Below are 56,620 nucleotides of genomic sequence, written 5' to 3'. Positions count from 1 at the left end.
TCGAGGACTCGCCCGAGATCACCGATCCCGAGGTGGAGATCCTCATCGCGAGCGTGCAGAGGCTGAGCCCGAAGGACCGGCGGCACGTGGCGGTCCTGGTGGAGTCGCTGCTCGAGGCGGGCGGACACGAGGCCGACCCGGGCTGACCCTCTCCCGGGAGGAGGTCCTTCCCGGGCCGGCCGCGCGGCGGCCGTCGTCCCGCGGGGCGCACGGCCGGTTCGTCACCGGACGAATCCGGGGGTCTCCGCCGTGGCGATCCAGGTGATGACGGCCTGGACGGTGCCGTAGTCCAGCTCGGCCACCGCGAACACGGCCTCGACGTCGCCGACCTCCAGCGGAACGCCCGCCGCTTCGAGGGCGTAGTACAGCAGCATGCGGTGTGCCTGTGGGGCGGTCAGGCCCCGGGGCGCGCACGACCGGGTGCCACCGGATCGGGGCAGGGGTGGTGTGAGGTCCATGTGTCCGCCTTCTGGAGAGGGAGGTTCGGTCCACGCACCGCGATACCCTGCTGGGCCAGGCGGTTCAGGACCCTCGACAGTTCCGGGCGCAGCGGGGGGAGGCCGGCGGAGGCCCACAGCGCCGCGAGTGCGCGGTGCACGTGCTCCCAGAAGGTCTCGACCACCGCGTGGTCGTACCAGTCGCCCGTGGCCGCGTCGGGCGGCGCGCAGCCGGACCCCAGCGCCCGCTCGGTGAACACACAGCTGAAGCCCGGGGTCGCCGGGGCGGGCGCGCCCCCGTGCCGGGCCAAGGCCGCCTGAAGGGTCCGCGCGAGGAGGCCGGGGTCCGGGGCGGCGGCGCTGCTCCAGCTCAGCAGGCGCCGTCCGACGCTGTCCAGGACGACCGCCAGGCAGAGGTCGCCCTCCCGCGTACGGCAGACGAACGTGTCCAGGATCCACCGGGTGCCGGGCGCGACGCACTGCTCGGGGCCGAAGGCCGCCGGGAGACGTCCCGGCATCCCGCGGAGCCCCGCTCGCCGCATGAGCCGCTCGACCGTCCCGTGGCTGACCCTGATCCCGAAACGGCGGTCGAGTTCCTGGCGGATGCGCCGGTAGCCCCAGGTGGAGCCCGACTGCCGGTGGAGGTCGGTGATCAGCCGGGTCAGCCACGCGTGCCGTATGTCCCTGTCCGACGCGGGGCGCTCACGCCACGCGTAGTAGCCGGACTCGGAGACGTTCAGAAGGGCAGCGACCCTGCGCGCGGGGAATCCCTGCTCCACCACGCGCGTGATCACTTCGTAGCGCCTTTTGGGGGCATCACGTCGTTCAGTGCGTCGATCGTCCGGCGGCACAGGAGGAGTTCGGCCTCGAGTTCCTGGATGCGGCTCCGGGCCGGGGACGGGACGGCCGGGGCGCCGAGGGAGCGCCGCCAGCGGTAGACGGTGCTGGGCGGGATTCCCAGCTTGCGTGCGACTTCTCCCGCCGAGTGCCCTTCGGCGAGGAGTTGAAGAACACGGGTGCGGGATGTTGCGGGGTGCGGGCTGGTCACGCTCTCGGACCTTCCGGGTCGGGCGATGTCGTAGGGCTCCGGGGCCGGCGGCGGTGCGGCAGGCGCACCGCGGGGGAAGTCGGCGGTTCCGGACGCCCCCGGTCGGCCGGGGGCATCCGGACGGGGAGTGACCGCCATGGCCGAACGCGGCCTGTCGGTGCCGGATCGGAGAGCCGGACCCCGGCCCGGCACCGGACTTCACCTGCTCCGGCCCCTAGACGACATGACGGCGCATCGTGACGAAGGGATCGAAGTCGGCCCCGGGGTCGCTTCCGTCGGCCCGGGGAGCCCGCGCGGCCTCCCGGTCGAGAACGGTCTTGACCTCACGGGAGATCGCGTCGGCACGCTCTCGGATCCGGTAGACCGGCAGCGTCGAGGAGCGCAGCTCCGCCGCACGGCGGGCCAGCCCCGCGAGCTCGCTCCGGGCGCTCGCGCTGAGGGTGAAGGCCCGCGGTGTGGACACGACGAACTGGTAGGCGCCGGCGAAGGTCTGGCAGGAGGGGCAGTGCTCGTTCGCCGCGCGGCCGAGGTTGGTGGCGTGGATCAGCCGTGCGTTGCGGCCGGAGGTGGTGACGATCTGGAACGAGAGGGCGACGGACCGGCACGGCGACGACATGGAGCATCCGACCGACTCGGCCATGGCCCGGTTGTTCGCCGTCACGGCGACGGACGGGCCGTACTCGTGGACCCTGAACGTTTCGTCGAAGTCGTTCACGTGGGCCCGGTTGGCGCGACTGTGCGCCATGTCGACGGCGATGGCGGCACCGCCGCCGGGGATGCCGGGGCCGGTGGCGGCCGAGGCCATGCTGGTGGTCATGGCCAGGCCGGCGCCGGCGGCCACGCCGATGCTCACGGCGGCCCGGGCCACGGTGCTCGTACTGGGCTTGCGGTGCTTCATACGGGTCTCCTGAAGTGGTGAGGGGAGGTCAGGTCGTGCTGGGGCTCGGCGACGAGGTCGCCGAGGCGGAGGGGGACACGGTCGCCGGGTCCGTCGCCGAGGGGGACGGCGTAACCGAGGGCGTTCCCCCGGGCCGCGTACTGGGCGGGGGCGTGGTGGCCGTCGCCGACTGCCTGACGGTGGGCGACGTGGTGGGCGTGGTGCCCGTACGGGGGGAGGCCGACGCCCGTGTGGGCGTGGGCCGCCCGGTGGGGGCGGGTGACGGGGAGGCGGCCACCGTGGGTCCGGTTCCTCCCGTGCCGGGCCTTGTGGCGCGGCCGGTGGGATACGGACCACGGGACGGCCGTGTCACCGGCTGGATCCGGGACCGGTCGGCCGGCGGGCTCTCCGCGACCCGGACGCGGGGAACGCCGGGCTGCAGGAGAGGGGTCACGGGTGCCGCGGGCGGAAGCGGCGCGGGTGTCATGCCCTGCCACCAGGCGGCGCCCAGGACGCAGGCGGAGGCGCAGACCGCGGCGGCCGCGGCCAGACGCAGGGCCGGTCTGCCCCGTGTGGCCCGTGCGGCGGCACGGAACAGCCGCGCGAGCACCCGTCCCGCGAGGTAGGCCCCGCCGGCCATCGGGCACGCGAGCATGAGGGCGCCGATGACGCCGACGCCGCCCGCCGCCAGGTGGCCCGCTCCGAAGGCCTCGACGGTTCCGGTCACTTGTTCGGCGAGGCTCCGGAAAGCGGTCGTGGCCAGCCGGGGGAGGTTCCACAGGGCGTAGCACAGTTCCGCGAGGAGCAGGGGGATCATCGTCAGGACCCAGGTGGCGACGATGACGCGCGCGGAGCGCTTCAGGTCGGCCGCTCCGGCGGGGCTGCGCCCGGGCAGCAGGCTCAACAGGATCGGCTTCACCTTGCCGAACAGGTCGGGCACGCCGGCCAGGTCGCCGAGGATGTAGTAGCCGTCGAGCCGCAGTGCGGGCATCAGCTGTTCCAGGACCTCGAAGTGCGCGAGGTAGACGGCGGCCAGGAAGAACGGCTGCCCGGTCAGCAGGTAGCCGAGGGTGAGCGCCAGGATGAAGACGGCGTTGAAGTAGACCCCGCCGAAACCGGTGCGCAGCCGGCCGCGCCTGCCGATCCGGTACACGTCCGTGACGTCGGTGTAGAGCGCGGGCCAGATCAGGTAGATGCCGCACCCGATCTTCCCCGGGACCGCACCGCTGTACCTGCACGCCGAGGCGTGGCCGAACTCGTGGAAGAGGAGGGAGAGGACGGTGAGCACGAACACCGCGAGCATCCAGATCGGCTGTTCCAGCACGCGCAGCAGCGGCGTCATGGCGCCGTGGACCGCGAACAGCCAGACGTCCACGGCCGCGGTCGCGGCCAGCACCAGCGCCACCATCGGCGGGCGGTGCAGCCAGCTCAGGGCGGCGGCGACGCGGGCCACCCGTGCCTCGTTCAGGATCACCCGGTGGCCGCGCAGGGCCAGCAGGAGGTCGGAGGTCGGGGCCTTGTCACACGGTCGCGGGAGTTCTCCCAGCGGGACCGTGACCCCGAGCGGGGTGAGCCGGTTGTCGATGAGGTGAACGACGTTGTCCTCGGTGACCTCCTGCCCGTACCGGCCGCTGACGCGGTGGGAGATGGTCTCGGTGTCACGCACGCCGTCGATCGAGCTGACGACGAGGTAGAGCAGACGGGAGAGCATCAGGACCTGACCGTCGCCGCGTCGGACCACGTACCTGCGGTCGGTGAAACCTGAGCCCTGGTACTGGCCGAGGGTGCGCAGGCCGTCGGTGAGATGAGGTACGGGCCCGGCGTCCGGCGCGCATCCGGGCTCTATGAGCCGTGTCTTCGCGGTGGACGGCTCCCGCGGCTTCACGGGACGTTCGTCGTCGGGCGGAGAGCCGGCCGTGGGGACAGTGGGTTCGTTCCGGGCGTGGGACGTGCTGTGTTCTGCGGGCAGCGTCATAGTCTTCTCCACGGCGCGGGTTTCGCTCGGACTCCTTGCGGCGCCTGCGAAGGACCGCCGAAGGGAGCCGGGAGCACCGTCCCACCCGGGTCGACCCGGGTGGGACGGTGCCCGGCGGACGCCGCGGGGCAGATTCCGCCTACCCCGCGGCGTCAGCGTGCTACTGGTGGACGCTGATGGCCTGCGACGCCGCGGACTGCGCGACGGCCAGCGGCGAGAACTGGTTCACGGCCGCCGACTCGTTGTGAGCGTCGAGGTTCAGGTACTTCTTCGAGATAGAAGTCGTCTTCGTGAGGTTGAAGGAGAACCGGCCCAGCGCCTCACGGCCCGGCAGCAGTTCCGCGGTCTCGGCCTCAAGCTGCTTGATGTCCATAAGAGTTTCCTTTCACTCGGGTAAGGACGTGCGACATGGAGAGGTCGCACGACGATCGGGAGACACTCGCCGCGGCCGGCCGGCGGCTCGCGCGGAAATCGCGACGAGCGACGGAGCCGGTCCGGCGAGTCCTCCGTCCCGTTGCGGCCGGGCGTGGGGCGCCCGGCCGCAACGGTCTGAACAGCGGCACTACGAGAAGGAATACGTAGCCATGCGTCAACCCCGCTGTCCAGAATCTCCGGACGTTTCGTTCGGAGATCCCGGACGGTAGTGGAAAGCGGAGCTCTGATGCAAACCCGCCATGTCCGACATGTGTTCAAAATCGCTCGCTCGTTCAATAGTTGAGCCGTACAGCACTGCAAAGCCCCAGGTGGAGACGCCGACTGGAGCAGCTCGCACCCGCTCCCCCGTGCCGAAGACAGCACTCGGTCTGGTCCTGACGGGCCCAACCAGGCAAAAGCGGAGGCACGCCTGAGGGGAATTCAGGGCCGGGACCCTGGGCGCACCCCTTCAGGCGAGGAGGCGGATCCGGAGGGTCATCGGATCCGGCCGGCCCCGACGCGCCGACGCCTGGGCCCGACCCGCCGAGCGATGCACCCTCTGGAGGACACCCCTCGCACCTCTCCCTGGCCGGCGCCCTCGACGGAACAGGGGGCGGTCACTTGCGGGCATTGCCAGGGCCCGGGCCACCCGATCCCGGCTTTTACCATTTCGCACTCCGTGCAATGAGGGTCGCCAAGAGGGCGCAATTCAAATCTGCCCGACTTGTTTATCAATACCGGAGCGGCGGATGGATTCACCTGTTGGAGTTGCTCGGGGAATTGAAAGCCGAGAGCGCCGGAAGATCCCCAAAACAGGGCCATGACCTGCACTTTCCCACGACTGCGCGCCGTACCGTCCGCGCGATGCGCGAATTCGGCATCCCGTGACGGCAGTGAAATCTGAGGTAGCGTCAGCCCGGCCGGTGGAGCAGAAAGGCCGCTCCATCCCGGCCCGAAAGGAGAAGCAGTGAAGAATATTGCCAAGGGCGTGGCAGGCGCACTCCTGGCCGTGGGTGCCGTGGTGGCACCGATGGCCGCGCAGGCCTCCGCCGCCCCGCTGAACGGTGCCGTCACCGCGACGCCGGCGGCTTCGCACCGCGACCCGTACCCCGATCGGGACCACGACGGCGACCAGCGCTTCGACCGCGGCCTCGGGGGGCTGCGTCACACGGACCGTGACGACGACCGGCGGTACGACAACGACTGGCGGTACGACAACGACTGGCGCTACGGCCACGACCGGCGGTACGACAACGACTGGCGCTACAACAACGACTGGCGGTACTACCACGACCGGCGCGACCACCGGGGCTGGTCCTGCTGGCGCTACGACCGCCACCACATGACCTACCGCTACTGGGACCGCTTCCACCACAGGTGGGTGTGCTCCCCCTACTGGCGCCGCTAGCCGGCCCAGCCCTCCTCGCCGCCCGTGGTCAGTTCCCGACCACGGGCGGCGGTGCTTTGGGCCGGCCCGGGGGGAGCCGCTCGGAAGCACGGCGGGGTACCGGCCCGGAAATCAGGCCGAGGGCACCTTGTAAAGGGCGAGCACATTCTCGTCGGCCGCGACATAGGAATCCGGCGTCCGCATGCTCAACGTGCACATCGCGGCCCACAGACATTGCAGCTCGGTTGCATCCAGCACGACGGCTGCCGCCCTGACCACGTCAATCCAACGCGTATCCAGCATTCCTGGACAAGATTCACCGGCGAGCAAGATCACCGGTTCTCCGAGACTGCCGCGCACGACTGCGGTCACCGACGCTCCCTGCACGAAGAGCACGTGCAACTCCTCTCGCCAGGGCGCAATTCACGACCCGCTCTGGAATCGCACGATGATATCGGGAAGCATCGCTCTTTTTCGGCCCATTCCGCAGAACAGCCCGAAGCGAACACATGGCCGAGCCGTGCGCGGACATCCTCGGCGGCATCGCTCACCCCGAGCGCCCCCTCGGACCGAGGGACACCGCCTCGCCGTGCCGCCGCACCGCCGGCCCCTCCGCGATGGCCGGATACGGACGCCTCCCGGCCTCGCGAGAGCACGGACATACGGAAGGAATACGACATCCTGCGCGTGTCGCCGTGACCGCCGGGCTACGGAGCGAGGTCCACCCTTCCACCGCACTCCCGGCCGTGTGAGACTGGCGTTCCGTCCGCGGTGCGGGCTCCCTCCGCACCGTCCGTCCCCCACGAGAAGTGCGCCGTGCGAGATTTTCCCCTGCCGCTCGCGCTCACCGCGCGGCTGAGCCCGATCGTCGTGCTCGCCTGCGCGGGCTGGGCGCTCACGTCCGGTCCGCTCGCCGCGGCACCGGCCGCCGACCACGAGGCGGCCCCGCGGCAGCAGTCCGCGAGCAACAGCACCTCGCCCTCGGCGCCCTCGTCGACGGCGGTGTCCAAGACGTACGCCTCCGCCCCGGCGCCGTGCGCGAGCATCGCCGTGAAGACAGTCAAGTCCCTTGTGCCGGGCGCCAAGACGGCCGGCAAGGAGATCCCCTCCACCAACACGAAGGCGCGCCGCACCTGCTCCTGGAACGCGCTGGAGGGATACAACTACCGCTGGCTCGACGTGTCCTTCGAGATCATGCGGTCGGACGAGGCGGCGCAGAAGACCTACCAGGAGCGGACCTCGGAGAAGAGCGGCGGAGGCCCGGTCCCCGGACTCGGCGACACGGGCTACTCGGTGGTGAACCTCACCACCGAGGACAAGCAGCAGACCCGCGAGGGCACGGTGCTGGCCCGCGTCTCCAACGCCCTCGTGGTGGTCACCTACAACGGCAGCGACTTCGAGACGAAGAAGGCACCCGCCACGGACGAGATCAACACCGGGGCGATCAAGGCAGCCAAGGAGGCGGTGGCCGCGCTGCAGAGGGGTCAGCAGGGCTGACCCGCCCGCGGCGCGGCCCGCGCAAGACGGTCAGGCGGTGGCCCGCTCCCGGCTCCTCGTCAGCATCAGCAGCAGGTACAGCACCATGGCGGTGCCCAGGCCCACCGCCCAGCCGTAGTCCGCGAGCGGTTTCAGCGCCGGGATCGGACGGCCGTCGACCAGCGGGTGGAAGTCCGCGCCGCCGACGGCGAGGACGCCGCCCGCCACGAAGGCCACCACGGCCCGCCAGTTCCAGCCGCCCGCGTACCAGTAGCGCCCGCCCGCGCGGTACAGGTCGGCCAGGTCGAGTCTGGAGCGGCGCAGGATCCAGTAGTCGGCGATGAGAATGCCGGCGACCGTGCCGAGCAGGCCGCCGACCAGGCCGAGCCAGGTGAAGATGTAGCCCTGCGGATCGGCGTAGAGCTTCCACGGGAAGATCAGCACACCCAGGACGCAGGTGGCGAGGGCGCCGGCCCGGAAACCGACGTGCCGGGGCGCGACGTTGGAGAAGTCGAAGGCCGGGGAGACCAGGTTGGCCGCGATGTTCACCGACAGCGTCGCCACCAGCACCGTGACCAGCGCGTAGAGGAGACCGGCCACGTTGTCCGTCTTCGCCGCCAGCTGTACCGGGTCCCAGACCGGCTTGCCGTAGACCGCCTGCGAGCCGGAGGTGACCAGCACGGACAGGAACGCGAACAGCGTCATGGTGGTCGGCAGGCCGAGCGCCTGGCCCCAGGTCTGGGCCCTCTGGCTCTTCCCGTACCGGGTGAAGTCCGGGATGTTCAGCGAGAGCGTGGACCAGAAGCCGATCATGCCCATCAGGGAGGGCGCGAACAGCGTCCAGAAGTCCGGTCCCCAGCCCAGCCGGGACGGCTGGCCGAACAGCGGGCCGAAGCCGCCGGCCTTGCTGCTCATCCAGCCGAGCATCACGAACGCGCCGACGAGGACGAAGGGCGCCGCCCAGTTCTCGAACCGGCGGATGGTCTCCATGCCCCGGTAGATGACGGCCACCTGGATCGCCCAGAAGAGCGCGAACGACAGCCACATCGTCCAGGCGTGACCGCCGACCCGGGCGGCGTCGGACCAGCTGTCCCCGATGAGCTTCCCGGCGAGGAAGAAGATCGCCTCACCGCCGATCCAGGTCTGGATGCCGAACCAGCCGCAGGCCACCAACGCCCGTACGACGGCCGGTAGGTTGGCGCCGCGCACCCCGAAGGAGGCGCGGGCGAAGACCGGGAAGGGGATGCCGTACTTGGGTCCGGCGTGGCCGGTGAGCAGCATCGGGACCAGCACGATCACATTGGCCAGGGCGATGGTGAACACCGCCTGCTTCCAGTCCATGCCGACGGCGATCAGCCCGGAGGCGAGGGTCCAGGAGGCCGTGTTGTGGGCCATGCCGACCCACAGCGCGGAGAAGTTGTACGTGGTCCAGGTGCGCCGGGCGACCGGGACGGGCAGCAGGTCCGCGTTGGCGTAGGGACCGCTGGGCGGCGGAGTGCCGGGGGCGATCTCCACCCGTCCGTCGGAGAGGGTTTGCTGGGTGGACGACGGTATGGCCGTGGGAGCGGTGTCGGTCATGGGCAGCCCAATCAAGGGGGTCCGGAGGATCAGGAGTTGACGGCGGGGATGACCTTCTCGCCGTACGCGTCGATGACGGCCTCCTGCGCGTCGTGCATGTCGTACACGGCGAACTGGTCGACGCCGAGGGCGCGCAGGGCGTTCAGTTTCTCGATGTGCGCCTCGGCCGGGCCGATGACGCAGAACCGGTCGACGATCTCGTCGGGCACGAACTCGGTGTCCGGGTTTCCGCTGCGCCCGTGGTGGGCGTAGTCGTAGCCCTGCCGGGCCTTGATGTAGGCGGTGAGTTCGTCGGGGACGGCGGCGGAGTGCTCGCCGTACTTGGCGACCAGGTCGGCGACGTGGTTGCCGACCATGCCGCCGAACCAGCGGCACTGCTCGCGCGCGTGGGCGAGCGCCCCGGGCGAGTCGTCGGCGGTGACATAGGCGGGCGCCGCGACGCAGATCCTCACCTCGGACGGGTCGCGTCCGGCCGCGGCCGCCGCGTCCTTCACCGCCTTCACCATGTACTCGGTCAGGTACAGGTCGGCGAGCTGGAGGATGAACCCGTCGGCCTCCTCGCCGGTCATCTTCAGCGCCTTGGGGCCGTAGGCGGCCATCCAGACGGGGAGCCGGGCGTCCGGCTTGATCCACGGGAACCTGACGACCGCGCCGCCGCCGAGGTCGGCCTCCTGGCCGCTGCCGAGGGCGCGGATGACCTTCATGGCCTCGCTGATCCGGGCGAGGGTGTTGGGCTTGCGTCCCGCCACGCGCATCGCGGAGTCGCCGCGGCCGATGCCGCACACCGTGCGGTTGCCGAACATGTCGTTGAGGGTGGCGAAGGTGGAGGCGGTGACCTCCCAGGTCCGGGTGCCCGGGTTGGTCACCATCGGACCCACCGTCAGTTCGCTCGTGTTGGCGAGGATCTGGCTGTAGATGACGAACGGCTCCTGCCACAGCACGGCCGAGTCGAAGGTCCAGCCGTGGGTGAAGCCGTTGCGCTCGGCCCGCTTCATGAGGCTGACGACGCGGGAGGCCGGCGGGTCGGTCTGCAGGACGAGTCCGAAGTCCATGTGCGCCACTCCTAGTTGAGGTACTGACAGGTCGAACGCGGGGTGTAGACGCCGTGTCCGGCGTGTCCGGTGTACTCGCGGTCGGTGACGACGGGCTCGCCGCGCGAGAGCACGGTCTCGACCCGGCCGGTGACCCGCCGGCCCTCGTAGGCCGAGTAGTCGACGTTCATGTGGTGGGTCTCGGCGGACAGCACCTGCTCGGCGTGCGGGTCGTAGACGACGACGTCGGCGTCGGCGCCCGGGGCGATGGTGCCCTTCTTCGGATAGAGGCCGAACATGCGCGCCGGGGTGGCGCAGGCGATCTCGATCCAGCGGCGGCGCGAGATGTGCCCGTCGACGACGGCCTGGTGGAGCAGGTCCATGCGGTTCTCGACGCCCGGCAGACCGTTGGGGATCTTGGAGAAGTCGCCGCGCCCGAGCTCCTTCTGGCCCGTGAAGCAGAACGGGCAGTGGTCGGTGGAGACCACCTGGAGGTCGTTGGTGCGCAGGCCCTGCCACAGCTTGGCCTGGTGTTCGCGCGGCCGCAGCGGGGTGCTGCAGACGTACTTGGCGCCCTCGAAGTCCGGCTCGGCGAGGTTGTCGGTGGACAGGAACAGGTACTGCGGGCAGGTCTCGCCGAAGACGTTCAGCCCCTCGTCGCGCGCCCGGGCCAGCTCGGCCACCGCCTCCGCCGCCGAGACGTGGACGACGTACAACGGGGCGCCGGCGACCTGGGCGAGCCTGATGGCGCGATGGGTGGCCTCGGCCTCCAGGAGCGCCTTGCGCACCTCCCCGTGGAAGCGGGGGTCGGTCTCGCCGCGGGCCAGGGCCTGTTCGACGAGGACGTCGATGGCGATGCCGTTCTCCGCGTGCATCATGATCAGGCCGCCGTTGTCGGCGGAGCGCTGCATGGCGCGCAGGATCTGACCGTCGTCGCTGTAGAAGACACCCGGGTAGGCCATGAACTGCTTGAAGGAGGTGACGCCCTCCTCGACGAGGAGGTCCATCTCCTTCAGCGTCTCCTGGTTCACATCGGAGACGATCATGTGGAAGCCGTAGTCGATCGCGCAGTTGCCCTCGGCCTTGGCGTGCCAGGCGTCCAGGCCCTCGCGCAGGGAGTGGCCGACGCTCTGCACCGCGAAGTCGACGATCGTGGTGGTGCCGCCCCAGGCGGCGGCCCGGGTGCCGGTCTCGAAGGTGTCGGAGGCGAAGGTGCCGCCGAACGGCAGTTCCATGTGGGTGTGGGCGTCCACTCCGCCCGGGATCACGTACTTCCCGCTCGCGTCGATGGTCCGCTCGGCCGTGAAGGCCTCGGCGGCCGGGGTGCCGGAGGCGGCGAGGGCGGCGATGCGGCCGTCCTCGATCAGGACGTCGGCGTGGATCTCGTCGGAGGCGGTGATGACGAGGCCGCCACGGATGACGGTACGGCTGCTCATGGTGCTCCTTCTCCTGCGTGGACGCTCCGGCGTCGTGCGGACGGGACAGTGCGGTGCGTGCGTGGCCGGCCGCCCCCGTACGGCCGGTCCGGGGGACGGGTCACGGCCCCGCGCCCCTCGCGGGGCGCGGGAACCGGGCCCGTCACGGAGCGGTCAGCGGCGCGTACGCGCCCGGCGCGCGGTCCCGGTAGAACTGCCAGCGGTCGCGGACCTCGCGCAGCTTGGCCAGGTCCAGGTCGCGCACGACCAGTTCGGTCTCCTTGTCGCTCGCCACCTCGCCGACGAACTGCGCCTCCGGGTCGACGAAGTACGACGTCCCGTAGAAGTCGTTGTCGCCCAGCTCCTCGACGCCGACCCGGTTGATCGCGCCGACGAAGTACTCGTTGGCGACCGCCGCGGCCGGCTGCTCCAGCTGCCACAGGTAGCCGGACAGGCCGCGGGAGGTGGCCGACGGGTTGAAGACGATCTCGGCGCCCGCGAGCCCGAGCGCCCGCCAGCCCTCCGGGAAGTGCCGGTCGTAGCAGATGTACACGCCGATCCGGCCGACCGCGGTGTCGAAGACGGGCCAGCCGCTGTTGCCCGGCCGGAAGTAGAACTTCTCCCAGAACCCCTTGACCTGGGGGATGTGCGTCTTGCGGTACTTGCCGAGGTAGGAGCCGTCCGCGTCGATCACGGCGGCCGTGTTGTAGAGCACGCCCGGCTGCTCCTCCTCGTACATCGGCAGCACGAGGACGAGGCCCAGTTCCCGGGCCAGGGCCCGGAAGCGCCGCACGACGGGCCCCTCGGGAATCCGCTCGGCGTACGCGTAGAACTCGGGGTCCTGCACCTGGCAGAAGTACGGACCGTAGAACAGCTCCTGGAAGCACAGGACCTGGGCGCCCTGCGCGGCCGCGTCGCGGGCCGCCTGCTCATGCACCTGGATCATCGACTCCTTGTCGCCGGTCCAGGCGGTCTGGAAGAGGGCGGCTCGGATCACTCTGCTCATCGGGACCTCCACTCGTTCGGTGTGCGGCGAGCGTAGGAAGCCTGCGGGCCCGGTTCGAGGTGCACCGTGTCACGTCCGCGCGGGTGCGGCGTGCCACGGTGTCACTCTGGCCCGGTCCCATGTTTCACCGCCGTTTCCCCAGGTCGTACAGCGTTTCCCCGCGGTTGCGCGGCGCCGGGTCACTCCTGTTGCGCATCGTGCGCGAGGAGCGCTATGTGCACCGAGGCGGCCTGTTCGAAGTCGTCGAGGTCCACCCCGAGCCGCGCCTGTATGGCCTCCAGGCGGCGGTAGAGGGCGGGCCGGGAGACGTGGTGGAGCTGGGCGGTGCGGGACTTGTTGCGGCCGGTGGCGAGGTAGGTCCGCAGCACGGGCAGCAGGTCGTCGTCGGCCGCGCACAGCAGTCCGTCCAGCTCCCGCTCGGCGAAGGACTGCACGTGCGGGTCGTCCCGCAGCAGCCGGATCAGGCCGCGCAGGTGGACGTCCTTCAGCCGGACGACGGCCGGCAGGTCGAGGGCGGCGGTGGAGTGGGCCACGGCCCGGGCGACGTGCCGGGCCTCGCGCAGCCCGGCGGGCACCTCGTCCCAGGCGGTCCGGGCGTCCGCGGCGGCGACGACGGTGCGGGCCGTCTCCGGCCGGCCGCGCAGCCGGGCCGCGAACAGCGCCGTGAGGGCGTCGGCGTCCTGGTCGCGGGCCAGGCTGAGCAGGACGGCCGCGGTCCCCTCCGCCAGTTCGGCGGCGAGCCCGGACAGGCCGAGGAGTCGCAGCAGCCGGTCGAGTTCGGCCGGCTCCGCGTCCCGCACGACGAGGGGGACGAAGGTCCGGCGGTTGACCGGAAGCCCGGCGGCCCGCGCCCGCGGCAGCAGCTGCCGGGCCGGTACGACACCGCTCACCAGGTCGGTCAGCAGGCTCCGCGCCGACTGCTCCTCCCAGGAGCGGGACGCGCCGCCGCCGAGCATCCGGTGCAGCACGAGGGCCTCGGCGGCGCGGTCGGCGAGCAGCCGTCCGGTGGCGGTGTCGCCGCGGTACCCGCACAGCAGGATCCGGCCCCAGCGCTCCCCGCGGCCGCCCAGTTCGGCGCGGATCCAGCCGTCGCGCTCGCCGCCGCCCGCCTGCCGGGCGATGCGCTCCCAGTCGCGCAGCACGTCGTCCACCGCCGGCCGCTCCCCCGCCGTGGCGAGGACGCGGTGGGCGAGGTTGGTGACGACCACTGGGCACGCGCTGTGCGCGGCGACCTCGTCGAGCAGGCGCTGCAGCGGGGCGCCGGCGGTGATGAGCGCGGTGAGCGCGGTGCGTACGGCCTCCGACAGGCTGACGGCCGCGAACTTGCGGCGTACCAGCCGGGACTGCACCTCCTCGGTCAGCTCGGCGAACGGGAAGGGCCGGTGCAGCACCACCATGGGCAGCCCGCAGCGCTCGGCGGCCCGGCGCATCACGTCCGGCGGGGCGGGGAAGGCCCGGCCGAGGCCGAGCACCACGGCGGCGGCCTCCGCGCGGTGCAGGGACCGGATGTACTCGGCCTGCTTGTCCTCGTCACCGGCGAGCAGGACGCCGGTGGTGAGGACCATCTCGCCGCCGCTGAGCATCACGCCGACGTCGGGGGCCTCGGCGACGTGCACCCAGCGCACCGGCCGGTCGAGCTGACCGGCGCCGGCCACCACCTCCGGCTCCCCGGCGAGCACCCGTTCCAGGGTGAGGACCCGGCGGACCGACAGGACGGGCTCCGGGGTTTCCGGGGGCTTCGGGGCCGGCACGAAGACCGGCGGCCGCGCCGCCCCGGGACGGCCGGGCTCCGGCGGCCTCAGGGGGTCCGAGGCGGTGGTCATGGCGGTGTTCCCTTGCTCGGAGCTGTGCTCGCGGCCGGTCACCGGACCGGCCGTCCGTGCTACTGCGCGCTCCGCAGCGCGCCTTCGAGGATCGCGGCGCCCTCCTCGGCCTCCGCGACGGTCAGGGACAGCGGTGGGGCGATGCGCAGGGCGCTGGTGTTGTGGCCGCCGCCCTTGCCGATGAGCAGTCCGTCCGCGCGCGCCGACTCCAGGACGGCGGCCGCCGCCTGCGGGTCGGCCTCGTCGGTGCCCGGTCTCACCAGTTCGACGCCGATCATCAGGCCGCGCCCGCGGACCTCCCGCACGCCGGGCAGCTGCGCGGCCACGGACCGCAGCCGTTCGATGAGCAGCCCGCCGACCCGCCGGGCGTTGCCCTGGAGGTCGTGGTCGAGGAGGTACGTGAGGTTGGCCAGTCCCGCCGCCATGGTGATCTGGGTGCCGCCGAAGGTGGAGATGCTGTTGGCGTCCAGGCAGTTCATGATCTCGCCGCGGGCGACGACCCCCCCGATGGACATGCCGTTGCCGATGCCCTTGGCGAAGGTCAGCATGTCCGGCGGGCCGCTTTGCCCGTGCGCCTGCCAGCCCCAGAAGTGGTCGCCGGTGCGGCCCCAGCCGGTCTGCACCTCGTCGGCGATCCAGAGGATGCCGCGCTCGCGCAGCACGTCCCGGAAGGCCGCGTACAGGCCGTCCGGCGGGGAGGTGAAGCCACCGACGCCCTGGACGGGCTCGGCGATCAGGGCCGCGGGCGGGCGGGTGTGGCCGAGGAGGTCCTCGAGGTCGTCCACGCAGGCCGCGATGAAGGCGTCGTCGTCGAGCGCGGCGAACGGGCCGCGGGTGCGGACCCCGCCGTGCACGTACAGCGTCTGCAGCGGGGACAGGGAGGTCGGGGACCAGCCGCGGTTGCCGGTGATGCCGACGGCGCTGAAGGAACGGCCGTGGTAGCTGTTGCGCATGGCCAGGATCGTGTTGCTGCGCCGGTACGTCGTGGCGAGCAGCAGCGCGGTGTCGTTGGCCTCGGTGCCGGAGGTGGTGAAGAAGACGCGGGCGTCCGGGATGCCGCTCAACTGGGCGATGCGCTCGGCCAGTTCGACCATCGGGCGGTTGAGGTAGAGCGTGGAGGAGTGCAGGATCCGCCCGGCCTGCTCGCTCACCGCCTTGGTCACCTCGGGCAGCGCGTGCGCGGTCATCGTGGTGAGGATGCCGCCGAAGAAGTCGAGGTAGCGCCGGCCGTCCGCGTCCCAGACGTGGCGGCCCTCGCCGTGGGTGATCTCGATCGGGTCCTCGTAGTAGAGGGCGAGCCAGTCGGGCAGGACGGCCCGGTGGCGGGCGTACAGGTCGCTCACGGCCGCACCAGCCCCTCGTAGGCGTCGGGGCGGCGGTCGCGGTAGAAGGCCCACTGCTGCCGCACCTCGTCGATCAGGTCGAAGTCGAGGTCGCGGACGAGGAGTTCCTCCTTGGAGTCGCCGGCGACGTCCCCGACGAACTGGCCGCGCGGATCGACGAAGTACGACGTCCCGTAGAAGTCGTTGTCGCCGTACTCCTCCTGGCCGACGCGGTTGATCGCGGCGACGAAGTACTCGTTGGCCACGGCGGCGGCCGGCTGCTCCAGCTGCCAGAGGTGGGCGGACAGGCCGCGGTGGGTGGCGGAGGGGTTGTAGACCAGCTGGGCGCCGTTCAGGCCGAGTTGCCGCCAGCCCTCGGGGAAGTGGCGGTCGTAGCAGATGTACACGCCGATCCGGCCGACGGCGGTGTCGAAGACGGGCCAGCCGAGGTTGCCGGGTTTGAAGTAGTACTTCTCCCAGAAGCCCTTGACCTGCGGGATGTGGTGCTTGCGGTACTTGCCGAGGACGGTGCCGTCGGCGTCGATCACTGCGGCGGTGTTGTAGTAGAAGCCCGACTGCTCGACCTCGAAGACCGGGACGACGATCACCATGCCGGTCTCGCGGGCGAGGTCCTGCATACGCCGCACGGTCGGCCCGTCCGGGACGGGCTCGGCCCAGCGGTAGTGCTCCGGCTCCTGGACCTGGCAGAAGTAGGGCGAGTTGAAGACTTCCTGGAACCCGATGATCCCGGCGCCCTGACGGGCCGCCGCTCGGGCGTGCTCCTCGTGTTTCGCGACCATGGACGCGGTGTCGCCGGTCCAGGTGGCCTGGACCAGGGCCGCACGGACCACGTTGGCCATGAGCTGCTCCTTCGACGGTACGTCAGAGCCTCTACGCCCGTAGAGGAGGCCGTAGAGGGACGAACGTAAGCCCCTGGGACGGCGTTGCCAAGACCATCGTCGTCAACCCGCTGAGTCGATCACGTTTCACACTCCTGTGGGTGAGTGAGGGGTGAGTGACGGGGCTGGTGAGGCGCTCGATGCGGTACGCGGGTGCGCCCGCGGGGGCGTCGCGGCGCCCGTCACGTGGCGAAGCCCGCGACCCGCAGGGCGTGCACCAGGTCCCAGTGCCGCTCGTCGGAGACGCCCCGGGCGGCCTCCAGCAGCAGCGGGACGAGCCGCTGCGGATCGCTCTCGACGCTGCGGGCCGCCTCCTCGGGGGCGCGCACGCGCACGTAGGCGTCGAGCAGGGCGCGCGCCTCACGCCGGCGCCCCCCGCCGACCAGGCCGAGCACGGCCTCGCCGATCTCGGCGGCGGGCCGCGCGACCCCCTGCCGCACGATCTGCCGGCCGTCGTCGGCGCGCCCGGCCGCGACCAGCACGTCGGCGGCGGCGACGACCCGGTCGGCGGGGAGCGAGGCGGCCTCCCAGAGCAGGGTCGCCCAGTCGGCACCGAGCCCGGCACGCTCCAGCTCGGCGGCGAGCAGCGGGAGACGGGCGGCGGGCCAGTGGGCGGCCTCGATCAGCAGGGCGTGCGCCTCGCCGGTACGTCCCTCGCCGCGCAGCCGCGCCAGCGCCGCGACGGCCCCGGCGACGGCCTGCCCGGCCCCGGCGTCCACCGGTTCGGTCCGCGGCCGCGCGGCCTCCGCCGCCTCTGGGCCGGCGGCCCCGGCGAACCGCGCACCACGCGGGCTGCGGCGGGCCGCCGCGGGCGGGGCGGGCGCGGGCACCACCGCGGCTCCCGGCGGCACGCCCTCGGCGACGGCCTCTTCCTCGGCCATCCCGGCGAACCGCGCACTCCCCCGGCGCCGCTTCCGCCCCACGCCACCAGCCGTCTCCGCCCGGGCGGCTCCGGGGCCGGCCGAGGCGGGCGCGCCGCCACCGGCTCGCGCGACGCGGCCGGCGGGGTCCGGGGCGGGGGCACCAGGGGCACGCCTCGCGGCACCCGTGCCCGGAGCGACGGCACCAGGGACACGCCCCGAGGCGTCCGCGACGGAACCCACGGCGTCGGGGGCAGGAGCCATGGCACCGGCTGCGCGCACCGTGGCGTCCGCGCCCGAGGCCATGCCGCCGCGGACACGGCCCAAGGCGTCCGCAGCGGGGTTCGTGCCGCCCGCCACCGGGGCCGCGACACCGGGGACACCCCCAACAGCGCCCGGACCGGGAGCCGTGGCGCCGGAGGTACGGCCCGAGGCACCCGGGAGGGGGCCCACAGCCTCCACGGCGGGAGCCGAGGCGTCCGCGAGGAAGCCCGGGATGGCGGGGTGGGGAGCCCCGGCCTCGGTCGCGGGCGCCGTGTGTGGGGGCAGCCTGGTCAGCCGGGCCCGGAGTTCGGTGCAGCGGGCCGTTGCGCGGGTGTGGTCGTCGTGGGCCCAGGCGAGGTCGGTGCGCAGGGCGTCGAGTTCGTCCTGGGTGGCCGCGTCGGTGAGGCGGCGGCTCAGCAGCGCCTGGCGTTCGGCCGCGTACCGCTGCTCGCGGAGCATCACGGCGAGACGGTCGGCCAGCGCCTCCCGGCTGCCGGGCCGGGCGTCGTACGCGGCGAGCGCGGCGGCGTGCGCCACGCGGGCCCGTTCCCGCTCCGACACGGCCTCGGCCGGGCCCTGGTGCGCGGCGAGGTCCTGCAGCAGCGCCTCCAGCACGTCCCACGGCGGCACCTCACGGCCCTCGAGGCAGGCCCGCATCCCCTCCGGGTCGCGCTGCCAGAACACGCCGCACCAGCCGCCGCCCTGATCCAGACGCGCCAGCAGACCGTTCAGATGGTTCGCGAACTCCCGCACAGGGCCCGGGAGTCGGTCCACAGTCATCACTCAACTCCCGCCAGGCCGGAGCACTCCGGTTCCGTAGCGAACACCAGCCGTGTTACAGCGCGGCTACGGGGAGTTTTCCGCGCGAGTGCGCCGGGCTCTCTCCCGAGGGCGGTCCGGTGCTGAGGGCTGCCGTCCCTGGCCGCTCACCACTCCCCCCATCAGGCAGCTTGCCGCTCCTTTGATTCGCAACGGACGCCCCCTTTGACCGACCGATTACTTTCACCGTAAGCGGCCCTACTACGGCATGCGCACGGATTCATGTACGGGGGACCCAACATGTCGAACCTGAGGACCGGGGGCTGGTCGCGACGATGGTGGATCTCAACCCGCTGCACTACATCAACAAGTTCAACCACGTGTTCGGCGACTCGGTCGCCGGCGAGCGTCGCCGTCGGCGGGCGCTGAGGCCCCGGGAACCGCCGCGGCGTCCACCGCGCGGGCCCGTTCCGCTCGGTACCGGGCCCGCAACGCCGGCGGAGGGCGACGCCGGATGGGGGGCCGGCTCCGGGCTGCGGGTTTCTGCACATGCCTTCCTCAGGAACCCGTGTCATCGTGGCATGAGCGACACCCAGCCGGGTTACCCGGCCCCGGCACGTCGTCAGCGCAGGAAGGGAAACGATGACCAGCGGCTTCATCGGCCCGGAGGGCGACCCCTTCGGCGAATTCCTCGCCCGCTTCTTCGGTGGACCGCGCCCCGGTCCCCGGCAGATAGACATCGGCAGGCTGCTCAGCCAGCCCGCCCGGGAGCTGGTGCGCGGCGCGGCCCAGTACGCCGCCGAGCACGGCAGCCGGGACCTGGACACCCAGCATCTGCTGCGGGCCGCCCTCGCCACCGAGCCCACCCGGAGTCTGCTCAGCCGGTCCGGCGCGGACCCCGACTCACTCGCCATGGAGATCGACGAGCGGTCCGGCCCGGCCCAGGTCCCGCAGGGCGAGACACCTCCGCCAACCTCGCTCTCGCTCACCCCGGCCGTCAAGCGCGCCCTCCTCGACGCGCACGACATGGCCCGCGCGAGCGGGGCCGGGTACATCGGCCCCGAACACGTACTGAGCGCGCTGGCCGCGAACCCCGACTCCGCGGCCGGCCACATCCTGAACGCGGCCCGGTTCTCCTCGGGCGGCTCGCCCGAGGCGCCGGAGGCCGCGCAGCCGCGCGCCGAGCGGCAGCGCGCCACCTCCACGCCCACCCTCGACAAGTACGGGCGCGATCTGACCGCCCTGGCCCGGCAGGGGCGCATCGACCCCGTGATCGGGCGGGACCTGGAGATCGAGCAGACCATCGAGGTGCTCTCCCGCCGGGGCAAGAACAACCCGGTGCTCATCGGTGACGCGGGCGTCGGCAAGACCGCCATCGTGGAGGGTCTCGCGCAGCGCATCGCCGACGGCGACGTCCCCGACGTCCTGACCGGCCGCCGGGTGGTGGCCCTGGACCTGACGGGCGTCGTCGCGGGGACCCGCTACCGGGGCGACTTCGAGGAGCGCCTCAACAACATCGTGGGCGAGATCCGCGACAACGCCGGGCGACTGATCGTCTTCATCGACGAGCTGCACACCGTCGTCGGCGCGGGCGCGGGCGGCGAGGGCGGGGCGATGGACGCGGGCAACATCCTCAAGCCCGCGCTGGCCCGCGGCGAGCTGCACATCGTGGGCGCGACCACGCTGGAGGAGTACCGGCGGATCGAGAAGGACGCGGCGCTGGCCCGCCGCTTCCAGCCGATCCTCGTGCCCGAGCCGTCCGTCGCGGACGCCCTGGAGATCCTGCGCGGCCTGCGCGACCGCTACGAGGCCCACCACCAGGTCCGCTACACCGACGAGGCGCTGACGGCCGCGGTGGAGCTGTCCGACCGCTATCTGTCCGACCGCCGGCTGCCGGACAAGGCGATCGACCTGATCGACCAGGCCGGTGCCCGGGTGCGGCTGCGCGCCCGGACCAAGGGCACCGACGTACGGGCCATGGAGCGGGAGGTCGAGCAGCTCTTCCTGGACAAGGACCAGGCGGTCGCGGACGAACAGTACGAGCGGGCCACGCAGTTGCGTGACCGCATCACCGACCTGAAGCGGCAGATCGCCCAGACCAGCGGGGACGAGGAGGCCGACGAGGGGCAGAACCTGGAGGTCACCGCCGAGGCCATCGCCGAAGTGGTCTCCCGGCTGACCGGCATCCCGGTGAGCAGCCTGACCCAGGAGGAGAAGGAGCGCCTGCTCGGCCTGGAGCAGCACCTGCACCGGCGGGTCGTCGGGCAGGACGAGGCGGTCGGTGTGGTCGCCGAGGCCGTGCTGCGCTCGCGCGCCGGGCTGGCCAGCCCGGACCGGCCGATCGGCAGTTTCCTGTTCCTCGGCCCGACCGGCGTGGGCAAGACGGAGCTGGCGCGGGCGCTCGCCGAGGCGCTGTTCGGCAGCGAGGACCGCATGGTGCGACTGGACATGAGCGAGTACCAGGAGCGGCACACGGTCAGCCGGCTGGTGGGCGCGCCGCCCGGATACGTCGGGCACGAGGAGGCCGGGCAGCTCACCGAGGTGGTGCGCCGGCATCCGTACTCGCTGCTCCTCCTGGACGAGGTGGAGAAGGCGCACCCGGACGTCTTCAACATCCTGCTGCAGGTCCTCGACGACGGCCGGCTGACCGACGCCCAGGGCCGCACGGTGGACTTCACCAACACCGTGATCGTGATGACCAGCAACCTGGGTTCCGAGGCCATCACCCGGCGCGGTGCCGGGATCGGCTTCGGGGCGGGCGGCGCCGAGGCGGACGAGGAGGCGCGGCGCGAGCAGATCCTGCGTCCGCTGCGCGAGCACTTCCGGCCGGAGTTCCTCAACCGCATCGACGAGATCGTCGTCTTCCGCCAGCTCAGTCCCGAGCAGTTGCGGCAGATCACCGACCTGCTGCTGGAGCGGACCCGGCGGATGCTGCACGCGCAGGGCGTCGCCGTCGAGTTCTCCGCCGCGGCCATCGACTGGCTCGCCCAGCGCGGTTACCAGCCCGAGTACGGGGCCCGTCCGCTGCGCCGGACCATCCAGCGCGAGGTGGACAACCGGTTGTCGCGGCTGCTGCTGGACGGACGGCTCGCCGAGGGCAGCCGGGTCGCGGTGGAGGTGGCGGACGGACGGCTCGCGTTCCGCACCGACGGGGCGGCTCAGGGGCAGGAGGGGCAGGACACGGCGCCCGCCGGGACACCCTGAGGCTTCGGCGGCCGCCGGAACACCCTGAGGGTTTCGGCACGCGGCGACGTCCGCGCCTGCCGACGTCCGTACCGACGGCGTCCGCCCTCACCCGATGAACCGGAGGCGGACGCCGTCGCACGGTCACTGCGCCGGCCGCACCACCATCGCCGAGCCGCCGCCCCGGCGCACCTTCTCGGCCGCGGCCAGCCACTCGCCGTTCGGCAGCCGCTGCACGCCCGTGGCGGCGCCGATCTCGGGGTTGAACTTGAAGGAGTGCCCGATCGCCTCCAACCGGGTGCGCAACGGGCTGTCGTAGAGCCCCGGTTCGAGCTCGGTCTGTGCCGCGTTGCGCTGGCTGGCGCGGGGCGCGGCGATCGCGTCGGCCAGCGGCAGCCCGCGGTCGAGGAACCCGGTCAGGGTCTGCAGCACGGTGGTGATGATGGTGGCCCCGCCCGGCGAACCGAGCGCCACCACCGGCCGGCCGGCCTTGTCCAGCACGATCGTCGGCGAGATCGACGAGCGCGGCCGCTTGCCCGGGCCCGGCAGGTTCGGGTCGTGCACCGCGGGGTTGGCCGGGGCGAAGGAGAAGTCCGTCAGCTCGTTGTTGAGCAGGAAGCCGCGGCCGGGCACGGTGATGCCGCTGCCGCCGGTCTGCTCGATGGTGAGGGTGTAGGAGACGACGTTGCCCCACCGGTCGGCGACCGTCAGGTGCGTGGTGTTCTCGCCCTCGTACGTCGTCGGGGCCGTCTTCCCGCCGGAGGCGCAGTCGGCCGGGTGGCGCGGGTCGCCCGGGGCGACGGGGCTGGTGAGGACCGCGTCGTCCTTGATCAGGCAGGCCCGCGAGTCGGCGTACCGCTGCGACAGCAGCTCCTTGGTCGGTACGTCCTCGAAGGCGGGGTCGCCGACCCAGCGGCCCCGGTCGGCGAAGGCGATGCGGCTCGCCTCGATGTAGCGGTGCAGGTACTGGGCCGCGCTCGCCTTCGAAAGGTCCGTCCGCTCCAGGATGTTGAGCGCCTCGCCGACGGTGGTGCCGCCGGAGGAGGAGGGCGCGATGGAGTAGACGCCCAGGCCCCGGTAGGACGTCCTGGTGGGGGCCTGGTACTTGGCGCGGTAGGCCGCGAGGTCCTTCTCGGACAGCTTGCCGGGGCGGGCGTTCCAGCCGGACGCCGGGTCCACGGGCGGGTGTTCGGCCGTGTCGACGATCTCGTCGCCGAGGTCGCCGTGGTAGATCGCGCCGACGCCCTTCCTGCCCAGCTCCGCGTAAGTCCGGGCCAGGTCCGGGTTCTTGAAGGTGGAGCCGACGACCGGGAGCCTTCCGTCCGGCAGGAACAGGCGGGCGGTGTCGGGGAAGTAGCGGAAGCGGGTCTCGTTGGACGCGGTCTGGGAGCGGAAGGTGTCGTCGACGGTGAAGCCCTCGCGGGCTATCCGCTCGGCGGGCTTCAGGACCGTGCCGAGCCGCCGGGTGCCCCAGGCGTCCAGGGCCGCCTGCCAGGTGGCGGGCGTGCCCGGTGTGCCCACGCTCAGACCGCTGCTGACGGCGTCGGCGAAGGCGAGCGGCTTGCCGTTCTCCAGGAAGAGGTCGGAGCCGGCGCTCAGCGGGGCCGTCTCGCGCCCGTCGACGGTGTGCACCGTGCGGGTGCGGGCGTCGTAGTAGACGAAGTAGCCGCCTCCGCCGATGCCGGAGGAGTACGGCTCGGTGACGCCGAGGGCGGCGGCGGTGGCGACGGCCGCGTCGACGGCGTTGCCGCCCTTGCGCAGCACCTCGATGCCGGCCGCGGAGGCGTCCGCGTCGACGCTCGCGACCGCGCCGCCGTAGCCGACGGCCACCGGGACCTTCTCCGCCGGTCTCGTCCGCCCGGCGGGAGGCGCCGTCGCCCCCACCGACAGCACAGCGGCAGAGACCGCCAGGACCGCGAGCTTCCGTGCGACAGGGCGACGCATCCGCACCTCCAGTCAGAGACCGTCCCGGCAGCCTAAACCATTGCCATGCCCTCGTCAGGAGGGTCCGGCGCGGGGTCGCGCCCGAACCGCTACCATGCGCGGCCATGAACGACGACGTGCGCAACATCCTCCTGGGTGTGATAGCCGCCGGCATCTCCGCGGCGCTCGGCTGGCTGGCCCGCACCTACCTGTGGCGGCGCAAGCTGCGACGCAAGCAGGCCTTCTTCGGACTGCCCGACAACGCCGAGTCCCTCCTGGTGGTCAACCGCGACGCGGGCGGCCCCGAGCTGACGGTGACGCGGCGTGACGTGTTCGCCCTCCTCGAACTCTCCGCCCTCATCAAGGACTGTCACGCGAACGCCCAGGTCGTGGCGCACGACGCGGCCCAGCAGGGCTTCGGCGAGCGCACCGAGTTCTGCGTGGGCGGGCCGGCCTCCAACCGCCGGATGGCGGCACATCTCGCCTCCCTGCTGCCCGGCATTCGGGTGAATGTCGAGGCCGAGCCGGGACCGGAGCGCGGGGCCTTCCAGATCGGCGGCGAGCGCTACCGGATGGAGCGGGGCCGCAGCGAGTACGTGCTGCTGGCCCGGCTGACCGCCGGGGGGCGCGGCGAGGCGCGGCCGGTGTTCCTCTTCTGCGGCCAGCGCGCGATCACCAACCAGGCCGCGACCCGCTATCTCGCCCGCAACCACGAGCGCCTGGCCCGCAAGTACGGCACGAACACCTTCGTGCTGCTCCTGAAGGTGGTCAACTCGCAGGCGTACGGCCCGGATGTGGTCGAGCTCGTCGCGGACGTGACCCGACCGGCGCAGGCGCCGCTGCCCGTCCCGGCGCAGACCCGGACCTCGCACCGGGCGGCGAACTGAGCCCACCGGCCGTCCCCCGCGGACACCCGATCAACACTTCAACAAGCTTTACCCGTACGTAACTTACCGACGGGTTACTTCCGGTAAAGGTCTGAGGTTACCGTCGGGTCACTTTGCACTGACACGAGTGAGGAGTGATCCGTGGGAACCGATCGCAAGGCCCTGCGCACGACCACCGTGGGCGCCGTCTCGGCGGCTCTGATCGCCGGCAGCGCCCTCGGCCTCGCCCCCGGCGCGGCCGCGGCCACGGGCGGCGTCCGCTTCGTCGACATCACCGGCGACGGCGGCACCGTCCTGAAGGCCAACGTCGTCACCCCGGCCGCCGCCGACGGCTCCCGCCGCTACCCGCTGGTCGTGCTGCCCACGAGCTGGAGCCTGCCCCAGATCGAGTACCTCGCCCAGGCGCAGAAGCTCGCCGACTCCGGCTACGTGGTCGTCACCTACAACGTGCGCGGTTTCTGGCAGTCCGGCGGCCGGATAGAAGTGGCCGGCCCGCCCGACTGGGCCGACGCGTCCAAGGTGATCGACTGGGCCCTCGCCCACACCCCGGCCGACCCCGAGCACATCGGCATGACGGGCGTCTCCTACGGCGCCGGCATCAGCCTGCTCGCCGCCGAGCACGACCCGCGCGTCAAGGCGGTGGCCGCGCTCAGCGGCTGGGCGGACCTGATCGGCTCGATCTACTCCGGCCGCACCCAGCACGTCCAGGCGGGGGCCCTGCTCGACGGCACGGCCACCCTCACCGGCCGCGAGAGCCCCGAAGTCCGGCAGGTCTTCGACGACTTCTACGCGTCCGACCTGAGCAAGGAACAAGACCTCGTGAACTGGGGGCAGAAACGTTCTGCCGCGACCTACGCCGACCGCCTGAACAAGAACGGCACGGCGGTCCTGCTCGCCAACGGCTGGGGCGACAGCGTCTTCTCACCCAACCAGTACGCCGACTTCTACGAGCGGCTCACCGGCCCGAAGAGACTGGAACTGCGCCCCGGCGACCACGCCACCGCCGAGCTGACCGGCCTGTTCGGGCTGCCCAACGACGTGTGGACCGACACCCGGCGCTGGCTGGACCGCTACCTCAAGGGCGCGGACAACGGCATCGAGCACGAGCAGCCGGTGCAGCTGAAGTCCCGCTCCACGGACGGCTACGAGGGCTACCCGGACTGGAAGTCGGTGGGCGCCGCACGACGGAAGTTCGACCTCGCGGGCACGACCACCATCCACGCCAACGTCGACTCGGGAGCGGACGGCGGTGTCGTCTTCCTCTCCGGCATCCTCGACCAGGTGGCCCGGATCCCCCCGATCGCGTCGATCCCGCTGCTCCCCCGCCGCTGGGCCGCCGTCTGGCAGTCGGAGCGGTACGCCACCACGCAACGGGTGCGCGGCACCGCGACGTTGCACACGACCCTCACTCCGGCCGCGGAGAGCGGCACGTTCGTGGCCTACCTGTACGACGTGGGCCCGCTCGGCTTCGGCAAGCTGGTCACCCACGCGCCCTACACCTGGCACGGGCGCACGCCCAATGAGGCGTTCGGAGTGGATCTGCCGCTGTACTCCACCGCCTACGACGTCCCGGCCGGACACCGGCTCGCGATGGTCGTCGACACGGTCGACCCGCTCTACATCGAGCACAACCCGTCCGGCGCGCAGCTGACCTTCTCCTCGCCTGCGGACAATCCGTCGTACGTGTCCGTCCCCCTGCGCGAGCAGTGATCTCCGGCTGCCGCCGGCCGGGTATGGCTCTGTGAACTGCTGCCCCCTACGGTCGAGGGCCGTGGGGGGCCCCACCCGGCAGCAGCGTTCCGCTCCCGATGGAAACCGGCTGGATCTCCGTCACCACAGGGATGAACGGCACATCCTAGTCGAGGGTCCGACGCGATGGTCCGGTCGGTGTGGAGGAACTCCCCGTGTGCGGTCGGGAGACGGAGCGGGTCGGGCCCTTCAGGGGCACCACCAGCCGGTTGATGAGGTGACGTCACGCGGTTCGATCGACGGAGCGACGGCCATAACCCGCCCTACTGGCTCTCGGCTGTGTCCTGGCTGCCGCAAACTATCCAGCCCGGAGCGGACTGCGCACTCGACACGCACCCGTGCGGCATAAACCGTATTTACGTCGCGCCGCTGGTCAGGGCCGTACGGGGCCGTGTCCGGGTCCCGGCATTCGCCGCCTCCGGCGGGTGCGCGCCGGGGTTTCTCACGGCTCCGCGGCCTCCGCGTAGACCTGTGACAGCTCGGGCACGCCGCTCACCGCCCATTCCTGACCGGCGGTCACCACGTCGATCTCACGGCCGGAGGCCAGCCGGACGATCGGCGCTCCGGTGGGCAGGATCCGCCAGTCGGCGCCGGGGACGGTGCGCACGACGACCGTGCCGAGGTAGAGCCCGGCGTCGTTGCCGAGCCAGGGCAGTGTCTCCGTGTCTTCGCGCCAGCGCGGCAGCAGTTGGTCGAGGGCCTCCAGCGAGGCGGCGGAGTCGTCGAGCCGGACGCCCGCCTCGGACGCCTGGGAGCGCAGCAGTTCGCACTCGGCCAGCAGATCGGCCAGACCCTCGCGTCTCTCGGCCGGCCCCTCCCGCTCCTCGCCGCCCTCGGGGAACACCGCGACACCGAAGGCGGATCCGTGCCGCTTGCGCCACCTGCCCAGAAAGGGGATGTCCATGGGCCCCAGCGTGACAGTCGCACCGCTGTGCGCACCACAGGCGCGCGGGCCGGAACGGGTCAGTCGGGCCGGACCGGTTCCAGGGGGCGGCGGGGGACGCGGTCCAGCGTCGCCACCGGGTGCCGTGACGGCCGCACCGGAGCGCGTTCGGTCCGGGGAAGCATGATGGTGCGGGACAGGACGAAGGTCGCGGGAACGGCCGCCGCGGAGGCGAGCAGGGGGGCGAACCGGTTTCCGGCGTGCAGGACGCCGACGATCACGTAGACGCCGGTCGTCGTGATCACGAAACCGGTCGCGTTGGTGAGCGGGAAGAGCAGGAACTTCCGCCAGGTCGGCCGTGTGCGGTAGGTGAACCGGGCGTGCAGGAAAAACGATCCGGTCATGCTCAGCGCGAACGCGACGGTGTGCGCGACGAGATACGGCGACCACGTCAGCAACAGCAGGTAGAACCCGTAGTGGACGGCGGTGTTGACGACACCGACGAGGGCGAAGGCCAGGACCTGGGCAGGTGTCCGGCGCCCGTGCGCGCTGTCCATCGGGACCGTGAACCGCCGCCCCGCTCAGACGTCGAGGTCCACGACCACCGGGGCGTGGTCCGAGGCGCCCTTGCCCTTGCGCTCCTCGCGGTCGACGTAGGCGTCGGTGACCGCCTTCGCGAAGGGCTCGTTGGCGTAGACGAGGTCGATGCGCATCCCGCGGTTCTTGGGGAAGCAGAGCTGGCGGTAGTCCCAGTACGTGTACGGGTGCGCGTACTTCAGGGGGCGCGGGACGACGTCGGCGAGGCCCGCCTCGCGCAGGGCGGCCAGGGCGGCGCGCTCGGCGGGCGTGACATGGGTGCTGCCCTCGAACGCGGCGATGTCGAAGACGTCGTCGTCCGTCGGCGCCACGTTGTAGTCGCCGAGGACCGCGAAGGGGCGGCTGCCGGCCGCGTCGCCCGCGACGGCCGCCTTCAGGGCCTCGAACCACTGGAGCTTGTACGCGTAGTGGGGGTGGTCCACCTCGCGCCCGTTGGGCACGTACACCGACCAGACGCGGACCGGGCCGCAGGTGGCGGAGATGGCGCGGGGCTCCTGGACGCCGTCGTAACCGGGGTCGCCGGGAAGGCCCTTGACGACGTCCTCCAGGCCCACCCGGGAGAGCACCGCCACGCCGTTCCACCTGCCGGTGGCGTGGACCGCGGCCTCGTATCCCGCCTCGCGGAGCCGGTCGAAGGGGAACTGGTCCTCGGCGATCTTGGCTTCCTGGAGGCACAGCACATCGGTGCCGCTGCTCTCCAGCCAGTCCAGCAGCCTGGGCAGGCGGGCGGTGATCGAGTTCACGTTCCAGGTCGCGATGCGCATGTCCCACAACCTACCGGGCGGCACCGACAACGCGTCCCGCCCGGCCTCCCCAGCGGCTGTGACCAGGGCGTTCGCCCCCGGCCCTCAGACCTCGGCGGACGATCCCGGCGTCAGGCGCAGGTGCTCCGCGCCGCCGAGGGCGCCGATCTGGCGGTCGTAGATGGGGCGGGCGAGGTCGGTGAGCAGGGCGTCGTGGACGTCGTAGGCGCGCTGCGGCTTGACCTCGCGGACGTAGTCGATCACCTCGGCGATCTTGTTCCAGGGGGCCATCACCGGCAGCATCAGTGTCTCGACCGGCCCGCCGGGCACGGTGAGCGCGTCGCCGGGGTGGAAGACGCGTCCGCCGTCGATCAGATAGCCGACGTTGGTGACGCGCGGGATGTCCGGGTGGATCACCGCGTGCAGCTCGCCGTGGACCTGGACGTCGAAGCCCGCGGCGGTGAAGGCGTCGCCGTGGCCGACGGTGTGCACGCGGCCGGGGAAGGCCGCGGAGATCTGGTCCGCGACCGACCTCAGGGTCCAGATCTCGGCGCCCGGGTTCGCTTCCAGGGCGGCGCGCAGCCGGCCTTCGTCGAAGTGGTCGGGGTGCTCGTGGGTGACCAGGACGACGTCCGCGCCGACCGCCGCGTCCTCCTCGCTGAACCCTCCGGGGTCGACGACGAGCGTCCGCCCGTCCTTCTCGAGGCGAATACAGGCGTGCGACTTCTTCGTGAGCTTCATGCATCCCATCCTGCCGCGCGGGGCGGGCGCGCGGGCGGGGCAGGCCGGTACTCCCGCTACCTGGCCGGCCGGGGGCGGCCGCGGCGGGCGGCCTGGCCGGAACGCGGCAGGCGGCCGCGGCGTGGCCCCCGACGGGGCGGCCGGTGTGCGCACCACGGCGAGCGGTCGGACACGGAACACGGCCGGCCGCCGGGGCGCGGCCCGCAGCGGCGGCCGAGCGCGGCCCACGACAGGCGGCCGATGCGCTCCCCACGCCGGGCGGCCGGTGTGCGCGCCACGGCGAGCGGCCGGACGCGGCCCACGGGGGAAAGCCGGGACACGGCCCACGGCGAACAGCCGGGATGCGGCTCGCGACGGGTGGCCGGACGTGGGCCACGGTGAGCGGCCGGACGGCGGGCCACGGGGAACGGCCCGCAGCCGGCGCCGTCAGTCCGTGGGGGTCGTCTCCTCGCGGATCACCCGCTGGGCCACCCGGAAGGCGCTGTTCGCGGCGGGCATCCCGCAGTAGACCGCCGTCTGGAGCAGCACCTCCCCGATCTCGTCCGGGGTGAGGCCGTTGCGCAGGGCGGCCCGGGTGTGGGAGGCGAGCTCGTCGAGGTGGCCGCCCGCGACCAGGGCGCCGAGGGCGACGCAGCTGCGGGTGCGCCGGTCCAGACCGGGCCGGTCCCAGATCTCGCCCCAGGTGTAGCGGGTGAGGAGCTGCTGGAAGTCGCCGGAGAAGTCGTCGGCCTCGGCCAGTTCCCGGTCGACGTGCGCGTCGCCGAGCACCTCGCGGCGCAGCTTCAGGCCGGTGTCGTAGGCGTCGGACCGGTCCGTGGAGCGGGGCGGCACGGCCGCCGGGGCGATCTCGGCGATCGGGCCGGCCTGCCGGGGCACGGGCAGGCCGGACCTGACCGCCGGCGCCACGGCCGCCGTCTGGCCCGTGGCCTGCTCGAAGGCGGGCTGCCAGGCCGTGGAGAAGTGCCTGACCAGCAGGTCGGTGACGGCGGCGGGCTGCTCGACCGGGACCAGGTGGGAGGCGCCGGGGACGACCGCGAGGCGGGCGTCCGGGATGCCGGCGACCAGGGTGCGCGCCTCGGCGGGGCCGGTGACCTGGTCGTCCGAGCCGACCAGGACCAAGGTCGGCACACCGACGCGGGCGAGTTCGGCCCGGGCGTCGAAGGAGGCGAGCGCCTCGCAGGCGGCTATGTAACAGCCGGGGTCGGTGGTGCGCACCATCTGCACGGCCCAGTCGGTGATCGCGGGCTGGGCGGCGGCGAAGCCGGTGGTGAACCAGCGGTCGGGGGACGTACGGGCGATCGGGTCGAGGCCGTTGGTACGGACGATCACCCCGCGCTGCCGGAACTCGTCGGCCGTGCCGAACCGGGGCGAGGCGGCGATCAGGGCGAGTGAGGCGAGGCGCTCGGGGTGGCGCAGGGCCAGTTCGATGCCGATCGCGCCGCCGAGCGCGCAGCCCGCGTAACCGACGCGCTGCGCACCGAGTGCGTCCATGGTGGCGAGCAGCCGGGCGGCCAGGTCGGAGACGGAGCCGATCGGGTACGCGGGTGCGCCGCCGTGTCCCGGCAGGTCGAACCGGACGACCCGCCACTGTTTCGCCAGCTCCGGGACCTGCCGGTCCCACATGTGCCATGTGGTACCCAGTGAGGGACCCAGGATCAGGACCGGAGCGTCTTCTGGCCCGTCAAAGCGGTATTGCAGGGTGTTCGGGGGTGTCTCACTCACGCCCCAGACTCTCTCACGTCTCACGACTGCCCCTACCGCGCAGCCACCGAGCGGTCTCGTATCTGGCTGGCCGAGACGGCCTCTGCCGTGGCCACCGCGGCCGGTCCTGACCGCCTGGACGACCTCCCCACCCAGTCCCGGCCAGTCATCGCGGACACCAGCGGCGAGGGCCTGGCACTGTTCTGATCGGGCACCGGAAGACCTGACACCCCAGCATCACCTGGCAGCTACTGGCTCCCGACGCGCCACGCCACTGTACGCCCGGTCCTTCGAAGACGCCCTGGCCGCCACCGGTCCTGCTCCATCCCGACGGCAGCTCCGAGCTTCTGGACCAGGCCACCGACTCGCCGTTGGGCGCCCGCCCAGAACACCTCCCCCGCCCCCATGGCCCGCCCATCGCGGAGCAGCACGCGGCAACGTGTGTGACGAGCGGCGCGAGCCCGAACCTGTCGCGGTCAGTAGGTGGCGAGGGAGATGGCGGCGTAGTGCGCGGTGCCTCCCCCGGGCTCCTGGGCGTCACTGGCAACCATGCGGTCGTGCCAGGGAACCTTACCCGGACACATGACGGGAGGTCGGTCCAGAACAGAGCCACGTCGCCGGACCTGAGCCGGTTCGCCACCGTGGGAACTCCAGCCCCCTTTGACCTACCGCCGATTGGGCCTGCCGAAGCCGAGTAGAACGGCTGGTCCTGGGAACGATCAGGGCTTACGAACGGGCATCTCCGCTCGCCTACGCGCAAGGATCGCCGATGCTTCCTGAGGTCCGCCCCTACGTATCCACCGCACTCGCAGACCAGTTGGAACACCAACTGGACCTGGCTCCGCATCTCGAGGCGGGCCGGCTCGATGTGGAGGGCGTCGCCGGCGTCGCAGTGGTCGCAGCCGCCCACTCCGATGGCTATGCGGCCACCGGCCATCTCCTCGGGCTGCTGGCCGCACTGCCTGCCCCCACCGCGGCAGGAGAGCGCTTCTGGTCGAACCTGTGGAGGTCTTCAGGCACCGCGTACCTGCTGCCCGTCAACATCAAGGATCCGGTGCTGCGTTCGCTGGCAGGAGAGGGAACCGCCCTGGCCCGGCAGATCCTCTCGGCCGTTGATGAGATGACCCCGCCCCAGCGCTTCGCGGCCGGCGAGGTGATCGGTCAGGCCCTCGTCGAGTCCGACCATCTGCCCGACCTCAAGACACAGGTCATCGGAGAGCTGTGGCTCCGAGATCTCGAGCTCACCGCCTGGCGCGTCCTGCACGCAGACCGCAGGTCGGACGATCCGGCTGGACGGAAAGCGTTCTTCGACGCCTGGACGAGTGTCTGAACGTCGACTCCTCCGAGCTGAGCGGTAGCCGCGCAAAAGACATGCGGCTCCCGTGCCTGACGACGCTTGCAGCGACTGAGGTCAGGAAGTTCCAAGCCGTAGTTGCAACGGCCCCGGGCCTCCACAGATCAGGGGCCGCGCAGCAATGGCTGCGCGGCCCCTGATCTTCGTCCAGGTGGGCGGTAGCCACCGGACGCGGCGTGCGCGATCCCTCGAGCAGGTCTGCGAGGTCAGGCCAAGTTGATGTTCTCGGCCTGCGGACCCTTCTGGCCCTGGGTGACGTCGAACGTCACGGCCTGGCCCTCCTGGAGCTCACGAAAGCCGGTGGAGTTGATCGCGGAGTAGTGCGCGAAGACATCCGGGCCGCCGCCGTCCTGGGCGATGAAGCCGAAGCCCTTCTCCGCGTTGAACCACTTCACTGTTCCCGTTGCCATGTCTTATGCCTTCCAGTCGATGAACGCCTCCCACTCCATGTGGCAGACGGAGGTGATCGCCCTGGTTCCTGCGGCACAGCACAGCAAAGCGCCCACACCGGAGGCGTGGGCAAGGGGGAATTCCGAACCACGACAGCTGACCGTGACGTTACACGCCCACACACCGCGTCACCACAGGAAAGGATCGCTCCGCGCACCGAGACCGTGCGTGCGATGCCCGTCGGCGCTGACGGGCACGCTCATCTCATTCTGCTGCCGTCGGGCTCACTGATTCGGCAGCGCGGCGATACTCGGCGTTGATGCGCTGGGCGTCCTCGAGCTGGTCTTCGAGGATGACGATCCGGCAGGCGGCCTCGATGGGAGTCCCATGGTCGACGAGTTCCCGGGCGCGGGCGGCGGTGCGCAGCTGGTAGCGGGAGTAGCGGCGGTGGCCGCCTTCGGAGCGCAGGGGGGTGATCAGGCGGGCTTCGCCGAGGGCGCGGAGGAAGGCAGGGGTGGTGCCGAGCAACTCGGCGGCTCGGCCCATGGTGTAGGCGGGGTAATCGTCGTCGTCGAGACGGCCGAACGTGTCGTCTGCTGTCATTGCACCTCTCTGTGGAACGCGCGGAGGGGCCCTGGCGCCGTACTGGCACCAGGGCCCCGAAGGAACTACTACACCATCTGCCGGCCCTGCTACTGCACCGGCCCTCTGTTTCCGCAGACCCGACCGAGACGCTGTCGGGGGCGCGGGGATCGCGGTTGCTTGACCGGAGACCACCTCACTATCGATGTCCTGCGGTACCCGGGTCCAAGACTTCCGCCCGGGCGATCCTGATGGCGCTCGGCTCCTCCGTTCTTCCCTCTTGATCAACTACTCACCAAACGGAAACTGCGAACTGCTGATGGCCTCGAACAGCGCCACACTTCGGCAGCCAGCCCCGTCACCCGTCGTGCGTCTGCTCTGGCTTGGAACCCCGCTGCCGAACCTCCCGGTGCGCGCGTCCGCAGCCGACGCCTTCACCGAGGTACTGCTCACTGACTTCACTGCTGGGTACTGCGATCCTGCATTCGCGGGTACTGCCACTGCGGTACTGCTCATGGCGGCCCCTGATCACTGCGGGCCACCCGGTCCGGTCGTCAGTCCCGTCGCCGTCCTGCAACCGCTCTGGCTTCGGAACTCCACCACCGCACCGTCCTGCGAACTGCAACTGCGGTACTGCTGGCCGGCAGTTCATCTCTGCCGGGCCTCACTCGATCTCGGCCACGAGAGAAACCATAACCACGCCGCCACCCAATGTCTACTCTGGCTGACATAGATTTCCGCGCGTTCGAAGATGAGGTAATCCACCTCGACAGGTCCATGGCTGGTTCAAGCAGCTCCGAGGCTCAGTCCTGCGCGCAGGGATCCCCCGCCGCGCAGGCACGTCGGACTGAGTGTGACGTCGCGGCTGCGCGTCCCGGCGCCCCCGGCACAGGCATCCCCGCCGTGATTCCACCGGCCGGGAGAACTCCACCGGCCGGGACGGACGCCCCGCAGGTCGCCCGTTGACGAGCGTGGCAGGAGGTGTGACAGGAGGCCCCGCGCCGCCCTCGACGATCGGTTTTGAACCAGGCGGGTGATCGCGGCCCCGACTGCCTCGTTCACGGCGTCGCCGACGGTGTGGCCGGAACCGGCGGTGAGCGTGTCCGCCTTGACGGTCCACTTCCGGCGTTCTTCGAATTCGACGGCGACGAACACGGCGTGCTGCGCCATGGCCTGCCTATATGCGGCACGGAAGGCGTCAGTGCCGGTGGCATTCGGGATCAGGTGGGCGGGGCGGGGAAGCAGGAGAGGCCGCACGAGGGGAAATGGTGCCAACTATCCTTAATGGGGCATCGCGTGTCTACCTCGCTCAGGAGCCGCCGCTGAGTGTGGTGGGTCAGTGCCTGGCGTGTGTGTGGAGTGTGGCGACGTTTCGGGGGTAGGCGGGCTCGGGAATGAGCGCCGCTAGCGCGCTTCGGACATGGGGCGGACTGTATGGACCTGGCGGGGCAGGACGAGGGTCCGCAGTCGTTGGTAGAGCGTCCGAAGTCGGTGTCCGCCGCGTTCGAGGGCAGCGAGGACATCGCTGCTGCTCGTGACCTGGCCCGGGACTTCCTGGAGAGCCTGCAGGCTGTGCACGGGCTGCCGGTGTCGAAGCGGGTGATGGGCATGGTTCAGCTGGTGGTCAGCGAGCTGGTGACCAACGCCCGCAAGTATGCTCCTGGGCCCTGTCTGCTGACGCTGGAGGTCAGTGGGGGGGCCGTCGAGGTGACCGTATGGGACAGCAGCACGACGCTGCTCCTGGTCCTGGCACCGGACCCGACCCGGGTCGGGCAGCACGGACTGGAGATCGTGATGGCGGTCTGCCGCAGCTTCGAGGTGCACCGAGAGCCGGTCGGCAAGCGCATCAAGACCGCCATCGTCCTGGCCGACGACCCGGGCGGTGACCCGGCCGGCCGCCAGATGATCTGATCAGACAGTCAGCTCCAAGGCGGGAAGTCAGCAGGCCAGGGTCTACCGTTTTGCAGCCGGTGAGGGTGATCACGAAAGGCTTCGGGGAACGGTTCCGCGTGTCGGTAGGTGCAGGGGGCAGGCGCCTGGCGGTGTGCCAGGGCCGGCCGGACGAAGTCCCGCGACCACGAGACACTGCCCGCTCGCTCCGAAGGCGTGATCCACCTCGCCATGACCGACCTGCTGGCCCGCTGCCTCACCCGCGAAGCCACCATCTCCTGGCGCGACCCGACACACCTGGATCAAATACCAATTCCGGGATGAAACATCGTGAGAAAACGGCCTCTCAGACGGTGACGGAGGTGCCGAGCATCGCGGAGGCGTGCTGCATCGGGCTGAGAACGCCCGGGGGCGCTGTCTTGGGAACGGCGCGGCAGGTGAAGCCGAGCTGAGTCATGGCCCGCAGGACTTCAGCGGCGCTGAAATCACGGCGGTCCTGGCGGGTGATGACTTGGCCGACTTGCTTGAGGGGGTAGTGGCGGCGGCCGATGATCACCGAAGCTCCGGTGACCGGTTCGGGCTTGATGCCCTTCATCGATTCCAGCACTCCGCCCCTGGTGAGCTCGAAGGGGAAGCGGGCGATGACGCAGCGCATGTGGCCTCACAGGGAGAAGGGAAGAACGGTCCGACCGGGGGCGAGGCGTTTCAGCGGGAGAGGGCGAGGATGCCCAGGCCGCTGCCTTGCTCGTCGACCACCGGCAGGGCACCGAGCCGACGGGAGCGCATCGCCTGCCCGGCCTCGGCCATCGTGGTCAGGGGTGAGGCGAACGAACCGTGGTCGCCGAGGATGTCGCGCAGGCGGACACGGTCCGTGTAGTCGGAGCTGTCACGGACGGCGGCGAGTTCGGTACGGGTGACCAGGCCGGTGCACTGGTCGTCCTGGTCGCAGACGACCAGTCGGCCCGTGCGTGCGGCGGCCATGACGGCCAGCGCCACCTCGACGCTCATGTCGTCACAGACCTGCGGTTCGGCCTCGTCCACCCCCTCCAGCGCCGTCCTGTGCGCGAGGTTGGCGCCCGCCGGGCGGGGCTGCGTCTGAATCAGCGTCAAAAGGTGCCTCCTGCAGAGATGGGCCGGCTTCCTGATCACGAGGGTTCTATGCCACCGTGTCGAGGACGGGCTGGCGTACGCGGGCGCGCCGGGTCGCCGAGGAAGGGCGGCGTCGGCCTCGGGAGGTGGCGCCGCGCTTGCGTTCGACCACAGGTGCGGTGATGACGACCGGGATGCCGCACGGGGCCTGGGCGCCAGTGATCCGGCTCAGGGCCTCGTCGCCCGAGCGGATCTGGGTGGTCTGCGGCCGGATTCCGGCGTCCGACATGAGGCGGACCATGCCGCGGCGCTGGTTCGGCGTGACGAGTGTGACTACGCTGCCGGACTCGCCGGCGCGGGCGGTACGGCCGCCGCGGTGGAGGTAGTCCTTGTGGTCGGTCGGCGGATCGACGTTGACGACCAGGTCGAGGTTGTCGACGTGGATGCCGCGCGCCGCGACATTGGTCGCCACCAGCACGGTGACGTGCCCGGTCTTGAACTGTGCCAGCGTGCGGGTGCGCTGCGGCTGCGACTTGCCGCCGTGCAGCGCGGCGGCGCGTACCCCGCTGTTGAGCAGCTCCTGGGTCAGCCGGTCGACGGCGTGCTTGGTGTCCAGGAACATGATCACGCGGCCGTCGCGGGCGGCGATCTCGATCGTGGCGGCGTGCTTGTCGGCGCCGTGGACGTGCAGGACGTGGTGCTCCATCGTGGTGACCGCACCGGCCGACGGGTCGACCGAATGCACGACGGGGTCGGTCAGATAGCGGCGCACCAGCAGGTCGACGTTGCGGTCCAGGGTGGCGGAGAACAGCATGCGCTGCCCCTCCGGACGCACCTGGTCGAGCAGCGCGGTGACCTGGGGCATGAAGCCCATGTCGGCCATCTGGTCGGCCTCGTCCAGCACGGTGATGCCGACGTGGTTCAGCCGGCAGTCACCGCGGTCGATAAGGTCCTTGAGCCGCCCCGGTGTCGCGACGACGACCTCGGCCCCGCCGCGCAGCGCGCCGGCCTGCCGGCCGATCGACATCCCGCCCACCACCGTGGCCAGCCGCAGCCGCACGGAGCGGGCGTACGGGGTGAGCGCGTCGGTCACCTGCTGCGCCAGCTCACGCGTCGGTACGAGGATCAGCCCCAGCGGCTGGCGGGGTTCAGCACGCTGTCCAGCGGTACGGGCGAGCAGGGCGAGGCCGAAGGCGAGGGTCTTGCCGGAGCCGGTGCGCCCGCGGCCCAGTACGTCACGGCCCGCCAGGGAGTTCGGCAGCGTCGCTCCCTGGATCGGGAACGGTGCGGTAACACCCTGCCTGCCGAGTTCGGCCAGCAGGTGCTCGGGCATGTCGAGATCGGCGAAGCCCTCAACGGCGGGCAGCGCGGGGGTGATCGTCCTGGGCAGCGCGAACTCACCTTGCACTGCGGCGGGCCGACGGCCGTAACCCCCGGAGAGGACGAGCCCGCCGGTACGGCGCGGTGCCTGCGAGCCGTAGCCGCTGCCGCCCCTTCCCCCGTTGGCACGGTGGTCACGGGTGCGGGCGGGGCGGTCGTTCGTGTACGTGCGGTTCATGCGGAACCTTCCTCGATGTGGCACATATCAAGGAATTTCCGCCGCGATGAATGGCACGGGGAATTACAAGTATGGACCGGTGGCAAAAGAAAGCAGATCTGGCCGGCGAAGACATCCTTGGGCACAGGTGCTGAAATGGGTTACGCGATGGGGACCTTGCGATCCGGGCGCCGGCTGCGGTGCAGCGCTTCAGGATGCGTCTGCGCCCTGAGGGAGAAACCGCTTGTGGTGGTACTGCGGATTCCTCCGGGGCGTCCCGCGGGTGAAAGCCGCTGCGGGATACGCATGCAGCTGGGGCCCGCACCCCGAAGGATGCGGGCCCCAGCTACGGATTGCGCGTGAGCGTCAGGCCGGAACGATGTTCTCGGCCGTCGGGCCCTTCTGGCCCTGCGCGATGTCGAAGGTCACCTTCTGACCCTCGAGCAGCTCACGGAAGCCCTGCGCGGCAATGTTCGAGTAGTGGGCGAACACGTCGGCGCCGCCGCCGTCCTGCTCGATGAAGCCGAAGCCCTTTTCCGCGTTGAACCACTTCACGGTACCAGTAGCCATGTCATATCTCCTTTGGGGCAGTGCATCGGCGTCCGCACCACGCGGACGCCGTGTCGCCGCGATGATCACCCCGCCCGGAAACGACCGGAAATACAAAAGTGCTCCCGACCGGCAGAAGCCTGGTGGGGGCACTTGAAGTTTCGGGAACCACAACTGCAACTGAGATAGACAGTAGCACGCCGGAGCGGCCCGCGTGCGGTGGATAATTCCACTCTGCTCTTCGCGGCCAAAACTCCCACTGCGCGGACCCCCAAAATCTGATCCCTCGGGAACAGATATTGATTCACTCGGAGCTTAACGTCTCAGGAAGAGTTGCCAACCGGCACGCTGCGCGACGGCTGGAGTAAATCCGCTGCCGCCCAGGAAATGCAGCTGCGAGACCGGGGCGATGACCACGCAGCGGCTGGCGTTCCCGGTCCCGGACGAGCGAGCCCACCTCCTCAGTGCGGGTGAGGTGTCTGGTCATGAGGGTGATGGCGGGCCCAGGTGATCAGGCTCTCGGACTGCTGGATGAACCGTTCGTACCCGCGCATGCCGACGGGACGCGTCTTCGTGTACTACTCCGACAGAGTGGCCAGGCAGGCCGACGGTGCGACGTGTGCCGGTGGCGTCGGCTGAAGCGCCCGCTTGCATCACATCAGTCAACCGGGCCGACAGGTCAGAGCACTTCTTCCAACAGTTTTTCGGTCCAGACGGTTTCGCCCGCACTGGTGTAGCGGCTGCCCCGACGATGGGTCAGTCGCGCCACCAGGAACAGACCGCGGCCACCTTCGTCCGTCCACCGGGCCCGTCGCAGCTGCGCCTGCGTCTGGCTGGGATCGGAGACCTCGCAGATCACAGGTTGACCCCGAATCAGCCGCAGGCCCACGGGGGCGTCGCCGTAGCGGATGGTGTTGCCGTCTGCAGGATCACTCTCATGCTGTCGTTGCTCGCTGCACGGCCTGCCCGGTCACGGGCGAGCGCGATGAACCCGTCCGAGGCCGTCCAGCTGACCAGCGCGCCCGCGGACACCTCGGTCACCCGCAGCCCCGGAATCCCGGTGCCCGCGTCGCCCAGCACCTCAAAGCCGGCCTGGACCGGCAAGAGCTCACCCTGGACACGAGTTCAGCCGGGACGCACGATCCGGCGGTCGCCTGCCCACGAGGAGCACGATCATGCCACCGGCCTGCACAGACGCCTGTTCGGACGGTGGAACGACGCGGTGGACCCCGGACGACGGCAACCGGCGGATGGGCCACGGGGCCGGGACACACCTGGACGGCTCCCTTCCTGCGAACAGGAAGGGAGCCGTCCAGGTGTGTCCGGAGACGTCGCGCCTTCAGCGGGTCGCGTGACGGTGCGAATGCCGGCTGCCGGTGACGAGGCATGGCAACCAAACCTGGCCGAATAGGGCCGCACCGGCACCGAGTCGAGCGACCACCGTGGACCGGAGCGACATCGGCCCGTTCCCGGATCGCTCGCCATGCAGTCGACATGCTGTTTCCTCCGCGTCCCATGTCCGCCGACGCACCGGCCGCACGATCCTCTACGAACGCCGCCTGACGAAGGCGGGACGTGCTCGCGCCGATCTGGAATCCCGCCCTGACCAGGCAAAATGGGCAAAATATGTGAGGTTGCGCGGACTCGGGGAAGAAGGTGCGGCAACCGACAGGAGGTTGCTGTGAAGTGTGGAGATCTGGAACTGGGCGAGTTGCTGGCCGCTGCGGAAGCGGCCCCGCCCGGTGAGTCCGTCGACGTGGTGGCACACGACCTGCAGAAGCGGTTCGGTGCCGAGGCCGTGTCCTTCCTGTTCGTCGACCTCATCGGCCAGCGGCTGGTACGCCTCGCCGCGACCGGTGACAAGGCCGCCGACCCTGGCGAGCCGATCGACCTGCAGGGCAGCGTCTACGACAGCGTTCTGCAAAGCCAGCGTCAGCATGTGGAACCGGACGGCCAAGGCGGACGACGCGTCATCACGCCCGTCACCAACCGCGGCGACTGCATCGGCGTCCTGGAGGTGAGCCTGCAGTCCGCAGACGACACCGTGCTGCGCCAGGTCCGCCACGCGGCCCACGCGCTGGCCTACATCATCGTCACGGACCGCCGCTTCACCGATCTGTACCACCAGGGCCGGCGCACTACCGAGACCAGCCTGGCGGCGGAGATCCAGCACCAGTTGCTTCCCTCGGCCTCCTGCTGCGAGGCGGACCAGTTCACTCTGGCCGCCGGACTGGTCCCGGCCGACGACATCGGTGGCGACACCTACGACTACACGCTGGACCGCGACACTCTGCACCTGTCGATCACCGATGCCATGGGTCACGACACGAACTCTGCTCTGTTGGCCAGCTTGCTGGTCGGCGCGCTGCGGCGGGCACGTCGCCGCGGCTGTGACGCCCTCAAGCAGGCCCGCCACGCCCACGAGGCCCTGTTGAGCCACAGCCGCGGCCTGGCCACCGGACAGCTGCTGTGCGTCGACCTCGCAACGGGCCTGTGCGAACTGGTCAACGCCGGCCACCCCCGGCCCCTGATGCTGCGTGACAACGCCGTCGAAGAGGTGAGACTCGCCGTCAACCTGCCCTTCGGTGTGGCGGCACCCACCACCTACCGCCTACAGAAACTACTCCTGAGACCCGGGGACCGCCTGGTCCTGCTCACCGACGGAATGCAGGAACGCGGTGCCGCGGCCGTCGACCTGGCCTCGGTCATTCACGACACTCGCGCGCTGCACCCGCGGGAAGCCGTCCGGACCCTGACCGCCGCGGTGCTCGACGCCTGCCACGGCAACCTCAAGGACGACGCCACGGTCCTGATACTGGACTGGCACAGCAAGCGCAGCCGTCCGGCCGGGCCGAGCCCCGACCCCGCAGCCATGATGGCCTACTCCTGAGCACGGCGATACAAGTCACCTTTGAGCGTCACTCACGTGCCGGTGAGCGGTGGGGAAGACGTTGATCGGTAACGCTCTCGGGGGTGGTTGATACGTGGCCCGGCCGTGATGCGGTGTCGCGCGAGTCCGCCGTCGTGGACCTCGCAGACGGTCCGGTCGCTCTCGGCCCAGATCCGCGGCGTGCCCGAACCGGCGCCGTGGACGACGCTGTTGGTGGTCAGCTCCGCACCGCGCTCAGAAGTCGAGGCCGAGTTCGGCCCAGACCGTTTTGCCGGGCTGAGCCGGGGTGACGCCCCAGCGTCGGGCGACTCGGTCGAGGAGCTGGATGCCAAAACCTCCGGGCTCGGTGTTCGCAGTGGCGCGTTTGCGGGGCCAACGGTCGCTGGAATCGCTGACGGCTATGTGCAGCCACCGCCCGTTCCAGGTGACCTGGATCAGGGGCGGGCCGGAGCCGTGGCGGATGGCATTGGTGATCAGCTCCGAGACGAGCAGTTCGGCGGTCTCGATCATCCGGTGCTGGCGCAGCGGGCCGCCGAAACCGTCCACGCGGTCGCGGACCCAGTGCCGGGCGGCGGTGATACTCGCCGTGACCGCGGGGAAGCGCGTCTCGCACGATGGGATGGTCGATTCGCCGTTCACGAGGTTCCTCCAGCACGGGCTCTCTGGGCCGCCGCCCACCGGTGCTCTGCGCAGCCGGTGGGAGCCATCTGTCGGGTTACCCATGCCTGCCCGGTGAACCATCTGTGTCTGCCGGGTGACCGGCAGATCCCGCGAAAGTCGTCCGCCGGGAATACGGCGGTGCCGGCGCGTGCTGGGTGAGTGCGCTGCAGCCCCCTCGACGCCTTCGGCACCGGGATGGACGACGACACCGCCGTCCCGGCCGCTCCCGCACCCGCCCCGACGGCGAAGCACAGCTGGGAGCGACATGCCCGCCGACACGAGGCGCACCGCGATTCCGTGAGCACGGTGGCTGAGGCAGCGTACGGCGTCGGTGCAGCCCAGTGCGTTGACGCCGCCTTCTGGGACCGCGGTGCCCTGTTCGCCGCGAGCCAGGTCCGACTCGGCACACACGCAGTGAAGGCCCGGTGGATACCGGGCCTTCACGTTTGAGTAGCGGGGACAGGATTTGAACCTGCGACCTCTGGGTTATGAGCCCAGCGAGCTACCGAGCTGCTCCACCCCGCGTCGGTACGGTGAACTGTACGGCACCGATCGGAATCGGCCCAATCGACTTTCGCCTGCGCTCGGAGGGGGCCCGACTACTCATGATCGACCGACATGGCCACTCACCCGGTCCGGATCTGGATGGTGAGTTCGAGTGCCGCTGGAGTACGGGCGCACCTGGAGAAGTCTCCACGAACTGGTCGGCGGTGCTGGTCCAGGCCGGGCAGGTGTAACGTGCATGCGCCCTTCCGTGAAAAGCCCCCGCTGTCACAGACGAGCAGGCTCACCGTGCCGGTCGAGGCGGCCGGTGGATGAAACACCGGCAGGTCATCAATGGGATCGTCTGCATGCGGACCGGTATCCCTTGGGGACTCGCCGGGGAGGTTCCTAAATGGGCAGACCTGTTACGACCAGCACCGGCATTCGTCCGCGGCCGGCGCTTGGGAACGTCGGTGTCAGTCAGCTCCCGGACGCGCTGGACGGGGGCTGTATGCCGCGTGCTTCCGCTGTGCCGCCACTCGCAAGGACCTGCTGGCGCACGTATTGCACCAGATTCACGCTCGCACAGCAGTACGCCCTGCACGACGCTGCCGCAGGCAGCGAGCGGTGGCAGCCGGGATGGCCATGAGGGTGAACGCCGGCGAGGGTGCGGTGGCCGACCGCATTCCCAGGGTTTGTCGCGGGTCGACCGGGCCAGGGCGCCCACGTCCCGGCGCGGCGTGCGAGCTCTTCGGCGAGGGCGACAGTGTGGCCGCCGAAGGCGCTCTCCGCGGTGGTCAGCAGGGTCAGGGCGCCGAAGGCGCGGCCGCGGTCGAGCAAGGGGGACGCACAGGTAGCCGGTGACCTTGATGGCACGCACGAGACACCGATCGGCTCTGGCCCGCCGACCACTGCGGCCGACGGTAAGGGCCCGGCGTCCCGAAGCCGGGATGCCGGGCCCCTACCGAGGCGCGCGATCAGGCGGGGCGGATGTTCTCCGCCTGCGGGCCCTTCTGGCCCTGCGTGACGTCGAACTCGACCTTCTGGCCCTCCTGCAGCTCGCGGTAGCCCTGGCTGGCGATGTTGGAGTAGTGGGCGAAGACGTCGGGGCCGCCGCCCTCCTGCTCGATGAAGCCGAAGCCCTTCTCACTGTTGAACCACTTCACTGTGCCCTTGGCCATGACTGTCTCCTTTGAGGGAAACCGGGCACGCACCCTGCGCGACCGGGAGGTGATCGCCCTGGTCCGGAGAGGTGCTGAACAGCAAGAACGCCCGTGATGGCGATCACGGGCGAACGGAACTTCGGAACCACGACTGCTGATCACAACGCTATACCGGCATGATGGAAGCCGCTAGCGGAAACGCGCCAGCATCCGGCCCGGAACGAAGGGCCGGATCGCCCATGAGGCTCGGCCGATGGTGATCAAGCGGTTTCGCGCCCTTCTTCTGCGCAAGGCGGCGAGGCATGGCCTCCCTGCCGCCGACTGTTTTCCGGGTGGTCCTCACCGATCATGCGTGACCGGCCCCTCCCCACACGAACGCGGATCAGGTCGCCTGGGCCATGCGCTGCCAGGCGGCGAGCCTGGCCACGTCGACGCCTTCGCGCTCAAGGTGATCGAAGACAAGGCGGCGGACGATGGCGAGGTAGGTCGGCACTGCCTGCTTCAGGTGGGCGCGGCCGGCTCGGGGCCCTCTCAGCCCGCTTGCTTCTGAGCGCCGACGGCACCCGCGTCTCGACCACTTCGAGTGGATCAGCCACCGGGAGGCAGCGAACGCCGGAAAACACGACAAGGGCACGAGATCTTCTCCAGCACCGGGCAAACGGTTCGGCCACCGAAGGGGTACCGCTGCCACCACTGCCCGTTCCGGCCGCCGGCGTGATCCGATCGTGCCGGGGCACCCACTGCGGGTGCCCCGGCTCCGTCGGGAAAAGGAGATCGCACAGGCGATGGATCACCCGTCCCGCTCTCCGGGTACCGTCAGGGTATGAGTCATCCGCACCCCGAGCTGATAGCCGCCCCGCCCCTTCCCGAAGGAGGGCTGCGGGTCATCGCCCTGGGCGGCCTGGGTGAGATCGGCCGCAACATGACCGTCTTCGAGCACGCGGGCAAGCTGCTCATCGTCGACTGCGGCGTGTTGTTCCCCGAGGAGACCCAGCCCGGTGTCGACGTGATCCTGCCAGACTTCACCTCGATCCGGGACCGGCTGGACGACGTCGTGGCCGTGGTACTCACCCACGGCCACGAGGACCACATCGGCGGCGTGCCGTACCTGCTGCGCGAGCGGTCCGACATTCCCGTCGTCGGCTCCAAGCTGACGCTGGCGTTCCTGGAGGCCAAGCTCAAGGAACACGGCATCCGGCCGCGCACGGTGCGGGTGCGGGAGGGCGACCGGCGCGGCCTTGGACCCTTCGACTGCGAGTTCGTGGCGGTCAACCACTCCATCCCCGACAGCCTCGCGGTCGCGATCCGCACCCGGGCCGGGATGGTGCTGCACACCGGCGACTTCAAGATGGACCAGTTCCCTCTCGACGACCGCATCACCGATCTGCGCGCCTTCGCCCGCCTCGGCGAGGAGGGCGTGGACCTGTTCCTCACCGACTCCACCAACGCCGAAGTACCCGGCTTCACCACCTCCGAGCGAGAGCTGAACCCGGCGATCGAGCAGGTGATGCGCACCGCGCCGCGCCGGGTCATCGTCTCCAGCTTCGCCAGCCACGTGCACCGCATCCAGCAGGTCCTGGACGCCGCGCACCAGCACGGCCGCAAGGTCGCTTTCGTCGGCCGGTCGATGGTCCGCAACATGGGCATCGCCCGTGACCTGGGCTATCTGAAGGTCCCCTCCGGTCTGGTCGTGAGCACGAAGGAGCTGGAGAAGCTCCCGGACCACAAGATCACTCTGGTGTGCACCGGGTCCCAGGGCGAACCGATGGCCGCGCTGTCACGGATGGCCAACCGCGACCACATGATCCGCATCGGCAAGGGCGACACCGTCCTGCTCGCCAGCTCCCTCATCCCCGGCAACGAGAACGCCATCTACCGGGTGATCAACGGACTCACCCGGTGGGGCGCCCACGTGGTCCACAAGGGCAACGCCAAGGTGCACGTCTCGGGGCACGCCAGCGCCGGCGAACTCGTCTACTGCTACAACATCGTCAAGCCCCGCAATGTCATGCCGGTGCACGGCGAATGGCGCCACCTGCGGGCCAACGCCGACCTCGCCATCCGTACCGGTGTCGACCCCGACCGGGTCGTCATCGCCGAGGACGGCGTCGTCGTCGACCTGATCGACGGGCGCGCGTCCATCACCGGCAAGGTCCCCGCCGGCAACGTCTACGTGGACGGTATGGAAGTCGGCGGCGCCACCGAAGCGTCCCTCAAGGACCGCCTCGCCCTCGCTGCCGAAGGCGTGGTCACGGTCGTGGCGATCGTCGACGCGGACACCGGCGCCCTCGCCGAGGCCCCCGACTTCCTGGCCCGCGGCTTTGTCCACGACGACACCACCTTCGAGCCGGTCATCCCCGTCATCGAGAAGACCCTGGCCACCGCGGCCGAGGAAGGCGTCGGGGACGCGCACCAGCTCGAACAACTCCTCGCCCGCGCCGTGGCGAACTGGGCGTTCCGCACCCACCGCCGCAAGCCCCTCGTCATCCCCGTCATCATCGACGCCTGAGCCATCGCCCGGCAGCACCGTCCCCGCGCGTTGACCCCGCCTGAGCCGCGAAACGGCGGTGCGGTCCCTCACGGCCTCGTCCGTCGGCAGTGCATCGGTTGCCTCGGGTTCGGGCGTTCTGATCAGGTTGATGTCTTCGGCTGAGGTTTGCCGCCCTCGGCGCGCAGTTGCTCGTTGATGCGCTGCGCCTCCTCGAGCTGGTCTTCGAGGATGACGATGCGGCAGGCGGCCTCTATGGCGGTGCCCTGGTCGACGAGTTCGCGGGCGCGGGCGGCGATGCGCAGCTGGTACCGGGAGTAGCGGCGATGGCCGCCATCCGAGCGCAGCGGAGTGATCAAGCGGTGTTCACCGAGGGCGCGGAGGAAGGCAGGGGTGGTGCCGAGCATCTCGGCGGCCCGGCCCATGGTGTAGGCGGGGTAGTCGTCATCGTCGAGAGGGCCGACGGGACGGGAACCGGCAGGCGGCATAGACCTCTTCTTTCGGGGACGCGTCGGGGGCCCGGGTGCCAGTACGGCACCCGGGCCCCGAGCTTTCAACACCATCTACCGGCGCACTGCGCCGGCCTTCTTTTTCCGCAGGTGCCGCCCGGAGGGCGGGGTTGCGGGGATCGCGAATGCGTGACCGGGGACCACCTTCCAATCCGGGGCCTTGCGGTACCCGGGCGGACTGCTCCTCGCCCGGGCGATCCTGATGGCGTTCTGCTCCTTACCTTTCGATTACGCGGATACCGCGGTGCTGCTCACAGCCCTGCTGGGGCCGTGTCCTTCTGTCTACCTGCACAGCAGTTCGTGCCTGCTGCGCCCGCTTCGACTTCTGGGTACGAAGACAACACTAACCCTGTGACGGCGGAATATCTACTGTCGCTATGACAGTTTTTTGGAGTGTGCGTCTGCTTCTACCGCAGGTACATCAGGAAGAGTGCTCACTCGAATGGCGGTCCCCGCTTCCCGTACAGCAGTCCTCGGTGGGACCGGCCCGGTGCTCGCCCATGCTGAACGGCGTCCCAAGCCGCGTACGTCCGCCGCCACAACCCCGCGCCGAGGCCCGGATCAGGACCGCTCTCCGACTGGAGATCCTGCGGGAGGTGCCCGCGCACGAGCCAAGTTCAGGGTGTCCTTCGGCTGGCGCCAGACACGGGCTCAGACATCCAGGAGGATCCGGGCCCTGATGCGTTTGCCGACCGCTTCCCGGTCGACGGTGAGTTCCTGTGCGATGGCCTCACGATCTCCAGACAGTGCCGACCCACCCGTTGGGCTGCGGCGAGATCGACGGGGCCAGTGCCCCTCAGCTTCTCGATGCCACAGCTGCTCACGACGCGCGAAGCCGGTGTCCTGCGAACCGGCACACCGCGTCATTCCGAAGGAATGCGAAACTCGAATTCGGGACGGTCCCACAGGACGGCGGGCGGGTTCGCGAGCGCGGTCCCGATCCGCACTGCACCGGCGCGGTGGTAGAAGTCCTCGGCGGGGAGATGCGACACGACCTTGACGCGGTCGAGCCCGGCGGCACGGGCCTCGGATTGCATGTGCGCGACGAGCAGGCGTCCAATACCCCGCCCTTGCACTTCGTCGGCGACGAACAGCAGGTCGAGCTCCGGTGGAGCGAGGACGAGCGAGTAGAACCCGAGGACCCGGCCTCCATGCTCGTCGGCACCGACGGCCACAAAGGCGCGGTGGGCCTCGATGTAATCAGGCCCGACCCGGTAGCCCGCGACTGCGGATGCGTACTTACCCGCGTAGGCGCCTGAGCCACGCACGAGCCGCGTGAGCCGCTTGGCATCCCGCGCAACGGCCCTCCGTATCGTAATCGGCTGGCTGATAGGGGGAGTGCGTGAGCTCATCGGGAGAGTATTTCGCACCGGGGCGTGCCGTCGTGCGGCGGGTGGAGGGCAGGGCCTTGTGGAAGGGCTGTGCGGTGGAGTCGATGGGCAGGATGTTGTCGGCCGTGCCGTGCAGGATCAGGGCCGGTACGTCGACCCATCCACGCACTCCCTGACCGTCTGCCGCAGCCAGGCGTGAGCGGCGTCGTCGGCGAGAGCGGAGTGCCAGACCATCGACACTACGTAGTCCGGCATGGCGATCGGCGGCGGGCTCACCGCCAGACCGGCTGTGTGCGCGAAGGCGGCCGCCGCGTGGCTGGGAACGGTGGCGATGGCCGGTACGGACTTGAGCATCACGACGGCTCCGGCGAAGTGCGTGGTCGCGGTGATCACACGCCGAGTGAGGCCCTGAGCCTCCAGCAGATCGTCGACGATGCCGCGACGTCCGTCGCGGGACACCAGGACGTGAGGGTGCGCGAGGTAGTCCTCCCGGGTGAGCGGAAGCCTCAGTTCCAGCCGCGCGGGGTCGAACACACAGGCGTAGCCGGAGGTGAACAGCGCCTCCTGGCGGTGGTCCGCGGTGACCACGGGGGCGACGGCGACACCCAGGTCGATCTCGCCGCGGTCGAGCATGTCCGCGACCACGGTGCGGTTGGCCTGACGCGCCACGAACCGCAGCCCCGAGTGTTCACGCCATCGGCCGACCAGACGCGGCATGAGGTGGGCTTCGATGTCGTCGGACATGCCCAGGGGGAAGGTCCGGTCAGCCCGGTCGGGGGCGAACTCCGCCGCGCCCGTGATGGCACCGTGCAGTGCGTGCAGCGCGGGCTCGACCTGCCGGGCGATCTCCATCGCGCGCGGGGTGGGCTCCATCCCCGTGCCGGTGCGAACGAAGAGCACGTCGCCGAAGAGCTTGCGCAGCCGCCCGAGGGCGGCACTGACCGCCGCCTGGCTCAGCCGCAGTTCCTGTGCCGCGCGGCTCACGCTCTTCTCGCGAAGCACTGCGGAGAAGACCACCAGCAGGTTGAGGTCGGCCCGCCGGAATTCGGTTTCGTAAATGTTGATCATTATGAGTATTAGTTTGCCGCATGTCCGGGCTCTACGTACGGTCGCCGTATGACTCCCGCGCATCATGTGACCGCCGCCGTCGTCCAGGCGGGCTCCCGGCTCTTCGACACCTCCGGCAACCTCGCGAAGGCCAAGGACCTCATCGGCCAGGCCGCTCGGCAGGGCGCCGAGATCATCGTCCTGCCGGAGGCGTTCCTGGGCGGCTACCCCAAAGGTCTCGATTTCGGTGTCACCGTCGGCAGCCGTACGACCGAGGGCCGGGAGGTGTTCCGCCGCTACTTCGAGTCCGCCGTCGACGTCCCCGGTCCGCAGACCGAGGAGCTGGCAGCCCTCACCCGTGACCTGGGCGTCCATGTGGTGATCGGCGCTGTCGAGCGCGCCGGCTCGACCCTCCACTGCGTGGCGCTGTTCTTCGGTCCGGGCGGCCTCCTGGGCATGCACCGCAAACTCATGCCGACCGCCGCCGAGCGGTTGATCTGGGGCTTCGGCGACGGCTCCACGATGCCAGTGGTCGACACGGGCCGCGCCCGGCTGGGTTCTGCCATCTGCTGGGAGAACTACATGCCGCTGTTCCGAACCGCCATGTATGCCAAGGGCGTTGACGTCTGGTGCGCGCCGACGGTGGACGACCGGGAGAACTGGCAGGCCACCATGCGCCACGTGGCCCTGGAGGGCCGCTGCTTCGTCCTGAGCGCCAACCAGTACCTGCTCCGCTCCGACCTGCCCTCCGACCTCCGCCCCGTGCAGGGCGATGACCCGGAGACCGTACTGATCGGCGGCGGCAGCTGCATCGTCTCCCCACTGGGCGAGGTCCTGGCCGGGCCACTACGGCATGATGAGGGCATTCTCACGGCCGAACTGGACCTCGGCGAGATCGCCCGCAGCCGCTTCGACTTCGACGTGACGGGCCACTACAGCCGGCCGGACGTCTTCAGTCTCAGCGTCGACGAGACGCCCCGGCCGACCGTGGACGGACACCAGGTCTTGCCTCAGAGGCAAAGCTTTTGCCTCTGAGGTACTTGACCGCCTATATCTGGTCATGACACGCCGTCCTCCGGATACGGCCGGGGTGTCGCCCCTCATTCTCGTGCAGCACAGCCGGGTCGCGATCCGATGGCGGCCGACAGGTCGGCGGGCGCCGACCGGTTGAAGGACGCCGTCGGGACAGAGCCGACTGCGCTTCACGTGCCCGCCGTCGATCTCCAGTGGTGTGCTCCGCCTCGATGGCTCCCTTCGCCTGCCCGACACCTACCGCCCGGGAGAACCTGCCGTGAGCCGAACTCGCGTACTCGTCAACGCCGACTGGGTCGAGGCCCACCTCGACGACCCCGGCGTCGTTCTCGTCGAGGTCGACGAGGACACCGCCGCCTACGACAAGAACCACATCCGAGGCGCCTTGCGCATCGACTGGCGACAGGACCTCCAGGACCCGGTTCGCCGCGACTTCGTGGACCAGGCCGGCTTCGAGGCGCTGCTCTCGGCCAAGGGCATCGCACGCGAGGACACCGTCGTCCTGTACGGCGGCAACAACAACTGGTTCGCCGCTTTCGCCTACTGGTACTTCAAGGTGTACGGCCACCAGGACGTACGGCTTCTCGACGGCGGACGCAAGAAGTGGGAGCTCGACGGCCGCGAGCTCGTCTCCGAGACCGTCTCCCGCCCGGCCACCGTCTACACCGCCTCCGCCCCGGACGATTCGGTGCGCGCTCTGCGTGACGAGGTGCTCAAGTCGATCGGTTCGCAGAACCTGGTCGACGTCCGCTCCCCCGAGGAGTTCTCCGGCAAGCTCAGCGCCCCGGCCCACCTGATCCAGGAGGCGGCCCTCCAGCGCGGCCACATCCCCACGGCGGTCAACGTTCCGTGGTCCAAGGCGGCCAACGACGACGGCACGTTCAAGTCCGACGAGGAACTCGCCGCCCTGTACGCAGCGGTGGACACCGAGCGCGACACCATCGTGTACTGCCGCATCGGCGAGCGCAGCGCGCACACCTGGTTCGTCCTGAGCGAGATCCTCGGCCGCCCGAACGTCAGGAACTACGACGGATCGTGGGCCGAGTACGGCTCCCTGGTCGGTGTTCCGATCTCCCTGCCCACCGCCGACTAGCGCGCCGATGAGGCGGCCCCTGCCCGAGTCGCCTCGTCCGAGGCCGAAGGAGTGACACACATGGCCGACCGGCCGACATCCCAGCCGCCCGGACCGCAGGCCACCACCACGGGCGGCGTTTCAGGCGACCTCGGCCTGGTGTCCGTCCGCTCACCCGGGGCGGCGCGTTCATCGTGTGGGGACGACGCGTCTGCCGGCACAGCGCGCAGGCGGCGGCCCGAGGGGCAGTGGGCCCTGGGCGAGACGGACCCGCTCAACCCCAATGAGCGCTTCAAGCAGGACGACGACGGCCTCAATGTGCGCTCCCGCATCGAGGACGTGTACGCCTCCGCCGGTTTCGGCAGCATCGACCGGGAGGACCTGCACGGCCGGATGCGATGGTGGGGGCTCTACACCCAGCGCCGGCCCGGCATCGACGGCGGCAGGACCGGCAGCCTGCAACCCCACGAACTCGACGACGAGTACTTCATGATGCGCGTCCGCGTCGACGGCGGACGGCTCACCACCGAGCAGCTCCGCACGATCGGCGAGGTGTCACGCGACTTCGCCCGTGACACCGCCGACCTCACCGACCGGCAGAACGTCCAGTTGCACTGGGTGCGCGTCGAGGACGTCCCGGAGATCTGGCGGCGCCTGGAAGCGGTGGGTCTGACCACCGCCCAGGCCTGCGGGGACACCACCCGGGTGTTCCTGGGCAGCCCGGTCGCCGGTGTGGCGGCCGACGAGATCATCGACGGCAGCCCGGCCATCCAGGAGATCCACGAGCGCTGGGTCGGCGATCCCGCCTTCTCCAACCTGCCGCGCAAGTTCAAGACCGCGATCAGCGGCTCGCCTCTGCAGGACGTCGCCCACGAGATCAACGACGTGTCCTTCGTCGGAGTGCGCCACCCGGAGCTCGGACCCGGATTCGACGTCTGGGTCGGCGGCGGACTGTCGACCAACCCGATGCTGGCACAGCGCCTCGGAGTCTTCGCGACTCTGGAGGAGGTGCCGGAGATCTGGGCCGGCGTCGTCTCCGTGTTCCGCGACTACGGATACCGGCGTCTGCGCAACCGGGCGCGGCTGAAGTTCCTCGTCGCGGACTGGGGCATCGAGCGGTTCCGCCAGGTTCTTGAACAGGAGTACCTGAAACGCAGGTTGACCGATGGGCCCGCGCCCCCCGCACCGACGGGGCCGCGCGACCATGTCGGCGTCCACCGCCAGCGCGACGGCCGCTACTACGTCGGCGCCTCACCCGTGGTCGGCCGGACCCCGGGAACGATGCTCATCGCCCTGGCCGACCTCGCCGAGGCACACGGGGCCCGGCGCGTACGCACCACACCCCACCAGAAGGTCCTGCTCCTCGACGTGGCCGAAGACGCGGTGGAAAGCCTGGTCGAGGGCCTTGAGGCGATCGGCCTGGACGCACGGCCGAGCACGTTCCGCCGCAACACCATGGCCTGCACCGGCATCGCGTTCTGCAAGCTGGCGATCGTGGAGACCAAAACCAGGGCGGCAACCGTCATCGAGGAACTCGAACGACGCCTGCCCTTCTTCGACCAGCCCCTCACCATCAACGTGAACGGCTGCCCCAACAGCTGCGCACGGACGCAGCTCGCCGACATCGGCCTCAAGGGGCAGCTCGTCCTCGACTCGGAGGGGCGCCAAGTCGAGGGATTCCAGGTCCACCTGGGCGGCGCCGTCGGAATGGATGCCCGCTTCGGCCGCAAACTCCGCGGCCACAAGGTCACCGCCGAGGAACTGCCCGACTACATCGAACGTGTCGTGCGGCGTTTCGACCTCGCCCGCGGCGACGGGGAGACCTTCGCCACATGGGTCGCCCGCGCGGCGGAAGAAGACCTCACGTAGCACTCCGCCAACCGTCAGGCATCCGGGCGCAGCCGCACCTGCAGTCAGCAGGTGCGCCTGCGCCTTTGTGCACACCAAGAACTTGATTCCCGCGGGCCGCCGGCAAATCAAGGTGCCCTCTGGAGCGCGGATTTACGTCTTTGGCAACTACCCGTGCACAATTACTCACTTGAAGTGAGGAGCATGTGACGTCGCCTTAATCCGGATGCCTCGGCTCAGTAATCGCTGCGGTACGCCGGCGAAGTACGCGTCGGCGGTGATGTGGGACACGTGCTGGATGGCGAGGTCACGGCGGACGATTCGGCATGTCGAGATCAAAGGGCTGCGACCTTGTGCGTCGCAGGGAATTCCCCTGCAGCGCTGCCGATCGGCAGCACTGCCCGTGTCGTCGCCGCCTCACTCCTCCGCGTCCTCGGGAGCGGCGAGCCGGCAACCCCGCCGGCCGGACCGGCGGGGCTTCGTCGTGCTGTCAGGTGTCACGCGCGAATCACAGACCTGGTGGTCGCCGCACCGTGCGGATCTCCCCACGTTGTGGCGGAGGTGCGGAGATGTTCGGCGTACGAGCGGCCCCGTCGCGTATGAGGCGCGAGGGCGTGCTAGCGGCGTACGTCCGTACTTCAGAGGGGGCGTCAGGTGCCCGCCCGGGCCGGCTCGCGGTCCGGGTGCAGGGCGAGTCGCCACACCCGCTGCCAGTCGGCCGGGGGTCTGCTGGGCGGGGTTCCGGGCCGGCGGCGGGGCACCCGGACCCGCAGCGCGCCTGGGACGATCCGGCAGACGACCGGGGTGCGCAGCGCGACGGACTCGCCGTCGACGCCGACCGGCACCGTGTCGGTGTCCGCCTCGACGACGACCTCCGGCGCGGTCAGCCGCAGCACGCCCTGGGATCCCGGGCCGCTCAGCATCCGGGCCGCCCCGGCGGTGCTGCCGACGCTGACGCACAGCACGCCGAGCCGTCCGGAGTGCAGGCTCTCCCGCAGTCCGGGGTGCGCGGTGTCGACGGCGCGCCGGTAGGGGTTGTTGCTGACCACCAGGGCCTGGAGGTCGTCGACGCGGGTCCGTCCGGCCCGCATCCGCAGCCGGGGCCCGTCGTCGCCGGTGAGCAGTCCGGGCAGGGTCTGCAGGGCGATGCGCAGCTTGTCGTCCCGGTAGGCGGGGTCGCTGACCACGGCCGCGTACGCGCCGAAGGAGGCGTTGTTGACGAAGACGCGGTCCGCGGCGAACCCGAGGTCGACGCGGAGTTCGCCGCCGTCCGTGAGCGCCTCCAGGGCGGCGGCGGGGTCGTCCCGGTCCAGGCCGAGGTCGAGGGCGAAGTGGTTGCGGGTGCCGGCCGGGATCACCAGGAACGGCAGGTCGTGGGCGGCCGCGATCTCGGCCACCACGGCCTGGGTGCCGTCGCCGCCGGCCGCGGCGAGCAGGTCGGCTCCGTCGCGCACCGCGCACCGGGCCAGTTCCGCGACGTCCGTGTGCCCTTCCGGGTCCAGCAGGACCACCTCGGCACCAGCCTCCCGGGCCTTCTCGGCCAGGTGGAAACGCTCCACCTTGCCGCCCCCGGAACGCGGGTTCATGACGATCCAGGGCCGGCGCGGCGCCTCGGCCGCGGCGGGGTCCGGTTCCCGTTCACCCGCGGCGCCCCCGGGGGTGAGGGCGATGCGGGCGGCGGCCAGGGCCAGGGCCCACAGGACCAGGGTGAGGACGGCCGGGCCGAGCATGCCGTGCGCGGCGTAGAGGGCGAGGACCGCCGACGGTACGGCGACGACCAGGGCCGCTCCCAGGGCGCGGACCGCTACGGTGTGCGCGAGCGTCCACCACAGACCGGCCGCGGTGAGGGCGAGCCCGGCCATGCCGAGCGGCACCCACAGCAGGCTTCTGAGCCCGGCGGCGACCAGCGGCACCAGCACGCTGCCCAGCAGGGCGAGCAGCGCCAGCCGCGCCCACACCGCGGGGCTCGTGCGGTGGGCCGCCGTCCGTCCGGGGGCGGGGGCGTGCCCGTCACGCCGGTGCCGCACCTCGCACTCCTTCTCCGCGTCCTGCCGGGTTTCGCGGCGCGACGGAGACGAAGGTGCGGCGGGGCCCGTACGGCCCGCCGCACCCTCGTCGGCGCGGTCCTGTCCCGGTGGGCGCAGGGCCTACCGGTAGCCGGCGGATTCCTCGGGGCGCACCACGCACAGCGCCCAGATGACGAACCCGGAGATCGCGATGGCCACGATGGACCACAGCGGGAAGTACGGCAGGGAGAGGAAGTTGGTGATGATGATGAGGCCGGCGATCACCACACCGCCGACGCGTGCCCACATCGCTCCCTGGAACAGACCCAGGCTCACGACCACGGCGAGCGCCCCGAGGATGAGGTGGACCCAGCCCCAGCCGGTGAGGTCGAAGCGGAAGACGTACAAGTCAGGCGTGGTGACGAACACGTTGTCCTGGGCTATGCCCATGATGCCGCGGAAGATGTCGAGCACTCCGCCGATCATGAGCATGACCGCGCCGAACAGCATGAGGCCGGTGGCCCACTGCTGCTTCGCCGACTCCGGGCGTGCGTGGTGTGCTGTGGTCATGCTGGTGCCTCGTTTCGTTCTCGGTCCGGCGTTGTCTTCAGCGGCCGGGGGTGGAGGTGACGGAGGTGGAACTGCCGGCGGGTGCGCCGCCGCTCAGGAGCTGTTCTTTGGCCCGGGCGAACTCCGCGTCGGTGATGTCGCCGCGGGCGCGCATCTCGGAGAGCCGGGCGAGGTCGTCCACGCCGCTGGTCCGGCCGCCGGCCGCGGTCTCCCGGACGTAGGCGTCGAACGCCTGCTGCTGCGCGCGGGCCTGCGCGACCTCACGGCTGCCCATGTCCCTGCCGCGCGCGATGACGTAGACGAGGACGCCGAGGAACGGCAGCAGGATCACGAAGACCAGCCAGCCAGCCTTGCCCCATCCGCCCATGGAGTCGTCGCGGAAGATGTCGACGATGACGCGGAAGAGCAGGACGAACCACATGATCCACAGGAAGAACCAGAGCATGGTCCAGAAGGCGCCCAGCAGCGGATAGTCGTACGCCAGGTACGTCTGCGCGTTCATGTCTCTCCTCCGTTTCCGGGCCCCGGCCCGGCTGCGGCTCGGTGCCGTATTCAGCGTGCGCACGGCAAGAACGCCGCGTCCTCACCCGGGGCGGGTGAGAGTGGGACCGGTGATCGGCGCGCGGACCCGGCGAAGGCCGAGGGCCGTTCGCGGCCGCGCGGTGCTCAGGGGACCGCACGGCCCGGTTCGCCTCCCGCGCTCGTCCGGGCGGTGTCGTCGCCGGCCGCGTCGGCCAGGACCGCCAGGACGAACAGGACGACGAGCACGACGAGCACGACCAGGGCCACCACGGCCGCCGTCGGGTAGTTCCAGAGCACGAGGGTGAGGGCGCCCGCCGCGATGACCACCCCGGTGGTCCACCCGCGGTGAGTGTCCAGCCAGCGGCCCGTGGCCCCGGTCCGCATCCCGCCGCGCGCCAGGGCCCGGCCGATGGTCGCGGTGCCCCGTCCCGCGAGCGACCGCACGGCGGTGGCCGCGCGTGCGGGGCCGTAGAGGAACGCGGCCAGCGCGGTGATCACGGCGACGACCAGCAGGGTGCGCGCGCTGTCGCGCAGGAAGCGGAGGAAGGTGTCGAAGATCGCCGCGGCGGCGTCGGGCGGAAGGGTGGCCGGGGGCACGCTGTTCAGGTACATCTGCCGTACGACGGCCAG

The 56,620-nt window shown here is 70.8% G+C and carries 50 protein-coding genes, 1 tRNA gene and 2 pseudogenes (2 of these 53 cut by a window edge); 13 read left to right on the top strand and 40 right to left on the bottom strand.

The features are described 5' to 3' along the window. On the top strand, positions 1-146 hold the 3' end of the coding sequence (locus tag ACF1A5_RS11245; RefSeq protein WP_392192577.1) for a helix-turn-helix domain-containing protein. Its footprint begins 217 nt before the window's first position; only the last 146 of its 363 coding nucleotides appear in the window; its start codon lies beyond the left edge, outside the window; it ends in the stop codon at positions 144-146. Between the two features lie 75 nt (positions 147-221). On the opposite strand, the gene ACF1A5_RS11240 is transcribed toward ACF1A5_RS11245, so the two are convergent. The 6 genes from ACF1A5_RS11240 to ACF1A5_RS11215 form a co-directional block, all read right to left on the bottom strand. Then, a complete protein-coding gene (locus ACF1A5_RS11240) occupies positions 222-374 on the bottom strand; it encodes a hypothetical protein (RefSeq protein WP_392192576.1) in 153 nt (50 codons plus the stop codon). A gap of 20 nt (positions 375-394) precedes the next feature. Further along, positions 395-1,231, bottom strand: a complete 837-nt coding sequence (locus ACF1A5_RS11235) for an IS3 family transposase (RefSeq protein WP_392192575.1) — start codon at positions 1,229-1,231, stop codon at positions 395-397. Further along, positions 1,228-1,485: a transposase gene (locus tag ACF1A5_RS11230; protein ID WP_392192574.1), complete on the bottom strand. Its 258-nt coding sequence runs from the start codon at positions 1,483-1,485 to the stop codon at positions 1,228-1,230. Before ACF1A5_RS11230 ends, ACF1A5_RS11235 begins: the two co-directional genes overlap by 4 nt. A gap of 214 nt (positions 1,486-1,699) precedes the next feature. Continuing rightward, positions 1,700-2,383, bottom strand: coding sequence for a hypothetical protein (locus ACF1A5_RS11225; RefSeq protein WP_392192573.1), 684 nt, complete (start codon positions 2,381-2,383; stop codon positions 1,700-1,702). Positions 2,384-2,411: 28 nt separating this feature from the next. Then, a complete protein-coding gene (locus tag ACF1A5_RS11220) occupies positions 2,412-4,337 on the bottom strand; it encodes a hypothetical protein (protein WP_392192572.1) in 1,926 nt (641 codons plus the stop codon). A 160-nt stretch (positions 4,338-4,497) separates the two neighbouring features. Continuing rightward, on the bottom strand, positions 4,498-4,710 hold the full coding sequence (locus tag ACF1A5_RS11215; RefSeq protein ID WP_392192571.1) for a hypothetical protein: 213 nt from the start codon (positions 4,708-4,710) through the stop codon (positions 4,498-4,500). Positions 4,711-5,718: 1,008 nt separating this feature from the next. On the opposite strand from ACF1A5_RS11215, the gene ACF1A5_RS11210 reads away from it, so the two are divergent. Then, the gene (locus ACF1A5_RS11210; protein ID WP_392192570.1) at positions 5,719-6,159 is read left to right on the top strand and encodes a hypothetical protein; all 441 of its coding nucleotides are present in this window, start codon (positions 5,719-5,721) and stop codon (positions 6,157-6,159) included. A gap of 111 nt (positions 6,160-6,270) precedes the next feature. On the opposite strand, the gene ACF1A5_RS11205 is transcribed toward ACF1A5_RS11210, so the two are convergent. After that, positions 6,271-6,534: a hypothetical protein gene (locus ACF1A5_RS11205; RefSeq protein WP_392192569.1), complete on the bottom strand. Its 264-nt coding sequence runs from the start codon at positions 6,532-6,534 to the stop codon at positions 6,271-6,273. Positions 6,535-6,954: 420 nt separating this feature from the next. On the opposite strand from ACF1A5_RS11205, the gene ACF1A5_RS11200 reads away from it, so the two are divergent. Next, the gene (locus ACF1A5_RS11200) at positions 6,955-7,635 is read left to right on the top strand and encodes a hypothetical protein (RefSeq protein WP_392192568.1); all 681 of its coding nucleotides are present in this window, start codon (positions 6,955-6,957) and stop codon (positions 7,633-7,635) included. 30 nt (positions 7,636-7,665) lie between these two features. On the opposite strand, the gene ACF1A5_RS11195 is transcribed toward ACF1A5_RS11200, so the two are convergent. From ACF1A5_RS11195 to ACF1A5_RS11160, 8 genes are all read right to left on the bottom strand, one after another. Then, positions 7,666-9,192 (bottom strand): NCS1 family nucleobase:cation symporter-1, encoded by a 1,527-nt coding sequence (locus ACF1A5_RS11195; RefSeq protein ID WP_392192567.1) that lies wholly within the window; start codon positions 9,190-9,192, stop codon positions 7,666-7,668. A gap of 29 nt (positions 9,193-9,221) precedes the next feature. Continuing rightward, complete coding sequence (locus tag ACF1A5_RS11190) at positions 9,222-10,244, bottom strand: TIGR03842 family LLM class F420-dependent oxidoreductase (RefSeq protein WP_392192566.1); 1,023 nt, start codon at positions 10,242-10,244, stop codon at positions 9,222-9,224. An 11-nt stretch (positions 10,245-10,255) separates the two neighbouring features. Continuing rightward, the gene (hydA, locus tag ACF1A5_RS11185) at positions 10,256-11,659 is read right to left on the bottom strand and encodes a dihydropyrimidinase (RefSeq protein WP_392192565.1); all 1,404 of its coding nucleotides are present in this window, start codon (positions 11,657-11,659) and stop codon (positions 10,256-10,258) included. Between the two features lie 142 nt (positions 11,660-11,801). Next, a complete protein-coding gene (locus ACF1A5_RS11180) occupies positions 11,802-12,644 on the bottom strand; it encodes a nitrilase-related carbon-nitrogen hydrolase (RefSeq protein WP_392192564.1) in 843 nt (280 codons plus the stop codon). A 179-nt stretch (positions 12,645-12,823) separates the two neighbouring features. Further along, positions 12,824-14,467, bottom strand: a complete 1,644-nt coding sequence (locus ACF1A5_RS11175; protein WP_392192563.1) for a PucR family transcriptional regulator — start codon at positions 14,465-14,467, stop codon at positions 12,824-12,826. Positions 14,468-14,526: 59 nt separating this feature from the next. Continuing rightward, on the bottom strand, positions 14,527-15,810 hold the full coding sequence (locus tag ACF1A5_RS11170; protein WP_392192562.1) for an aspartate aminotransferase family protein: 1,284 nt from the start codon (positions 15,808-15,810) through the stop codon (positions 14,527-14,529). Then, the gene (locus ACF1A5_RS11165) at positions 15,807-16,649 is read right to left on the bottom strand and encodes a nitrilase-related carbon-nitrogen hydrolase (protein WP_392192561.1); all 843 of its coding nucleotides are present in this window, start codon (positions 16,647-16,649) and stop codon (positions 15,807-15,809) included. The genes ACF1A5_RS11170 and ACF1A5_RS11165 overlap by 4 nt, the downstream gene beginning before the upstream one ends. A 221-nt stretch (positions 16,650-16,870) precedes the next feature. Beyond that, on the bottom strand, positions 16,871-18,592 hold the full coding sequence (locus tag ACF1A5_RS11160) for a hypothetical protein (RefSeq protein ID WP_392192560.1): 1,722 nt from the start codon (positions 18,590-18,592) through the stop codon (positions 16,871-16,873). Positions 18,593-19,213: 621 nt separating this feature from the next. On the opposite strand from ACF1A5_RS11160, the gene ACF1A5_RS11155 reads away from it, so the two are divergent. Next, positions 19,214-21,775: an ATP-dependent Clp protease ATP-binding subunit gene (locus ACF1A5_RS11155; RefSeq protein ID WP_392192559.1), complete on the top strand. Its 2,562-nt coding sequence runs from the start codon at positions 19,214-19,216 to the stop codon at positions 21,773-21,775. Positions 21,776-21,898: 123 nt separating this feature from the next. Here ACF1A5_RS11155 and ggt read toward each other — a convergent pair whose 3' ends face one another. Further along, the gene (ggt, locus tag ACF1A5_RS11150; protein ID WP_392192558.1) at positions 21,899-23,698 is read right to left on the bottom strand and encodes a gamma-glutamyltransferase; all 1,800 of its coding nucleotides are present in this window, start codon (positions 23,696-23,698) and stop codon (positions 21,899-21,901) included. 104 nt (positions 23,699-23,802) lie between these two features. On the opposite strand from ggt, the gene ACF1A5_RS11145 reads away from it, so the two are divergent. After that, the gene (locus ACF1A5_RS11145; protein WP_392192557.1) at positions 23,803-24,564 is read left to right on the top strand and encodes a hypothetical protein; all 762 of its coding nucleotides are present in this window, start codon (positions 23,803-23,805) and stop codon (positions 24,562-24,564) included. Between the two features lie 141 nt (positions 24,565-24,705). Next, complete coding sequence (locus ACF1A5_RS11140; protein WP_392192556.1) at positions 24,706-26,274, top strand: alpha/beta fold hydrolase; 1,569 nt, start codon at positions 24,706-24,708, stop codon at positions 26,272-26,274. 481 nt (positions 26,275-26,755) lie between these two features. Here ACF1A5_RS11140 and ACF1A5_RS11135 read toward each other — a convergent pair whose 3' ends face one another. The 5 genes from ACF1A5_RS11135 to ACF1A5_RS11115 form a co-directional block, all read right to left on the bottom strand. Beyond that, positions 26,756-27,217, bottom strand: coding sequence for a DUF6278 family protein (locus tag ACF1A5_RS11135; protein WP_392192555.1), 462 nt, complete (start codon positions 27,215-27,217; stop codon positions 26,756-26,758). A 59-nt stretch (positions 27,218-27,276) separates the two neighbouring features. Continuing rightward, on the bottom strand, positions 27,277-27,753 hold the full coding sequence (locus tag ACF1A5_RS11130; RefSeq protein ID WP_392192554.1) for a GtrA family protein: 477 nt from the start codon (positions 27,751-27,753) through the stop codon (positions 27,277-27,279). A gap of 24 nt (positions 27,754-27,777) precedes the next feature. Further along, the gene (locus ACF1A5_RS11125; protein ID WP_356183914.1) at positions 27,778-28,557 is read right to left on the bottom strand and encodes an exodeoxyribonuclease III; all 780 of its coding nucleotides are present in this window, start codon (positions 28,555-28,557) and stop codon (positions 27,778-27,780) included. Between the two features lie 84 nt (positions 28,558-28,641). Further along, on the bottom strand, positions 28,642-29,277 hold the full coding sequence (locus tag ACF1A5_RS11120; RefSeq protein ID WP_392192553.1) for an MBL fold metallo-hydrolase: 636 nt from the start codon (positions 29,275-29,277) through the stop codon (positions 28,642-28,644). A gap of 426 nt (positions 29,278-29,703) precedes the next feature. Continuing rightward, on the bottom strand, positions 29,704-30,999 hold the full coding sequence (locus tag ACF1A5_RS11115; RefSeq protein WP_392192552.1) for an alpha/beta fold hydrolase: 1,296 nt from the start codon (positions 30,997-30,999) through the stop codon (positions 29,704-29,706). 748 nt (positions 31,000-31,747) lie between these two features. Between ACF1A5_RS11115 and ACF1A5_RS11110 the strand changes: the two genes are divergently transcribed. Next, positions 31,748-32,308 (top strand): hypothetical protein, encoded by a 561-nt coding sequence (locus ACF1A5_RS11110; RefSeq protein ID WP_392192551.1) that lies wholly within the window; start codon positions 31,748-31,750, stop codon positions 32,306-32,308. Positions 32,309-32,538: 230 nt separating this feature from the next. Here the strand turns inward: ACF1A5_RS11110 and ACF1A5_RS11105 are convergent, their stop codons facing one another. Both ACF1A5_RS11105 and ACF1A5_RS11100 read right to left on the bottom strand, forming a co-directional pair. Then, on the bottom strand, positions 32,539-32,742 hold the full coding sequence (locus tag ACF1A5_RS11105) for a cold-shock protein (protein ID WP_030052720.1): 204 nt from the start codon (positions 32,740-32,742) through the stop codon (positions 32,539-32,541). A 244-nt stretch (positions 32,743-32,986) separates the two neighbouring features. Continuing rightward, positions 32,987-33,325, bottom strand: a complete 339-nt coding sequence (locus ACF1A5_RS11100) for a MerR family transcriptional regulator (RefSeq protein WP_392192550.1) — start codon at positions 33,323-33,325, stop codon at positions 32,987-32,989. 1,413 nt (positions 33,326-34,738) lie between these two features. Between ACF1A5_RS11100 and ACF1A5_RS11095 the strand changes: the two genes are divergently transcribed. Next, a complete protein-coding gene (locus ACF1A5_RS11095) occupies positions 34,739-35,215 on the top strand; it encodes an ATP-binding protein (RefSeq protein ID WP_392192549.1) in 477 nt (158 codons plus the stop codon). A gap of 325 nt (positions 35,216-35,540) precedes the next feature. On the opposite strand, the gene ACF1A5_RS11090 is transcribed toward ACF1A5_RS11095, so the two are convergent. The 6 genes and pseudogenes from ACF1A5_RS11090 to ACF1A5_RS11065 all read right to left on the bottom strand — a co-directional run bounded on the left by ACF1A5_RS11090 (position 35,541) and on the right by ACF1A5_RS11065 (position 39,473). Continuing rightward, positions 35,541-35,849, bottom strand: coding sequence for an SCO5918 family protein (locus ACF1A5_RS11090; protein WP_392192548.1), 309 nt, complete (start codon positions 35,847-35,849; stop codon positions 35,541-35,543). A 50-nt stretch (positions 35,850-35,899) separates the two neighbouring features. Beyond that, on the bottom strand, positions 35,900-36,304 hold the full coding sequence (locus ACF1A5_RS11085; RefSeq protein ID WP_392192547.1) for a CBS domain-containing protein: 405 nt from the start codon (positions 36,302-36,304) through the stop codon (positions 35,900-35,902). A 46-nt stretch (positions 36,305-36,350) separates the two neighbouring features. Then, the gene (locus ACF1A5_RS11080) at positions 36,351-37,841 is read right to left on the bottom strand and encodes a DEAD/DEAH box helicase (RefSeq protein WP_392192546.1); all 1,491 of its coding nucleotides are present in this window, start codon (positions 37,839-37,841) and stop codon (positions 36,351-36,353) included. Between the two features lie 345 nt (positions 37,842-38,186). Beyond that, on the bottom strand, positions 38,187-38,390 hold the full coding sequence (locus tag ACF1A5_RS11075; RefSeq protein WP_006136369.1) for a cold-shock protein: 204 nt from the start codon (positions 38,388-38,390) through the stop codon (positions 38,187-38,189). A 658-nt stretch (positions 38,391-39,048) separates the two neighbouring features. After that, positions 39,049-39,261 (bottom strand): annotated as a pseudogene (locus ACF1A5_RS11070) (ATP-binding protein); the annotation flags it as partial. Beyond that, positions 39,243-39,473, bottom strand: coding sequence for a hypothetical protein (locus ACF1A5_RS11065; protein ID WP_392192545.1), 231 nt, complete (start codon positions 39,471-39,473; stop codon positions 39,243-39,245). The gene ACF1A5_RS11065 and the pseudogene ACF1A5_RS11070, both read right to left, overlap by 19 nt. A 577-nt stretch (positions 39,474-40,050) precedes the next feature. On the opposite strand from ACF1A5_RS11065, the gene ACF1A5_RS11060 reads away from it, so the two are divergent. Next, positions 40,051-41,259 (top strand): PP2C family protein-serine/threonine phosphatase, encoded by a 1,209-nt coding sequence (locus ACF1A5_RS11060; RefSeq protein ID WP_392192544.1) that lies wholly within the window; start codon positions 40,051-40,053, stop codon positions 41,257-41,259. 234 nt (positions 41,260-41,493) lie between these two features. Here ACF1A5_RS11060 and ACF1A5_RS11055 read toward each other — a convergent pair whose 3' ends face one another. From ACF1A5_RS11055 to ACF1A5_RS11045, 3 genes are all read right to left on the bottom strand, one after another. Beyond that, a complete protein-coding gene (locus ACF1A5_RS11055) occupies positions 41,494-41,898 on the bottom strand; it encodes an ATP-binding protein (RefSeq protein ID WP_392192543.1) in 405 nt (134 codons plus the stop codon). Positions 41,899-42,370: 472 nt separating this feature from the next. Then, positions 42,371-42,444 (bottom strand) — tRNA-Met (locus tag ACF1A5_RS11050). A 935-nt stretch (positions 42,445-43,379) separates the two neighbouring features. Further along, a complete protein-coding gene (locus ACF1A5_RS11045; RefSeq protein WP_014670069.1) occupies positions 43,380-43,583 on the bottom strand; it encodes a cold-shock protein in 204 nt (67 codons plus the stop codon). Positions 43,584-44,388: 805 nt separating this feature from the next. Here ACF1A5_RS11045 and ACF1A5_RS11040 point away from each other — a divergent pair. Further along, on the top strand, positions 44,389-46,074 hold the full coding sequence (locus ACF1A5_RS11040; RefSeq protein ID WP_392192542.1) for a ribonuclease J: 1,686 nt from the start codon (positions 44,389-44,391) through the stop codon (positions 46,072-46,074). Between the two features lie 122 nt (positions 46,075-46,196). Here the strand turns inward: ACF1A5_RS11040 and ACF1A5_RS11035 are convergent, their stop codons facing one another. From ACF1A5_RS11035 to ACF1A5_RS11020, 4 genes and pseudogenes are all read right to left on the bottom strand, one after another. Beyond that, positions 46,197-46,541, bottom strand: coding sequence for a MerR family transcriptional regulator (locus ACF1A5_RS11035; RefSeq protein ID WP_392192541.1), 345 nt, complete (start codon positions 46,539-46,541; stop codon positions 46,197-46,199). 884 nt (positions 46,542-47,425) lie between these two features. Then, positions 47,426-47,914, bottom strand: coding sequence for a GNAT family N-acetyltransferase (locus tag ACF1A5_RS11030; RefSeq protein ID WP_392192540.1), 489 nt, complete (start codon positions 47,912-47,914; stop codon positions 47,426-47,428). Between the two features lie 43 nt (positions 47,915-47,957). Continuing rightward, positions 47,958-48,050 (bottom strand): annotated as a pseudogene (locus ACF1A5_RS11025) (alpha/beta hydrolase); the annotation flags it as partial. Further along, positions 48,032-48,961, bottom strand: coding sequence for a LysR family transcriptional regulator (locus ACF1A5_RS11020; RefSeq protein ID WP_392192539.1), 930 nt, complete (start codon positions 48,959-48,961; stop codon positions 48,032-48,034). The pseudogene ACF1A5_RS11025 and the gene ACF1A5_RS11020, both read right to left, overlap by 19 nt. Positions 48,962-49,009: 48 nt before the next feature. On the opposite strand from ACF1A5_RS11020, the gene ACF1A5_RS11015 reads away from it, so the two are divergent. The 3 genes from ACF1A5_RS11015 to ACF1A5_RS11005 all read left to right on the top strand — a co-directional run bounded on the left by ACF1A5_RS11015 (position 49,010) and on the right by ACF1A5_RS11005 (position 52,913). Next, positions 49,010-49,975 carry a nitrilase-related carbon-nitrogen hydrolase gene (locus ACF1A5_RS11015; protein WP_392192538.1) on the top strand — a complete coding sequence of 322 codons (966 nt, stop codon included), beginning with the start codon at positions 49,010-49,012 and terminating at the stop codon, positions 49,973-49,975. Positions 49,976-50,231: 256 nt separating this feature from the next. Further along, entirely contained in the window at positions 50,232-51,065 is an 834-nt protein-coding gene (locus ACF1A5_RS11010) for a sulfurtransferase (protein ID WP_392192537.1), read from the top strand. A 60-nt stretch (positions 51,066-51,125) separates the two neighbouring features. Next, complete coding sequence (locus ACF1A5_RS11005; RefSeq protein WP_392192536.1) at positions 51,126-52,913, top strand: nitrite/sulfite reductase; 1,788 nt, start codon at positions 51,126-51,128, stop codon at positions 52,911-52,913. A 629-nt stretch (positions 52,914-53,542) separates the two neighbouring features. On the opposite strand, the gene ACF1A5_RS11000 is transcribed toward ACF1A5_RS11005, so the two are convergent. From ACF1A5_RS11000 to ACF1A5_RS10985, 4 genes are all read right to left on the bottom strand, one after another. Next, on the bottom strand, positions 53,543-54,919 hold the full coding sequence (locus ACF1A5_RS11000; RefSeq protein ID WP_392192535.1) for a diacylglycerol kinase family protein: 1,377 nt from the start codon (positions 54,917-54,919) through the stop codon (positions 53,543-53,545). Between the two features lie 120 nt (positions 54,920-55,039). Further along, positions 55,040-55,468 carry a hypothetical protein gene (locus ACF1A5_RS10995; RefSeq protein WP_392192534.1) on the bottom strand — a complete coding sequence of 143 codons (429 nt, stop codon included), beginning with the start codon at positions 55,466-55,468 and terminating at the stop codon, positions 55,040-55,042. Between the two features lie 37 nt (positions 55,469-55,505). Next, positions 55,506-55,970: an SHOCT domain-containing protein gene (locus ACF1A5_RS10990; RefSeq protein ID WP_392192533.1), complete on the bottom strand. Its 465-nt coding sequence runs from the start codon at positions 55,968-55,970 to the stop codon at positions 55,506-55,508. Between the two features lie 164 nt (positions 55,971-56,134). Beyond that, positions 56,135-56,620 carry the final stretch of a hypothetical protein gene (locus ACF1A5_RS10985; RefSeq protein ID WP_392192532.1) on the bottom strand. 990 nt of this gene lie beyond the right edge of the window, so the window shows 486 of its 1,476 coding nt (coding positions 991-1,476); its start codon lies off the right edge, out of view — the gene reads right to left on this strand; the stop codon is at positions 56,135-56,137.

It is taken from the genome of Streptomyces sp. NPDC014864 (assembly GCF_043081525.1).
In the GTDB taxonomy this organism is placed as follows: Bacteria; Actinomycetota; Actinomycetes; order Streptomycetales; family Streptomycetaceae; genus Streptomyces.
This window is presented reverse-complemented; position numbering and strand designations above follow the sequence as displayed.

Bases quoted from the DNA above. Each gene is read 5' to 3' on its own strand.
- ACF1A5_RS11240 (WP_392192576.1), bottom strand. From the start codon at position 374: ATGCTGCTGTACTACGCCCTCGAAGCGGCGGGCGTTCCGCTGGAGGTC.
- ACF1A5_RS11225 (WP_392192573.1), bottom strand. From the start codon at position 2,383: ATGAAGCACCGCAAGCCCAGTACGAGCACCGTGGCCCGGGCCGCCGTG.
- ACF1A5_RS11220 (WP_392192572.1), bottom strand. From the start codon at position 4,337: ATGACGCTGCCCGCAGAACACAGCACGTCCCACGCCCGGAACGAACCC.
- ACF1A5_RS11215 (WP_392192571.1), bottom strand. From the start codon at position 4,710: ATGGACATCAAGCAGCTTGAGGCCGAGACCGCGGAACTGCTGCCGGGC.
- ACF1A5_RS11195 (WP_392192567.1), bottom strand. From the start codon at position 9,192: ATGACCGACACCGCTCCCACGGCCATACCGTCGTCCACCCAGCAAACC.
- ACF1A5_RS11190 (WP_392192566.1), bottom strand. From the start codon at position 10,244: ATGGACTTCGGACTCGTCCTGCAGACCGACCCGCCGGCCTCCCGCGTC.
- hydA (WP_392192565.1), bottom strand. From the start codon at position 11,659: ATGAGCAGCCGTACCGTCATCCGTGGCGGCCTCGTCATCACCGCCTCC.
- ACF1A5_RS11180 (WP_392192564.1), bottom strand. From the start codon at position 12,644: ATGAGCAGAGTGATCCGAGCCGCCCTCTTCCAGACCGCCTGGACCGGC.
- ACF1A5_RS11175 (WP_392192563.1), bottom strand. From the start codon at position 14,467: ATGACCACCGCCTCGGACCCCCTGAGGCCGCCGGAGCCCGGCCGTCCC.
- ACF1A5_RS11165 (WP_392192561.1), bottom strand. From the start codon at position 16,649: ATGGCCAACGTGGTCCGTGCGGCCCTGGTCCAGGCCACCTGGACCGGC.
- ACF1A5_RS11160 (WP_392192560.1), bottom strand. From the start codon at position 18,592: ATGACTGTGGACCGACTCCCGGGCCCTGTGCGGGAGTTCGCGAACCAT.
- ACF1A5_RS11155 (WP_392192559.1), top strand. From the start codon at position 19,214: ATGACCAGCGGCTTCATCGGCCCGGAGGGCGACCCCTTCGGCGAATTC.
- ggt (WP_392192558.1), bottom strand. From the start codon at position 23,698: ATGCGTCGCCCTGTCGCACGGAAGCTCGCGGTCCTGGCGGTCTCTGCC.
- ACF1A5_RS11145 (WP_392192557.1), top strand. From the start codon at position 23,803: ATGAACGACGACGTGCGCAACATCCTCCTGGGTGTGATAGCCGCCGGC.
- ACF1A5_RS11135 (WP_392192555.1), bottom strand. From the start codon at position 27,217: ATGGACATCCCCTTTCTGGGCAGGTGGCGCAAGCGGCACGGATCCGCC.
- ACF1A5_RS11130 (WP_392192554.1), bottom strand. From the start codon at position 27,753: ATGGACAGCGCGCACGGGCGCCGGACACCTGCCCAGGTCCTGGCCTTC.
- ACF1A5_RS11125 (WP_356183914.1), bottom strand. From the start codon at position 28,557: ATGCGCATCGCGACCTGGAACGTGAACTCGATCACCGCCCGCCTGCCC.
- ACF1A5_RS11120 (WP_392192553.1), bottom strand. From the start codon at position 29,277: ATGAAGCTCACGAAGAAGTCGCACGCCTGTATTCGCCTCGAGAAGGAC.
- ACF1A5_RS11110 (WP_392192551.1), top strand. From the start codon at position 31,748: ATGCTTCCTGAGGTCCGCCCCTACGTATCCACCGCACTCGCAGACCAG.
- ACF1A5_RS11105 (WP_030052720.1), bottom strand. From the start codon at position 32,742: ATGGCAACGGGAACAGTGAAGTGGTTCAACGCGGAGAAGGGCTTCGGC.
- ACF1A5_RS11100 (WP_392192550.1), bottom strand. From the start codon at position 33,325: ATGACAGCAGACGACACGTTCGGCCGTCTCGACGACGACGATTACCCC.
- ACF1A5_RS11095 (WP_392192549.1), top strand. From the start codon at position 34,739: ATGGACCTGGCGGGGCAGGACGAGGGTCCGCAGTCGTTGGTAGAGCGT.
- ACF1A5_RS11090 (WP_392192548.1), bottom strand. From the start codon at position 35,849: ATGCGCTGCGTCATCGCCCGCTTCCCCTTCGAGCTCACCAGGGGCGGA.
- ACF1A5_RS11080 (WP_392192546.1), bottom strand. From the start codon at position 37,841: ATGAACCGCACGTACACGAACGACCGCCCCGCCCGCACCCGTGACCAC.
- ACF1A5_RS11075 (WP_006136369.1), bottom strand. From the start codon at position 38,390: ATGGCTACTGGTACCGTGAAGTGGTTCAACGCGGAAAAGGGCTTCGGC.
- ACF1A5_RS11045 (WP_014670069.1), bottom strand. From the start codon at position 43,583: ATGGCCAAGGGCACAGTGAAGTGGTTCAACAGTGAGAAGGGCTTCGGC.
- ACF1A5_RS11040 (WP_392192542.1), top strand. From the start codon at position 44,389: ATGAGTCATCCGCACCCCGAGCTGATAGCCGCCCCGCCCCTTCCCGAA.
- ACF1A5_RS11035 (WP_392192541.1), bottom strand. From the start codon at position 46,541: ATGCCGCCTGCCGGTTCCCGTCCCGTCGGCCCTCTCGACGATGACGAC.
- ACF1A5_RS11030 (WP_392192540.1), bottom strand. From the start codon at position 47,914: ATGAGCTCACGCACTCCCCCTATCAGCCAGCCGATTACGATACGGAGG.
- ACF1A5_RS11020 (WP_392192539.1), bottom strand. From the start codon at position 48,961: ATGATCAACATTTACGAAACCGAATTCCGGCGGGCCGACCTCAACCTG.
- ACF1A5_RS11015 (WP_392192538.1), top strand. From the start codon at position 49,010: ATGACTCCCGCGCATCATGTGACCGCCGCCGTCGTCCAGGCGGGCTCC.
- ACF1A5_RS11005 (WP_392192536.1), top strand. From the start codon at position 51,126: ATGGCCGACCGGCCGACATCCCAGCCGCCCGGACCGCAGGCCACCACC.
- ACF1A5_RS10995 (WP_392192534.1), bottom strand. From the start codon at position 55,468: ATGACCACAGCACACCACGCACGCCCGGAGTCGGCGAAGCAGCAGTGG.
- ACF1A5_RS10990 (WP_392192533.1), bottom strand. From the start codon at position 55,970: ATGAACGCGCAGACGTACCTGGCGTACGACTATCCGCTGCTGGGCGCC.